At 66.7% G+C, this 57,671-nt stretch carries 52 protein-coding genes and 3 pseudogenes (1 of these 55 running past the window's edge); 28 read left to right on the forward strand and 27 right to left on the reverse strand.

Annotation, left to right across the window (positions count from 1 at the left end; all coding sequences use genetic code 11):
• Positions 1-252: the 3' portion of a nuclear transport factor 2 family protein gene (locus DN051_RS37035; RefSeq protein WP_112442729.1), read on the forward strand. The gene continues 204 nt to the left of window position 1, outside the view; only the last 252 of its 456 coding nucleotides appear in the window; its start codon lies off the left edge, out of view; its stop codon occupies positions 250-252.
• Positions 253-519: 267 nt separating this feature from the next.
• Here DN051_RS37035 and DN051_RS37040 read toward each other — a convergent pair whose 3' ends face one another.
• The 4 genes from DN051_RS37040 to DN051_RS37050 all read right to left on the reverse strand — a co-directional run bounded on the left by DN051_RS37040 (position 520) and on the right by DN051_RS37050 (position 2,498).
• Positions 520-912: a DUF7919 family protein gene (locus DN051_RS37040; RefSeq protein WP_112441120.1), complete on the reverse strand. Its 393-nt coding sequence runs from the start codon at positions 910-912 to the stop codon at positions 520-522.
• Between the two features lie 17 nt (positions 913-929).
• Positions 930-1,052, reverse strand: coding sequence for a hypothetical protein (locus tag DN051_RS47335; RefSeq protein ID WP_281289044.1), 123 nt, complete (start codon positions 1,050-1,052; stop codon positions 930-932).
• Positions 1,053-1,200: 148 nt separating this feature from the next.
• The gene (locus tag DN051_RS37045) at positions 1,201-1,704 is read right to left on the reverse strand and encodes a dihydrofolate reductase (RefSeq protein WP_112441122.1); all 504 of its coding nucleotides are present in this window, start codon (positions 1,702-1,704) and stop codon (positions 1,201-1,203) included.
• Positions 1,701-2,498, reverse strand: a complete 798-nt coding sequence (locus DN051_RS37050; RefSeq protein WP_112441124.1) for a thymidylate synthase — start codon at positions 2,496-2,498, stop codon at positions 1,701-1,703. Before DN051_RS37050 ends, DN051_RS37045 begins: the two co-directional genes overlap by 4 nt.
• A 270-nt stretch (positions 2,499-2,768) precedes the next feature.
• Between DN051_RS37050 and DN051_RS37055 the strand changes: the two genes are divergently transcribed.
• The 5 genes from DN051_RS37055 to DN051_RS37075 all read left to right on the forward strand — a co-directional run bounded on the left by DN051_RS37055 (position 2,769) and on the right by DN051_RS37075 (position 10,045).
• Entirely contained in the window at positions 2,769-3,392 is a 624-nt protein-coding gene (locus tag DN051_RS37055) for a hypothetical protein (protein WP_112441126.1), read from the forward strand.
• Between the two features lie 328 nt (positions 3,393-3,720).
• A complete protein-coding gene (locus DN051_RS37060; RefSeq protein WP_162625049.1) occupies positions 3,721-7,050 on the forward strand; it encodes a S8 family peptidase in 3,330 nt (1,109 codons plus the stop codon).
• A gap of 351 nt (positions 7,051-7,401) precedes the next feature.
• Positions 7,402-7,758, forward strand: a complete 357-nt coding sequence (locus tag DN051_RS37065; protein WP_112441130.1) for an HIT family protein — start codon at positions 7,402-7,404, stop codon at positions 7,756-7,758.
• A gap of 323 nt (positions 7,759-8,081) precedes the next feature.
• The gene (locus DN051_RS37070) at positions 8,082-8,861 is read left to right on the forward strand and encodes a class I SAM-dependent methyltransferase (RefSeq protein ID WP_112441132.1); all 780 of its coding nucleotides are present in this window, start codon (positions 8,082-8,084) and stop codon (positions 8,859-8,861) included.
• 323 nt (positions 8,862-9,184) lie between these two features.
• Positions 9,185-10,045 (forward strand): MBL fold metallo-hydrolase, encoded by an 861-nt coding sequence (locus DN051_RS37075; protein WP_246040727.1) that lies wholly within the window; start codon positions 9,185-9,187, stop codon positions 10,043-10,045.
• Between the two features lie 137 nt (positions 10,046-10,182).
• On the opposite strand, the gene DN051_RS37080 is transcribed toward DN051_RS37075, so the two are convergent.
• Entirely contained in the window at positions 10,183-11,076 is an 894-nt protein-coding gene (locus tag DN051_RS37080) for an oxidoreductase (RefSeq protein ID WP_246040728.1), read from the reverse strand.
• 242 nt (positions 11,077-11,318) lie between these two features.
• On the opposite strand from DN051_RS37080, the gene DN051_RS37085 reads away from it, so the two are divergent.
• Positions 11,319-11,735: a MerR family transcriptional regulator gene (locus DN051_RS37085; RefSeq protein WP_112441137.1), complete on the forward strand. Its 417-nt coding sequence runs from the start codon at positions 11,319-11,321 to the stop codon at positions 11,733-11,735.
• Between the two features lie 343 nt (positions 11,736-12,078).
• On the opposite strand, the gene DN051_RS37090 is transcribed toward DN051_RS37085, so the two are convergent.
• The 3 genes and pseudogenes from DN051_RS37090 to DN051_RS37100 form a co-directional block, all read right to left on the reverse strand.
• Complete coding sequence (locus DN051_RS37090; RefSeq protein ID WP_112442731.1) at positions 12,079-13,611, reverse strand: flavin-containing monooxygenase; 1,533 nt, start codon at positions 13,609-13,611, stop codon at positions 12,079-12,081.
• 211 nt (positions 13,612-13,822) lie between these two features.
• A pseudogene (locus DN051_RS47885) lies at positions 13,823-13,984 on the reverse strand (acyl-CoA dehydrogenase); the annotation flags it as partial.
• A gap of 337 nt (positions 13,985-14,321) precedes the next feature.
• Positions 14,322-14,534: pseudogene (locus DN051_RS37100) on the reverse strand (transposase); the annotation flags it as partial.
• Positions 14,535-14,954: 420 nt separating this feature from the next.
• On the opposite strand from DN051_RS37100, the gene DN051_RS37105 reads away from it, so the two are divergent.
• Positions 14,955-15,443, forward strand: coding sequence for a helix-turn-helix domain-containing protein (locus tag DN051_RS37105; RefSeq protein ID WP_246040729.1), 489 nt, complete (start codon positions 14,955-14,957; stop codon positions 15,441-15,443).
• 246 nt (positions 15,444-15,689) lie between these two features.
• Here DN051_RS37105 and DN051_RS37110 read toward each other — a convergent pair whose 3' ends face one another.
• From DN051_RS37110 to DN051_RS37120, 3 genes are all read right to left on the reverse strand, one after another.
• Positions 15,690-16,109: a hypothetical protein gene (locus DN051_RS37110; protein WP_112441139.1), complete on the reverse strand. Its 420-nt coding sequence runs from the start codon at positions 16,107-16,109 to the stop codon at positions 15,690-15,692.
• Positions 16,110-16,260: 151 nt separating this feature from the next.
• The gene (locus DN051_RS37115) at positions 16,261-17,403 is read right to left on the reverse strand and encodes an IS630 family transposase (RefSeq protein WP_246040730.1); all 1,143 of its coding nucleotides are present in this window, start codon (positions 17,401-17,403) and stop codon (positions 16,261-16,263) included.
• Positions 17,404-17,409: 6 nt separating this feature from the next.
• Entirely contained in the window at positions 17,410-18,375 is a 966-nt protein-coding gene (locus DN051_RS37120; protein ID WP_053755862.1) for a helix-turn-helix transcriptional regulator, read from the reverse strand.
• Between the two features lie 663 nt (positions 18,376-19,038).
• Between DN051_RS37120 and DN051_RS37125 the strand changes: the two are divergent.
• Positions 19,039-20,232 (forward strand): annotated as a pseudogene (locus DN051_RS37125) (ATP-binding SpoIIE family protein phosphatase); the annotation flags it as partial.
• Positions 20,233-21,248: 1,016 nt separating this feature from the next.
• A complete protein-coding gene (locus DN051_RS37135; RefSeq protein WP_162625050.1) occupies positions 21,249-21,776 on the forward strand; it encodes a hypothetical protein in 528 nt (175 codons plus the stop codon).
• A gap of 278 nt (positions 21,777-22,054) precedes the next feature.
• On the opposite strand, the gene DN051_RS37140 is transcribed toward DN051_RS37135, so the two are convergent.
• Complete coding sequence (locus tag DN051_RS37140) at positions 22,055-22,774, reverse strand: DUF4328 domain-containing protein (protein WP_112441147.1); 720 nt, start codon at positions 22,772-22,774, stop codon at positions 22,055-22,057.
• Between the two features lie 323 nt (positions 22,775-23,097).
• Here DN051_RS37140 and DN051_RS37145 point away from each other — a divergent pair, with 323 nt between their 5' ends.
• The 6 genes from DN051_RS37145 (at position 23,098) to DN051_RS37170 (ending at position 27,830) form a co-directional block, all read left to right on the forward strand.
• Positions 23,098-23,868, forward strand: a complete 771-nt coding sequence (locus DN051_RS37145; protein WP_199314774.1) for a class I SAM-dependent methyltransferase — start codon at positions 23,098-23,100, stop codon at positions 23,866-23,868.
• Between the two features lie 327 nt (positions 23,869-24,195).
• Entirely contained in the window at positions 24,196-24,489 is a 294-nt protein-coding gene (locus tag DN051_RS46715; RefSeq protein WP_246040731.1) for an HIT family protein, read from the forward strand.
• Between the two features lie 275 nt (positions 24,490-24,764).
• Positions 24,765-25,556: a hypothetical protein gene (locus tag DN051_RS37155; protein WP_112441151.1), complete on the forward strand. Its 792-nt coding sequence runs from the start codon at positions 24,765-24,767 to the stop codon at positions 25,554-25,556.
• 183 nt (positions 25,557-25,739) lie between these two features.
• The gene (locus tag DN051_RS37160; RefSeq protein WP_112441153.1) at positions 25,740-26,216 is read left to right on the forward strand and encodes a hypothetical protein; all 477 of its coding nucleotides are present in this window, start codon (positions 25,740-25,742) and stop codon (positions 26,214-26,216) included.
• A gap of 110 nt (positions 26,217-26,326) precedes the next feature.
• Entirely contained in the window at positions 26,327-26,968 is a 642-nt protein-coding gene (locus DN051_RS37165) for an HAD family hydrolase (RefSeq protein ID WP_112441156.1), read from the forward strand.
• A 358-nt stretch (positions 26,969-27,326) separates the two neighbouring features.
• The gene (locus DN051_RS37170; RefSeq protein WP_246040732.1) at positions 27,327-27,830 is read left to right on the forward strand and encodes an AAA family ATPase; all 504 of its coding nucleotides are present in this window, start codon (positions 27,327-27,329) and stop codon (positions 27,828-27,830) included.
• A gap of 95 nt (positions 27,831-27,925) precedes the next feature.
• On the opposite strand, the gene DN051_RS37175 is transcribed toward DN051_RS37170, so the two are convergent.
• Positions 27,926-28,675, reverse strand: a complete 750-nt coding sequence (locus DN051_RS37175; RefSeq protein ID WP_112441157.1) for a hypothetical protein — start codon at positions 28,673-28,675, stop codon at positions 27,926-27,928.
• Between the two features lie 472 nt (positions 28,676-29,147).
• On the opposite strand from DN051_RS37175, the gene DN051_RS45270 reads away from it, so the two are divergent.
• The 3 genes from DN051_RS45270 (at position 29,148) to DN051_RS37190 (ending at position 33,535) form a co-directional block, all read left to right on the forward strand.
• On the forward strand, positions 29,148-29,777 hold the full coding sequence (locus DN051_RS45270; RefSeq protein ID WP_162625051.1) for a hypothetical protein: 630 nt from the start codon (positions 29,148-29,150) through the stop codon (positions 29,775-29,777).
• A 368-nt stretch (positions 29,778-30,145) separates the two neighbouring features.
• A complete protein-coding gene (locus DN051_RS37185; RefSeq protein ID WP_112441161.1) occupies positions 30,146-32,041 on the forward strand; it encodes a glycerophosphodiester phosphodiesterase in 1,896 nt (631 codons plus the stop codon).
• A gap of 597 nt (positions 32,042-32,638) precedes the next feature.
• Complete coding sequence (locus DN051_RS37190; protein ID WP_246040733.1) at positions 32,639-33,535, forward strand: hypothetical protein; 897 nt, start codon at positions 32,639-32,641, stop codon at positions 33,533-33,535.
• A gap of 115 nt (positions 33,536-33,650) precedes the next feature.
• Here DN051_RS37190 and DN051_RS45275 read toward each other — a convergent pair whose 3' ends face one another.
• The 3 genes from DN051_RS45275 to DN051_RS45280 all read right to left on the reverse strand — a co-directional run bounded on the left by DN051_RS45275 (position 33,651) and on the right by DN051_RS45280 (position 37,274).
• Positions 33,651-34,034, reverse strand: coding sequence for a hypothetical protein (locus DN051_RS45275; protein WP_162625052.1), 384 nt, complete (start codon positions 34,032-34,034; stop codon positions 33,651-33,653).
• A gap of 11 nt (positions 34,035-34,045) precedes the next feature.
• Entirely contained in the window at positions 34,046-34,444 is a 399-nt protein-coding gene (locus tag DN051_RS37195) for a hypothetical protein (protein ID WP_112442743.1), read from the reverse strand.
• 199 nt (positions 34,445-34,643) lie between these two features.
• The gene (locus DN051_RS45280; RefSeq protein ID WP_162625053.1) at positions 34,644-37,274 is read right to left on the reverse strand and encodes a DUF6185 family protein; all 2,631 of its coding nucleotides are present in this window, start codon (positions 37,272-37,274) and stop codon (positions 34,644-34,646) included.
• Between the two features lie 154 nt (positions 37,275-37,428).
• Here DN051_RS45280 and DN051_RS37205 point away from each other — a divergent pair, with 154 nt between their 5' ends.
• Entirely contained in the window at positions 37,429-37,638 is a 210-nt protein-coding gene (locus DN051_RS37205; RefSeq protein WP_162625054.1) for a hypothetical protein, read from the forward strand.
• Here DN051_RS37205 and DN051_RS45960 read toward each other — a convergent pair.
• The 5 genes from DN051_RS45960 to DN051_RS37230 form a co-directional block, all read right to left on the reverse strand.
• Positions 37,627-39,255, reverse strand: coding sequence for a hypothetical protein (locus DN051_RS45960; RefSeq protein ID WP_199314777.1), 1,629 nt, complete (start codon positions 39,253-39,255; stop codon positions 37,627-37,629). The genes DN051_RS37205 and DN051_RS45960 overlap by 12 nt on opposite strands.
• 160 nt (positions 39,256-39,415) lie before the next feature.
• Entirely contained in the window at positions 39,416-40,639 is a 1,224-nt protein-coding gene (locus tag DN051_RS37215) for a wax ester/triacylglycerol synthase domain-containing protein (RefSeq protein ID WP_112441166.1), read from the reverse strand.
• Between the two features lie 177 nt (positions 40,640-40,816).
• Positions 40,817-41,989, reverse strand: a complete 1,173-nt coding sequence (locus tag DN051_RS37220) for a tetratricopeptide repeat protein (protein ID WP_246040734.1) — start codon at positions 41,987-41,989, stop codon at positions 40,817-40,819.
• Positions 41,990-42,224: 235 nt separating this feature from the next.
• On the reverse strand, positions 42,225-43,217 hold the full coding sequence (locus tag DN051_RS37225) for a nucleotidyl transferase AbiEii/AbiGii toxin family protein (protein ID WP_112441170.1): 993 nt from the start codon (positions 43,215-43,217) through the stop codon (positions 42,225-42,227).
• Positions 43,214-43,873: a hypothetical protein gene (locus tag DN051_RS37230; protein WP_112441172.1), complete on the reverse strand. Its 660-nt coding sequence runs from the start codon at positions 43,871-43,873 to the stop codon at positions 43,214-43,216. Before DN051_RS37230 ends, DN051_RS37225 begins: the two co-directional genes overlap by 4 nt.
• Positions 43,874-44,193: 320 nt before the next feature.
• Here DN051_RS37230 and DN051_RS37235 point away from each other — a divergent pair, with 320 nt between their 5' ends.
• Positions 44,194-44,661 (forward strand): hypothetical protein, encoded by a 468-nt coding sequence (locus DN051_RS37235; RefSeq protein WP_112441174.1) that lies wholly within the window; start codon positions 44,194-44,196, stop codon positions 44,659-44,661.
• A gap of 257 nt (positions 44,662-44,918) precedes the next feature.
• Here the strand turns inward: DN051_RS37235 and DN051_RS37240 are convergent, their stop codons facing one another.
• Positions 44,919-45,647 (reverse strand): hypothetical protein, encoded by a 729-nt coding sequence (locus DN051_RS37240; RefSeq protein WP_112441176.1) that lies wholly within the window; start codon positions 45,645-45,647, stop codon positions 44,919-44,921.
• Between the two features lie 201 nt (positions 45,648-45,848).
• Positions 45,849-46,703 carry an LLM class flavin-dependent oxidoreductase gene (locus DN051_RS37245; RefSeq protein WP_112442747.1) on the reverse strand — a complete coding sequence of 285 codons (855 nt, stop codon included), beginning with the start codon at positions 46,701-46,703 and terminating at the stop codon, positions 45,849-45,851.
• A 235-nt stretch (positions 46,704-46,938) separates the two neighbouring features.
• Between DN051_RS37245 and DN051_RS37250 the strand changes: the two genes are divergently transcribed.
• Complete coding sequence (locus tag DN051_RS37250) at positions 46,939-47,673, forward strand: class I SAM-dependent methyltransferase (protein ID WP_112441178.1); 735 nt, start codon at positions 46,939-46,941, stop codon at positions 47,671-47,673.
• 339 nt (positions 47,674-48,012) lie between these two features.
• Positions 48,013-48,441, forward strand: coding sequence for an ester cyclase (locus DN051_RS37260; RefSeq protein WP_246040735.1), 429 nt, complete (start codon positions 48,013-48,015; stop codon positions 48,439-48,441).
• A gap of 578 nt (positions 48,442-49,019) precedes the next feature.
• Here the strand turns inward: DN051_RS37260 and DN051_RS37265 are convergent.
• Positions 49,020-49,457 carry a hypothetical protein gene (locus tag DN051_RS37265; protein WP_112441182.1) on the reverse strand — a complete coding sequence of 146 codons (438 nt, stop codon included), beginning with the start codon at positions 49,455-49,457 and terminating at the stop codon, positions 49,020-49,022.
• A 487-nt stretch (positions 49,458-49,944) separates the two neighbouring features.
• Between DN051_RS37265 and DN051_RS37270 the strand changes: the two genes are divergently transcribed.
• The gene (locus DN051_RS37270) at positions 49,945-50,421 is read left to right on the forward strand and encodes a GNAT family N-acetyltransferase (protein ID WP_112441184.1); all 477 of its coding nucleotides are present in this window, start codon (positions 49,945-49,947) and stop codon (positions 50,419-50,421) included.
• Between the two features lie 69 nt (positions 50,422-50,490).
• A complete protein-coding gene (locus DN051_RS37275; protein ID WP_342781586.1) occupies positions 50,491-50,838 on the forward strand; it encodes a helicase-related protein in 348 nt (115 codons plus the stop codon).
• Here the strand turns inward: DN051_RS37275 and DN051_RS37280 are convergent.
• Positions 50,765-51,532 carry a helix-turn-helix domain-containing protein gene (locus DN051_RS37280; RefSeq protein ID WP_112441188.1) on the reverse strand — a complete coding sequence of 256 codons (768 nt, stop codon included), beginning with the start codon at positions 51,530-51,532 and terminating at the stop codon, positions 50,765-50,767. The two genes, DN051_RS37275 and DN051_RS37280, sit on opposite strands and share 74 nt — an antisense overlap.
• Positions 51,533-51,764: 232 nt before the next feature.
• Here DN051_RS37280 and DN051_RS37285 point away from each other — a divergent pair, with 232 nt between their 5' ends.
• From DN051_RS37285 to DN051_RS37295, 3 genes are read left to right on the forward strand one after another with little or no spacing between them, the layout of a single operon-like run.
• Positions 51,765-52,439, forward strand: a complete 675-nt coding sequence (locus tag DN051_RS37285; RefSeq protein WP_112442751.1) for a DUF4097 family beta strand repeat-containing protein — start codon at positions 51,765-51,767, stop codon at positions 52,437-52,439.
• A gap of 14 nt (positions 52,440-52,453) precedes the next feature.
• On the forward strand, positions 52,454-53,452 hold the full coding sequence (locus DN051_RS37290) for an ATP-binding cassette domain-containing protein (protein WP_112441190.1): 999 nt from the start codon (positions 52,454-52,456) through the stop codon (positions 53,450-53,452).
• Entirely contained in the window at positions 53,449-54,234 is a 786-nt protein-coding gene (locus DN051_RS37295) for an ABC transporter permease (RefSeq protein ID WP_112441192.1), read from the forward strand. The genes DN051_RS37290 and DN051_RS37295 overlap by 4 nt, the downstream gene beginning before the upstream one ends.
• Before the next feature lie 175 nt (positions 54,235-54,409).
• Here the strand turns inward: DN051_RS37295 and DN051_RS37300 are convergent, their stop codons facing one another.
• Positions 54,410-55,570 carry a WxL protein peptidoglycan domain-containing protein gene (locus tag DN051_RS37300; RefSeq protein ID WP_112441194.1) on the reverse strand — a complete coding sequence of 387 codons (1,161 nt, stop codon included), beginning with the start codon at positions 55,568-55,570 and terminating at the stop codon, positions 54,410-54,412.
• 73 nt (positions 55,571-55,643) lie between these two features.
• Entirely contained in the window at positions 55,644-57,614 is a 1,971-nt protein-coding gene (locus tag DN051_RS37305; protein ID WP_112441196.1) for a purple acid phosphatase family protein, read from the reverse strand.
• Positions 57,615-57,671: the final 57 nt, after the last annotated feature.

Here is a 57,671-nt window from a genome sequence, read left to right on the forward strand (position 1 = left end):
GCGGGGCTCGGGCAGTACATGGCGACAACGCACTTCAACGGGCAGAGTCGCCTGACGCTGGACGGCGACCGTGCCGCCGGCGAGACGTACTGCCTAGCGCATCATCTGACGGTGCACGACGAGGGACGCACCCTCATGGTGATGGCGTTGCGCTACGTCGATGTGTTCGTCCGAGGGGGGGAGGGCACCTGGAGGTTCGAGGACCGGGCACTGATCATCGACTGGGTCGACACCCGAGCTTCGCAGTCTTAGACGGACGATCCGACCGGAGTCTCGCAGCGCTCGGAGGCTCCGGTTCCTTCCGGAACCGCGCGGGCGCCGGCGTGCCCGGCGGTGCCGGAAAACAGGTGATGCACTCGGGGCCGCCGACGAGCACCTCGTCGGCGGCCCGGTGCGTCTTTCGGTCTACGGTCAACGGGAACGGCGAGGGCAGACCGGCCGGGATCGCGCGGCCGTCCGCAGTCGCGGTCTCGTGCCGTGGTGTCACCCCTCGATGCGGTGCCTGCCGGGACCGCTGTCTCACGCATCGTCGACGTGGCGGAGCGCCGCGTCGGCGGGGATCCAGGGGAATCTGATCCCGGGAAACCGTGCAGGCCAAGGACCGAACGGGTCGAACGCGAGGACCACCTCGATGAACGGCCGAGGCGGGAGGTAGCCGTGATCGGTGACGTAGTGGCCTATGAGATACGGAGCTGCAAAGACGGTGCCGGGGCCGCCGGGGACGCGGATCTCACCTGTTCCCGCGCTCGCGCACACGTGTCCCGGCCGGGGGATGTTCCAGGGCAGTGAGTCCGGCAGCTGTATGGCGCACAGGTCGCACTCGTGGAGCCCCGGCATCGCGTTGACCTGCTGGGCGTCGATGACGGCCAGGAGCTTGTCGGTAAGGTGTGCGGAGCCTGGCCGCTCGTCCATCGGTGTTCGGCGTCCAGTCAGCCGATGTTGAGGCGTCCGTAGGCAGGCTGGAAGCTGACGAATCTCAGACCGTCGGTGCGGTCCGTGAATTCGTCGCCCTGGTTCGAGTAGACGTACGGGCTGAGGTCCGCGAAGAACATGTGCCCGTCATCTCCCTGCCACGGCGGGTCTGTTGTGCGTGAGTGAGACCCTGGAAATCTGCCCGCCGCAGACGGTCATCTTGCTGACTTTGTACGTCGGTGACCGGGACGTGTCCGATGCCTGGACGCGGTCCGGCCGGACCGGCCGTCAGCGGCTGTATCCGCGGATGCGGTAGCGCAGCCCGGATGTGGAGGACTGCCATCCTGTGTCGTCGGTGACCTTCCACGCCGGGTCCAGCGTCGGAGCGTATGTGTCTCCGGTCGTGTCCGAGTCGACTTCCGTCACCGATAGCGTCGTGGCGTACTCCAGGGCCGCCCGGTAGATCTCTCCGCCGCCGATCACCCATGCCGCGGCAGGGGCTGGTTGCTCCGACGGCTCGCCCGCGAGGTCCAGAGCCTCCGCGATCGACCCGGCACGTTCCGCGCCTTCGGCCGACCATTGCGGATTGCGCGTCACCACGATGTTGCGCCTGCCGGGCAGCGGTCGGAATCGCGCAGGCAGCGAATCCCACGTCCTGCGCCCCATCACCACCGGATGACCGACGGTGATCGCCTTGAAATGTGCCATGTCCTCGGGCAGCCGCCACGGGATCGAGTTGTCCACGCCGATCACGCCATCCAGGGTCTGTGCCCAGATGAGCCCGACGTTCATACCGCGACCGGAGCCTTGATGGCCGGGTGGTGCTGGTAGTCGACGACCTCGACATCGGAGTAGGCGTACTCGAAAAGCGAGTCCGCCCGACGCAGACGCAGACCGGGAAACTCGTAGGGCGTGCGCGAGAGCTGCTTGGTCACCTGCTCGACGTGGTTGTCGTAGATGTGGCAGTCGCCGCCGGTCCAGATGAAGTCACCCGGCTCGAGGTCGACCTGTTGCGCCACCATGTGCGTGAGCAGCGCGTAGCTGGCGATGTTGAACGGGACGCCGAGGAAAAGGTCCGCGCTGCGCTGGTAGAGCTGGCAGGAGAGCTTGCCGTCGGCCACGTAGAACTGGAAGAAGGCGTGACATGGCGCGAGGGCCATGTTCGGCAGCTCGGCGACGTTCCAGGCGGAGACGATCATCCGGCGCGAGTCCGGGTCCTTGCGCAGCGTGTCGAGGACCTCGCTGATCTGGTCGATGTGCCTGCCGTCCGGGGCGGGCCAGGAACGCCACTGCGCGCCGTACACCGGACCCAGCTCGCCGTGCTCGTCGGCCCACTCGTCCCAGATGGAGACGCCGTGCTCCTGCAGCCAGCCGACGTTCGAGTCGCCCCTCAGGAACCACAGCAGTTCGTACACGATTGACTTGAGATGCACCTTTTTGGTGGTGACCAGCGGGAACCCCTGCGAGAGGTCGTAGCGTAGTTGGTGCCCGAACACACTTCGGGTGCCGGTGCCCGTCCGGTCGGCTTTGGCCGTCCCGGAGGTGAGTACCAGCCGCAACAGGTCTTCGTACTGCGTATCCGCCACAACTCGAGAGTCTACTGGCCGCCGACCTGGCGTGATCGACTGGCATGCCTCCCCGCAGGTCGGGCACTGGTGTGCGACTCGGTTCGGGTGGCGAGCCGCGAGCCCGTGGTCGAGGACTGCAGTGCGACGGCGTCGACGCCCGGGTGGGCGCGCTGCTTCAGGAAACGGGCGCAGGCGTATGGGCCGGTGCCACGGCGCGGTGCCCGGCTCCTGTGATCCCTTGGGCGATACCCCTGGCGGAGGCTGATCCATCCCTATCAGACTCACCCCATGGACCCAGGACTCGCGGGACTTCTCGGCGGCCTGCTCGGCGCTGCGGTGGGCGCGCTCGGCGCCACGGCATCAGCGTGGATCACCGGAAGGAAGGCCGAGAGACAGGCTGAGATGCAGTCCGCCGCCCTGATGGGTCAGGCGCGTCTCCAGATCGAGGCCGACCGGGCGGCCGCGCTCAGGGAATCACGCAAAGCGGCCTACGTGGCCTATTCCGAGGGCTGGAACCTGGTGTATGCCACGCTCAGCGAGGCAGCGATCAAACTCGGAGGCATCGCACCGAGCGATCCGCCCGAAGAACGCGAGGAGCGCCGGCAGGCCGCCCGCCGCCTGTGGCATGAGGCACGTACTCTCCACCGGTCCCTCGACCGGTTGATGAGCGCCGTCTATGTGGAGGGGCCCCACCGCATGGCGCAGGCGGCCGGAGCGGCAAGTGGCGCGCTCAGCCCGTACTTCGGCGCTGTGATGGACTGGCTGCACGCGATCGACAAGGAAGCAGAGACCCCACAGCACTCCTCGACGGCGGGCGATACCGGTGGCGACGCGTACGGGGAGCATCTGAGGTTCCTCTACGCCTCGTCGGACGCCGTTGTGTCGGAGGGCCCGGGCATGGCGGATCGGTGACGTGCTTCCCGAGGTGAGAGCTGTGCGAGGCGGGGAGGTGGTCAGGCCGAGGGGGATCGCGCAGAACTCATCCGTGAACCCGCCACGGTTGCGGGACACGCCCGCTGGTCACCGCGACCATCAGCGTCCGTCCACGTGCCCCCGGCCGTCGGCGTCTCTCGGACCTGGCGTATAGGTGACATGTCACCTGTTGGACAGCGGAAAGTACTGACCTGAACTGTCCATGGCGCCACGCTGTCACTCCATGAGACAGATGAACAACAGGCGGATGCCGAGGGTCCACAGACCACGTCCGCAGTATGTGGCGACCGCCGCACTCGTAGCGCTGTTGGCTGGTCTGACCGCCACTCCTGGTGTCGCTCAGGACTCCGACCGGGGCTCCGAGCAGACCGCGTCGGCGGCCCGGGGCGAGACGGTTGGATCATCCGGAGTCACCCGGCATCAGGTCACCCTGATCACAGGAGACCGCGTCACCTTGGAGAAGGGCCCGTCGGGGCGGCAGAGCGTCTTGGTGCAGCCGGCCGAAGGTCGCGAGCACATCACCTTCATCAAGCGCCAGGACGGCCGCGACTGGACGGTCATACCCGCCGACGCGCTCCCGCTGCTGGCGGCGGACCGCATGGACAGGGCCCTGTTCAATGTCTCGGCTCTGGTCAAGGAGAAGTACGCGGGGCGGTCGAGCCTGCCGCTGATCGTCGAGTACAGGGGTGCGGCCGACACCGCCGAGCGTCGGCTCGCCACGGCGGGAGCCTCCAAGGTCCGCACCATTCCCGGTACCTCCTTCGCGGCCGTCAGCGAACACCGCGACGACGCAGCGGAGTTCTGGAACAGCATCGCCCCCGGCGAGGCGGGTGCCAGATCCTTCGGTGCCGGTGTCCAGCGCGTCTGGCTCGACGGCCGTGCCAAGGCCCAGCTCGACAGGACGGTGGCGCGTATCGGCGCACCCCAGGCCTGGGAGATGGGCTACAAGGGCGACGGGGTGAAGGTCGCGGTGCTCGACACCGGCTACGACCCCAACCACCCGGACCTCAAGGGCCTCGTCTCCGGTGCGGCCAACTTCACCACCGAGGAGAACACCGACGACGTGGCGGGTCACGGTACCCATGTGACCTCGATCGTCGCGGGTTCCGGCGCTGCTTCCGGCGGTAAGTACAAGGGTGTGGCGCCCGGTGCGGACATCCTGTCGGGCAAGGTGTGCACCGCCGACGGCAACTGCACGTTCTCCGACATCATCGAGGGTCTGGCCTGGTCGGCCGAGCAAGGCGCCAAGGTGGTCAACCTCAGCCTGGGTGACGAGGACACCCCGGAGACCAACGCCGTCGAGGCCATGGTCGAGACCGTCACCCGTGAGCACGGTGTCCTGGTCGTCGCCGCGGCCGGAAACAACGGCCCGGGCAAGGTCCTTTCACCCGCCTCCGTCCAGGGGGCCCTCGCCGTCGGCGCGAGTCAGATCAACGACGAACTCGCCGCGTTCAGCGCGATCGGCCCGCGGGTGGGCGACTTCGGCCTCAAGCCGGACCTCGTGGCACCCGGTGTCGGCGTGGTCGCGGCCAGGGCGGGCGGCACCACCGCCGAGGACGGCTACGTCGGCATGGCAGGGACGTCGATGGCCACGCCGCACGCGGCCGGCGCTGCCGCCATCGTGTTCCAGCAGCACCCCGACTGGACCCCGGAGCAGGTCAAGCGGCAGCTGATGCACTCGGCGACGGGCGGCTTCGAGCGCGGCGCCTTCTTCCAGGGCGCCGGACGCGTCGACGTCGCGCGGGCTGTCGCCCAGCAGGTCACCGCCGAGCCCACCGGATTGGCCTTCGGGCAGATCCGCTGGACCGACAGCGGCCGGCCGCCGATGGACAAGACGATCACCTATCGCAACCCGAGCGACGAGCCCGTCACCCTCGACCTCGCGCTCAACATGTCGTATCACGCGGGCAAGCCCGCACCGGAGGGCCTGTTCCGCCTCGGCGCCGACAAGATCACCGTGCCCGCGCACGGCTCGGCGGACGTCACCCTCACCGCCGCCCCGGAAGCCACCACGGTCTACGCCGCCTTCAGCGGCGTGGTCATCGCGTCCACCTCGGACAAGAACGTCTCGGTGCGCACTCCGGTCGGCATGGAAGTCGAGCAGCCGTCCTACGACCTTCGCCTCGACCTCAAGGGACGCTCCGGCGCGGCTCCCGGCTCCTCGTACCTGACGGTCCGCCCCACCGCCGGAGGCCCCGTCCGCACCGTCGAACTGGCCGGCGAGGGCACCGCCGTGCTGCGGATTCCGCGCGGCACCCACACCCTGCGCGGCTTCTTCTTCGACCCCCGTGCGGACGACCCGTCGCGGACGGAACGCATCGTAGTCGGCGAACCCGAGGTCAAGATGACCTCCGACCGGGATCTCACCATCGACGCCCGGAAGGCGAAGCCCATCGTGGTATCGGCGCCGCGCTCGTCGGCCCGGATCATGTCTGCGCAGGTCGGCACCGTGGACGTCGGCGGCGACGTGCTCTCCCTGGAGGTGGGTGAGGCCGCCGGAAGCACACAGATGAAGGACGTGTACGCGATTCCGAGCCAGCAGAGGTCGGACTCGGAGTTCCGGTACGTCCTGAGCACGGTGTGGGGTGAGCCCACGGCCATCGCCGGTGCCGCCAAGTCGCCGTACATGTACCACCTGACCCGCCCGGTCCGCGGAGGCATTCCCGCCGACCCCGGTTACCGCCCGCGTCAGTCCGAGCTGGCCACGGTCGACAGCACGTTCGCAACCACCGCACCGGGATCCACCGCCAACCGCACGGTCAGCACCCTGGTCGGGGGAGCGCCGTGGGACGCCCACGTGATCCGGGACTTCTCGGTCCCGGCCAAGCGGGTCGACTACTTCTCGGTCGCCGACGGTCTGCGCTGGCAGCCCGCCTTCGACCAGCTCCCGGACTTCGGCTCGCCCAGCGACAGGTTCGGTCAGCTGTTCATCGGCGCAACGCGCAGCTACAAGGCGAACCGCACGGTCGAGGAGCACTGGAACAGCGGAGTCCAGGCCATCGGGCACGTGCCGAACATGAACAACAACTTCCGCGACGGCGACTCGATGAACGTGTCCCTCCAGTTCGCCGCCAACGGGAACATCGACGAAGTCGCCGACAGTTCGACCGCCTGGCCCCAGGCGGAGCTGCGGCGCAACGGGCAAGTGGTCTCCGACCACATCTACCAGATGGACCTCCCTGCCGACACCGTTCCGGCGGACTACCGTCTGACCATCGCGCTCGACCGTGACCCCGCACGCAGCAGTGTTTCCACGAGCGTCCAGGGCGAGTGGCGGTTCCAGTCGCAGACCACGAAGACGCGACAGGCGCTGCCGCTGTACGCGGTGCGCATGTCTCCGGAACTCGACGAGTGGAACCGCACCAAGGCCGGACGTACCTTTGACATTCCGGCCCTGATCGAGCGTGGGACCGGCGCTCCCGAGTCGGCGATCCGCACCTTCACCGCCGAGGTCTCCTACGACGAGGGCAAGACCTGGCACCCCGCCAAGGTGAAGGGCTCCGGCACGGAGCGCACCGTGACCGTGAACCACCCGCACCGACCGTCCGGCGGTTCGGTCTCGCTGCGCACCTACGTCAAGGACGCCGCGGGCAACTCCTTCAAGCAGACCGTGATCAAGGCATACCTCCTCAAGTAGCCGCCATGAGCATCGCAGGGCCCGCCGCACTCCATGCGGCGGGCCCCTGGTGCTGTAGGCACCGACCGGCCACAGGCGCGGGCCGCACCGTTCGCTTCCGGCGCCGAAATGTGGAGATGCGCGATACGTCATCAATACGGCGTCGAAGCGCTGCCTGGTGCGGTGCGCCGGCGCTCTTCGACGACGCGAGTCGAGGATGCCTGATGCCCCGTTGGGGCTCCACCGGCCTCCCGATGAAACTCCCGGCGAGGCGATCGGTTGGCGTACGGTCACCGATGTGGTGCCGTCAGAGCCGGGCTCGCCCGTTCACGCCCACCGCACCGATCCCACCCGAACCCTGGAGGCATCCAAGTGACGGACTGTGTCTTCTGCGAGATCGTCGCCGGGAGAGCCCCGGCCAATGTTGTCAAGGAGTGGGAAGACGCTCTCGCCATCGTTCCGATCCGTCCCGTCGTCCAGGGACACACACTCGTCATTCCCAAGCGGCATGTCACCGACTTCGGAGAAGACCCGGACGTATCGGCCTCGACGATGCGACGCGCGGCGGAACTGGTGGTGGGCGAGCAACCGATGAACCTCATCACCTCACGCGGACGTGAAGCCACGCAGTCGGTGTTCCACCTCCACCTGCATCTCGTCCCACGAGCAGCAAACGATGGCCTCGCCCTGCCCTGGTCCGGCGGACACGGCAAGCAGAGGGCGGAGTGACCCCGGCGACGATGGTTGGCGTGGTCGGCCGGCCACGCCCAGCAGTGCAAGGCATCGTCTCGGGCAGACGCAGGAGCAGAAGCCGCGCTGCTTCGCTCGGGTTTCCGACAGCCGGTGGAATGGGCCAACGGTGCTGCAGAGCCGAAGGCGCACCGCCCATCGACGCTCAGAGGTGCACGACATCGGGCCATCACAACGCACATGCCGAGACAGGCAAGCCTCGCACGCAGGCCCCCGGGTGCCTGTAGCGCGCCACCGGACGGCTGTTGCCGAAGTGGTGCGACCGGGTAGCCGACGGCCGGCAGCACCGATAGCGTAACCGCGTGGACCAGGATGAACGGTTGCTTCACGCCTCGTCGTTCGGCGCAGCGGCGGTCACCTACGCCGAGCACCGCCCGGACTACGCGCAGGCCGCGGTGCGCTGGGCGCTCGACCCCGCGCCTGGCCCGCGCGTACTCGACCTCGGTGCCGGAACCGGCAAGCTGACCGCAACACTCGTCGCGCTGGGTGCCGAAGTCATCGCGGTAGAGCCCGACCCGGCGATGCTGGCCGAACTGCACCGCTGGCTGCCGGATGTCCGTGCGCTGTCGGGTAGTGCCGAGGCCATTCCGCTGCCGGACGGGTCAGTGGATGCCGTGCTGGCCGGCAACGCCATGCACTGGTTCGACATGGCCGTCGCGGGACCCGAGATCGCCAGGGTCCTCGCGCCCGACGGCATCCTGGCCGGTCTGTGGAACGTCATGGACGACGGGGTCGAGTGGGTCTCCGGGCTTGCTCGCGTCAGCGGCAGCGCTGTCATCGGCCCGCGTGACACGCCCGCCAGTTGGCGCGTGGAGACGGCTGAGGCACACCTTCCGAAGACTGGCGAGGCCGCTCGGTTCGGCTTGCCGGAGCAGGTCGAGTTCCCGCACGGGCAGCGGCGCACCGCCGACTCCCTGGTCGCCACCCTCGCGACGCGCGCGGGAGTGCTGGTCATGCCGGAACACGAACAGGAGGCAACGCTGGGCCGGATCCGCGCATTCCTCGCGAGCGGACCGGAGACCGGCCACGGAGAGTTCACTCTCCCGCTGTTGACTGCCGTGCTGCGCGTCCGGCGGCTGTGAAGCACCAGTCGGGAACGAACGATGGGACGCCTCTCGCGAGGACGGCGGATGCGCTACGTGAGGCGTCAATTCTGTAAGACGCTCCTCCCAAGACTCGATTTCCCTTGCGTCACGTTGCATGCAAGGGCCTCGAACGATCATTTCGTGCCTCTGGGATCTTGGCGCTCCTGAGTGAAGCCCAGTAGACTTATCAATAGATCGATGGATTACCGCCGCGCTCACCGCCAACAGTGAACAATCCGGCACCCAAGAATTCAGTTCTCAGATCTGACCCGGGCCACGTATTCGCTTCGGTGATACGTTGCAGAGCCGGGAGGTCCGATATGGCGGAGCTTCGCCACGAGGTACTGGTTCTCGACGGCGTGCGCCGAGAACGGTCGACGCGCTTGCCCGACGGAGGACCGATCGTATCCTCGCCACTGGCATGCACCCTGATCCTGGGGGAGTCCGAGGCCGTCCTGGTCGACCCGCCCTTCACCCGCGATCAGGCACGCAAGGTCGGCGACTGGATCGAAAGCAAGGGAAAGCACCTGGCTCACATTTATGCCACCCACGGGCATGGCGATCACTGGTTCAGCACCGATCTGCTGATGCAACGATTTCCCGACGCCGTTCCTTATGCGACCGAGGGAACAATCCGACTGATGCGCAAACAAGCGACCGTGGGACGCCAACAGAGCTGGGATATCGATTTTCCAGGCCTCATCCCCGAAAGTCCCGTGGTCTTCCAGGTGATTCCCGCGGAGGGTTTCCAACTTGAGGGTCATCATCTGCTGGCTGTGGAGACCGGCCATACCGACACCGACGACACCACCGTTCTGCACGTTCCGTCGAGCGGACTGATCATCGCGGGAGACGTCGCATACAACGGAGTGCACCAGTACCTGCTGGAAAGCGCCGACGGCGGGATCGACAGCTGGCTTGCCGCGCTTGACACCGTCGCCGCGCTGCACCCACGTGCGGTTGTCGCGGGTCACAAGAACCGGGATCTGCCCGACGCCCCGTCAATCCTGGCGCAGACCCGTGACTATCTGCTTGATCCCAGCGCTTGCTGGCAGCGGAGCCGACCCCACGCGAGTTCTTCGACGAGATGCTGCGGCTCTACCCGGATCGGCTCAATGTCGGTCCGGTGTGGAACAGCGCACTGGCTCTCCTGTCATGACCGGTGCCCGCAGAAGCGGTGATCCACCGGTTTCGCCGCGTCGACGGCCGACGCGGCGGGTACCAGTTCTGCTCGGAGCAACCACTCCGACCGCGGCCTTTTGGCACCGTCCAGCCGCAGTGCGGCGGCCCGATCGTCCCGTCTGCGGGCCGTGCGGTTTCAGACGTCGGTGGACTGCCAGCGGATGCCGGTCAGCTGCTGCGAGCGCTCCCACAGGCGACGGCCGAGTTCCGGGTCCTGCGCTGCTGCCGACAACTGTCCGGGCTGCGGATGTCCGGATCGTCCGCCCCGCCCGTCAGGCCCGATGTAGGAGCCCCCGACGAGGCCGGGTTCCGTCGCCGCGAAAAGTTGGGGCAGAGCTCCCATCTCCTGACTCTGCGCGAAGAGCATGCCGGAAACGCGCATGGCGATCCCGATGAGACCGGTTCCCTTGCTCTGCATGGGCGTGTTGCTGTAGCCCGGGTGTGCCAGAACGCTCGTGATGGGTGACGATGCCGACTCCTCGCGCCGGGCGAGCTCCACACCGAAGACCGCGTTGGCCAGCTTCGATGCCGAGTAGGCGGCGATGGGTGTGTACTTCCGCGACCACGCGACGTCGTCCAGATCGAGTTCGCCCTTCTCGTGCATGTAGGACGTCACCGTGACCACCCGCGGTGCCGGTGACCGGCGCAGTGCCGGTTCCAACAACGCTGTGAGCGCGAAGTGGCCAAGATGGTTCGCGGCGAAATGGCGCTCCGCCCCCTGAGCGGTCACGGCGTGCTCGACCATGGAGATGCCCGCGTTGTTGACCAGGACGTCGACGGACTCCTCCCTGGCGATTTCCTCAGCCGCCCGGCGGATCGAGTCAAGATCCAGCAGATCGACCCGGCGCACCTCCACCTCGGCCCCGGGGTACGCATGGCGCAGCGAAGACGCCACCCCTTCTCCCCGTGCCGCGTCACGAACAGCGAGCAGCACCCGACCGCCGTGCGACGCGAGCTCGCGCGCCGTCACCAGGCCGAGGCCGCTGGTCGCGCCCGTCACGACGAAGGTGCGGCCGCGCTGGTCTGCCATTCGGTCCGCGGCCCATCCACTGCCGCCCGATTTGCTGCTATTCGTCCTAGAATCCGTCGTCATCTCTTGCTCTCACATTCTTGTTGCCGCGGTCGCGAGCAAACCGCTTCGGCAGGTCTGGGAACGTGGAAGAAGCTAAACCTTGCCACTAATGTGAAGGTCAAGCGGACGGCCGTGGAGTCGCCCGCCGGTGCGACAGCGAGGCGCACCGGCTGCATGGATGCCGAGCGAGGGAGAGCGATGTGAAGATCGGAGAACTGGCGGAGAGGACGGGTGTCGCGCCGCGCCTGCTTCGCTACTACGAAGAGGTCGGGATCCTGCACCCGAACCGCAGCAGCAACGGATACCGCACCTACGGCGAGCCTGCCATCGACCGTGTTCTGCAGATTCGCGAACTTCTCGAGGCCGGCTTGACCACGGACATGATCCGGGAGGTCCTGCCCTGCCTCGGGGCCGCGAAAGAACACGGGCAGCCCACGGTATGCCCCGCACCAAGAGATCTGGAGGGGCTGCGCCGACAGCTCAGCAGCATCGAACGACGCATCGACGTGCTGCAACGCAACCGGCACGCGATCAAGACCTACCTGAGCGCTTGCGTGGATGCCCCGACTGCTGCGCCGGTGGCTGCCGAGGGTGTATCGAGTCCGGTGGCCGAATGACAGCGGTGACACGTCAAGATGCTCCAGGCCGTTTGCTTGCGCAGCCCTGAGGCGTCGTCCACGGGCGGCGGGATCGAACCCGCTGCCAGGTCAGGGGAGACAGCTAGTACGCGACAACCCGACGTACATCGCCTCGCTGCATGCCCCCGGTCGGTGGGTTCAGCGCCAGCCACCGTGGCGAGGCTCCGAGATCTCACCGAACGGTGGACCGCACACCTCCCAATCCAGGGTGGTCACCACGTAGTCGGGCTCGGTCCGTGAGGCTGCTTCCTGCAGCCGAGTGACGAGATCGGCGACGGGTACGACACGAAGTGACCGGGCGGTAGCGGCCTGGGCGCGTCCTTCATCGGGTTCTCCCGGGACGGGATGTCGCAGTGGGGACGCCCGCGACGGCGAACCTGAGCGCGCTGTCCTCGACCGGTCCCTGACGCAGCCGCTCGACATCCTTCTCGTAGGCCATCTCCGCCGTCCACGGGCCGCGCGTCCCCGCGCGAGGGAACGCCTTGATGCCCCGCTCGACGTAGTTCGAGCTGAGGTCCATGTACGGCACGCGTTCCATGGCGGGGTCGTCCAGGATCGGTGCGACGGTGTGGTAGCCGTGGGCGTCCATATGGTCGAGGAGGCGGCAGAAGTGCTCGCAGACCAGATCGACCTTGAGGGTCCAGGAAAGGTTGGTGTAGCCGAGTGCGAAAGCGAGGTTCGGGACGCCGGAGAGCATCATGGCCTTGTACGCCGTGGTGTCCGCGTATTCGACCCCGCGGCCGTCGACGCTCAACCGGACGTTGCCGAAGGGCGACATGGTGAGTCCGGTCGCGGTCACGATGATGTCGGCGGCCAGTTCCTGGCCGGAGGTCAGGAGGATGCCCGTCTTGGTGAACCGGTCGATGCGGTCGGTGACGACCGATGCCCGCCCGGACGAGATCGCCTTGAACAGATCGCCGTCGGGTACCACGCACAGCCGCTGGTCCCACGGGTTGTAGCGCGGAGTGAAGTGGGTGTCCACGTCGTAGTGCCTGGGCAGTTGCCGGCGCGCTTGGGAGATCAGCAGTCTGCGCATGAGTTTCGGCGCTCGCCGGCTGGCTTTGAAGACCCCTCGTGTGAATGCGATGTTCTTGCGCCGGACGATGCGATGCGCGCGCTGGTGGTTGAGTACCTTGCTCAGCGTGCGGGCGATCGCGTCCTCGGCAGGCAACGACAGTACGTAGCTCGGTGAGCGCTGGAGCATCGTGACGTGGCCCGCCGTGTGTGCCATCGAAGGGATGAGTGTGATGGCCGTGGCGCCGCTGCCGATGACGACCACGTGCTTGCCGGCGTAGTCCAGGTCCCGCGGCCAGTGCTGTGGATGGATCACCGTGCCCGCGAAGTCCCCGACGCCGGTGAACTCGGGTGTGAAGCCCGCCTCGTGGTCGTACATGCCGGTACCCAGGAACAGGAAGCGTGCGGTGAAGCGGGCTTCCTGACCACTGCCGGAGGTGCGGGCGGTGACGGTCCAGCGCCCCTTCGACGACGAGAACTCGGCTGCCAGCACTCGATGTCCGAAACGGATGTGGTCGGTCAGACCGTGCTCGTCGACCGTCTGCCGCAGGTAGTCCAGGATGAGGTGCCCCTCGGCGATCGTCTTGCTTCGGGTCCAGGGCCTGAAGCCGTAGCCGAAGGTCGGCATGTCCGAGTCCGAGCGGACGCCGGGGTACTGGAACAGGCTCCAGGTGCCCCCGATCGAGTCCCGGCTCTCCAGCATCGCGAACGTCGTTCCCGGGCGAAGGGATCTGAGATGGACGGCGGCTCCGATTCCCGAGATCCCGGCACCGATGATCAGCACGTCGACGTCGTCGTTGGGAGACGAAGGCGGGTTGGTTTTCGCGTTCTTGTTCGTCACGAGTGGCTCCTGGCCGCGGTGGTGAGGGGCTGCGATGGTGAGGGGCTGCGATGGTTCGGCTGCTGCCGAGCGCCAGGTGGCGGCGGTCCTTGTGCGGAGTCCGGCGAGTGCGAGCGCCTTCCTCTGCACTGCGCAGGGTCCGTCGGCGAGGCGCAGCGAGCGGGAAGTCCTGGCTGAGTCCGGCGGCGCCGCGGGTCTGGATCGCCGTGTCGAGGATCCAATGCACGCTCCGCAGGGTAGCGATCTTGATCGCTTTGATTCCTGTATGCGCGCCCTTGTTGCCGGCGGTTTTCATCAGCCAGGCGGTCTTGAGTACCAGGAGCCGCATCTGATCGACGCGGACGCGGGACTCCGCGATCCAGTCGCCGATCATGTCCTACCGGGTGAAGGCTTCCCGTGGACGCCCCTCTTCGCCACGCAGTCGCAACGGCCAGGGCTTGGAGAACCGCGTACTGCGCACGCTGCGGCACGCCACGAACGCCGTGATCGACCCCGTGCGCGACTACTTCCGCCACCACCCGAGCTGAACCCTCAACTCCACCAGGGTGTCTCGTTCAATCGACCGGCGCGCTGGGCCTGTTCTTAGCGGCAGCGTGCACGGGCATGGAAGCGGTCCGACTCACTCGTATGAATGAGGAGCTAGCGCCGGCGGCTTGCTCTCGCCGTCAGCGGCGCGGGCCCACGGGTCGTCGCAATCCTCCGGATCGGCCGCGGGTGTCCCACTCGCGTGGGCGGTAGCCGCTGCGGTGGTTGACGCGTTCCTCGCTGACCTGCCCGTATTCGGCGTTGCAGAGGACATCGGCCGCGGCGGACATGAGTGCGTCGGCGAACGTCTTGACCATCGCGCGCAGCAGATCGGGACTCGCCGCGGCGAGGTTCTCCTCCGCGAGCACGTGCAGGGGCAGACTGTCTGGTGCGGTCATCGTGCTGATCTCCTTCGAGCCTAGACATCTCGAAGATCAGCCGGTGGCCGTGCTCATATCCGGAGCCTCACCCCGACGCCGGGGCATACGCCCGGATCAGGTGAGAACCGGTACACCACTTCCCTGGACGCAACCGTCGGTTCTCCAGATCGCCTTCGAAGCCGGCAACCCACTCTTCGAGAGGGGTTCCGAAGCAGTCGAACCGGCGACGACGCCACTGTCGACGAGGCCCGTCGTCTTGTGACGGGGACATCGGGTCACAGCGGCTGACGTGTTCGGTGCGGCCGCATCCGAGGCGGCCACTCGACCCGTGATCGACAACAGCGCGGCGGCAAGGGCGGCGCGGACTTCAGCGGGGGCACGCCCCGCAAGCCGCATGGCGGCCAGTCGTCCGAATCCTGCTGGGTGGCCTAGTGCCTCGTGATCCTGTTCATGGAACCTGAGGCTTCTGTGATCGTTGAGTCTGGTGTGCATCTGACCTCTGAACAGATGGCGGAACTGCGGGAGTTGGCCGGGTCGCGGGATGTTCCGGCCGATGTGGCGCTTCGCGCAAGGATCGTGCTGTGGTCCGGCGAAGGACGCCGACGCAAGGACATTGCCGAGCTCGCCGGTGTGGCGCCGCTGACGGTGGACCGCTGCAAGACCCGTTATGCCGAGCGGGGCCTTGCCGGTCTGGAGGAGAAGCGCCGCGGCGGGCCGCGTACCCAGGTGCCGCCGCAGGTGCGGGCCCGGGTGATCGCTTTGACGAGGATGTCCCCGCCGGCGGAATCCGGTCTGTCGCACTGGTCGACGCGGACGCTGGCCGACCATCTGAAGCGGCGGGAGGGCATCTCGGTGTCGTGGCATTATGTCGCCCGCGTCTGGCGTGAGGAGAATCTGAAGCCGCACCGCTCGGGCACCTTCACTTGAGGGTGGGCACCCCGCGGGCCGTTCCGTGTCGAGGTGAGCCGACCCTGGACCGGCGACCCGCGCGGTTTCCGTCACATCGCCCACGCCTTGCCGCAGTGCCATAGCCATGACTTTCGAACGGCTTTTCCCGCGGCCGGACGTCAAAAGCCTCGCTGCGTAAACGGAGGCAGCTGGCAACGCCAATTCACTGGATATCTTCGTACGCTTCCGAGATGGCCGCAGTTGAGCGCTCGGGACAGGCTACATCTACGCGTATCCGTAGTCGCTTGCCACGTCCTTCGCCGCCCCTGTGGAGCCGTTCTGGTGCCAGACTTTGATAGTCACCCGGTTGCCCTCTGGGATGTCGACCCCGACTCCGTCCTTCACACAGGTGCCGGAGCCCCCCGCGGCCTCGGTGTACTTGATTACGGTACTGCCGGAGGAGTTGACATAGGTGATGGACATCTTGGCGCGGTCACCGTCGGGTTCGAGGTCGCATACCCGCCAGTCGTCTCCGTCCGAAAAGAAGTAGGCGTTGGCGACATCGACTCCGCAGGAGACAAGATTGCAATCCATGCGTATCGAATAGACGTTGACGTCCGTTCCGGCGAGCGATGGCGTCGCCGCCAGAACCACGCATGCGGCGGCGGCAGAACCGACAGTGACCGCGCTTCTGAGCATCGACATGTGTTTTCTCAAAACACATCCTCACGTTATGGGGTACGGATGAGGCAAGATCGTAAAGCCTGTCTGCGGGCATGGGAAGACGCCTGGCGGAAATAATTCACGGGCGAAACTCTCGGATTGATCCGACTAGTGTCTCGTGATCCTGATTGCATTACTTCGCGTTGTTATTGACGAGTTTCTTCACGCTGGTCTGGACGAGTCGGACCTTGGCGAGGATCTCGTCGGTGGTGGCGGTCCAGGTGAAGGGTTTCGCGTTCTCGTTCCAGGAGTTGACGTAGTCGCGGATCTGTTTGACCAGGACATTGACGCTTGCGAACGTGCCGCGGCGGATGGACTGCCGGGTGATGATCCCGAACCAGATCTCGATCTGGTTCAACCACGAGGACCCGACGGGGGTGAAATGAAAGTGGACGTGCGTATTCTTCGCCAGCCACGCCTTCACGTCCGGGGTGGTGTGCGTGGAGAGGTTGTCCAGGACGACATGGATTTCCTTCTCCGCATGCGGCTTGACGGCCTTCTTCAGGAACGCCAGGAAGGTCGCGCCGTTCCGGTTCGGCCTGCACTCGCCCAGCACTTCACCGGTCGCGACGTTCAGCGCGGCGAACAGGTTCGTGGTGCCGTGCCGCACATAGTCGTGAGTGCGCTTCTCGGTGGCCGCGCAAGTCACCGGCAGCACCGGCTGGGTCCGGTCCAGGGCCTGCACCTGCGTCTTCTCGTCGACCGACAGCACCACGGCGCCACCGGGCGGGGCCAGGTACAGACCGACGACATCGGCGACCTTCTCCGCGAACGCCGGGTCTTTCGAGATCTTGAAGGTGCCCGAGCGGTGCGGCTTCAGATTCTCCTCACGCCAGACGCGGGCGACGTAATGCCACGACACCGAGATGCCCTCCCGCCGCTTCAGATGGTCGGCCAGCGTCCGCGTCGACCAGTGCGACAGACCGGATTCCGCCGGCGGGGACATCCTCGTCAAAGCGATCACCCGGGCCCGCACCTGCGGCGGCACCTGGGTACGCGGCCCGCCGCGGCGCTTCTCCTCCAGACCGGCAAGGCCCCGCTCGGCATAACGGGTCTTGCAGCGGTCCACCGTCAGCGGCGCCACACCGGCAAGCTCGGCAATGTCCTTGCGTCGGCGTCCTTCGCCGGACCCCAGCACGATCCTTGCGCGAAGCGCCACATCGGCCGGAACATCCCGCGACCCGGCCAACTCCCGCAGTTCCGCCATCTGTTCAGAGGTCAGATGCACACCAGACTCAACGATCACAGAAGCCTCAGGTTCCATGAACAGGATCACGAGACACTAGGCGTGGCCGGCCGTAGATCGTCCGGCGTCAAAACTCTTCCCATAGACCTGGAGTTGACGGTCAGACAATCGCCCGGAGCCGTCCGCGGAACCTGCACGTACCGAGGTGTCCGGGTCGTTGATCCAGTCGGCGAGGAACCGCAAGGCTTCGGAAGTCTGCGAGCCGGGTTCAGGCATATTTAGGGACAGCCACTGTCCGGAGTCCCCGGGAAAAATGAGGTTTTCATAGTTCAAGGTGACTTCACCGAGCAGGGGGTGCCAGTAGCGCCGAGTGCCGTGCGAGAACTCCTCCACGTCGTGTGCGGCCCACCAACGGTGGAAATCTTCGTCGGATAGCTGATCGATCAACTTGGCCAGCTGTGGATCATTCGGATATTGGCCCGCATACAGATGCAACCCCTTGACGACCATGCGGGCGGCCTTATCCCAATCAGTGAAAAGTTCGCGTGCCGCAGGATCGAGAAACATAAATCGCACCAGATTGCGCTCGCGGGCTGGAACCGCCTCAAAATCGACAAACACCGCACGAGCCATCAAATTAAGGGCCAGAATGTCCAAACGATGCCCCAGGATCATGGCTGGGGCGTCCCGCAGGGCCTCAAGCAGCGCATACGCCCCCGGACGCACTCGCCGCAAAACGGGGGATCGACTCACCCCGACCGCGGACTGCGGCCTGGCCAGATTGAACAGATGCGCGCGCTCGGCATCATCCAGTCGAAGAGCTCGGGCCACAGCTTCCAGCACAGCTTCCGAGACGTTTGCCGCTCGCCCGCGTTCGAGCCGGATGTAGTAGTCCACGCTCAATCCGGCCGAGAGCGCCACCTCCTCGCGGCGCAGACCGGGAACGCGCCGACCACCCCCCGGCGTGACCCCAACCTGTTCAGGGGTCACCCGGGCGCGCCGCGAGCGTAGAAAATCGCTCAGCGCCTTGTTGTCATCCGAACCGGACAACGCCTTACCCACGTATCAAGTCTATCTCTCTGTCTAGGACGCGGGCAACACACGCAGCCAAATAGCGTGACGGCAATTGTCCAATCTCCGTCGGCAAAGAGTCCGTCTTTGAATCGATTTCTCGGAAAAGTCGAGATGGCGACACCATCTTGCTCTTGGATCGAGAATGGGCGGCTAATACATGAGGAGTCTTTGAACGTCATCTCGGCGACCAACTTGATTGCCTATTGGGCCGCCGGTTGTGCCGAATGCCTCACTGTCGGCCAGGCGTCCGCCGCATCCGCGCCGACGGCCTGTTACCCGGTTGCCGCATCAACGGGATCAAACGGCGTCCTTCGGATCCTGCACTGTCAGTTGCCTGCCCGGGAAAGGGGGTCTGCCAGTACCCGGACCAATCGGCCTTGGCTGAAGGAGACCTGCCTGACCACCTCCAGAGGCTTTTCCGGCTGGTTCTCTGGAATTCGACACAAGGCCTGCCGGACACGCGGACCTTGCCGCCCAAGGCGAACCTTTGAGGCCGCCGCAGCGGCACCCCTCTGAGGACCGGTCTCTAGCCGCGCCTTGCCAGCTGATGGGATGAATACCGAAATGACCAGTACTGATCAGCCCGAACTCGCTGAGTCGAGGAAACCCCGCGAGGCATCGGACGGAGCCAGGGCCCTGTCCGACGGGGACTACGCGTGCGAACGCGCCGCGGCCCTTGAACTCCAGCGCAACCTCCTTCCTCGCCGTCTGCGGGGAGGGATTGCGGTGGAGGCTGCCTCGCGCTACCTGCCCGCCGACACGGAGGCAGGAGTGGGAGGCGACTGGTTCGACGTGATCCCGCTGTCCGGCGCCCGGGTGGCACTCGTCGTCGGGGATGTGGTCGGACACGGTATTGACGCCGCAGCGACCATGGGCAGGCTCCGCACCGCCGTGCGCACGCTCGCGGATCTGGACCTACCTCCCGATGAGCTGCTGCGTCACCTCGATGACAGTGTCCGACGGCTGATCGACGAAGACGGCGACACCCCGGAGCAGGCTCCTGTGATGGGTGCGACCTGCCTGTACGCCGTCTACGACCCGATCACCCGGCATTGCACGATGGCGCAGGCTGGGCATCTCCCGCCCGCGATAATCGATCCGCACGGGCACGTTACCTTCCCTGACCTGCCTACCGGAGCGCCGCTCGGCCTCGGTCTCGGGCTGGTCCCCTTCGAAGCCGTGGACGTCGAGCTGCCCGAGGGAAGTCTGCTCGCCCTCTACACCGACGGATTGGTCGAATCCCGGGACGAGGACATCGACGACGGCATACACCGCCTGGTCGCCACCTTGGCGCACCCTGACCAGTCCCTGGAGGACCTGTGCTCGTCGGCGATGGAATCCCTGCCGGCTCGGGCACCATCCGACGACATCACCTTGCTTCTCGTCCGGATCCGCACGCTCAACGCGAGTCAGATTGCTTCCTGGGACCTGACCACCGAGCCGGCCGTTGTTCGCACCGCCCGACATCTGGCCGCCCGTCAGCTCAGCGAATGGGGGCTGGAGCACCTCGTGTCCACCACGGAGCTGGTCGTCAGTGAACTGGTCACCAACGCGATCCGCCACGGAGCTGGCCCGATCCGGCTGCGGCTCATTCAGCATAACGTCCTGACCTGCGAAGTCTTCGACAGCGGAATCTGCTCCCCGCGTGTGCGTCATGCTCGGATCATCGATGAGAACGGTCGGGGCCTCTACATGGTTGCTCAGGTGTCCCGCAGATGGGGATTCCGATCCGCAACGGAAGGCAAGCTCGTCTGGGTCGAACAAGACCTGGCCTCCGCGCCTGCGCACTCTCATGGGCTCTGCCCACCCCAAGCGGCCGACGCTCACCCGGCGCGCATCGCGTAGGCGGGTCACCGACTGCCGATTGAACAACCACGTCGGGCTGCGGGGCGAGAGCACTGAGCGAACGTGGGGAGCGCCACTCGGTGATCCCCGGACAAGGCGTCGCCCCGCTATCTGGACGAGCTGTGGTTGGCGAAGGGTTGTGCGCTCAGATTTCGTTGCACTTGTCGCAGGTCACGCCATCACCGTTTCGGGGGGTGCAACCCCGTCGCCTGGCCCTGGGCGGAGCAGAACGAGCCTCGCCGCGAGGGCGCCATAGCCCTGGCTAAGAACGGCGTCCGACTCGGAGACGGCAAGGACGCCGTTCTTGGCCGGGCAGCGGAACGTGTGTCCCCTCAGCGAGAAGAAGATCGAGGATAGCGATGCCGAACTCTCACGAGCTCGAAGCCGTACTGATTAGGATGGGCCGCATGACCAGCGGTTTCCGGGAATGTCCCGAGTGCGGCCGGCCCATGAGGCCCGGTGGTCTTGTACTTGCGCGGCGGGAAGACGATGGCCGGCGGATGTGCCGGTCGCTGTGGGCGTGCGCCAGTCGGCATGTCTGGTGGAAATGGGTGGACGCGCCGAGCGAGCCCTTTGAGATCTGCCCGTGGCTGCAACTGTTCCGCTGACACCGAATGCTGGCTTCAGCGGTCACGTTGCCTGCTGGCCGTCGTCCCCATGCTCCCGCTGGGGGTGAGCACCGTCCTCCTGCAGGACAATCGTGTTGCTGCCAGGGCGTCCTGGAGGCGTGCCGTGCCGCATATGAATGCCTTCGTGAGCGTCGACTGGCCGCGGCGACCGCCGAGGTTTCGACTCCGAGTAGCTCCCGCTCGCGGAGCCCAGGCACGAATGCCTGGATGGTAACCCCTGGTAGCCGACACCGGCGTTGTCCGTTTCGCCGAACGTCGCCCGATGTGACGTACCAACCTCGCATTCATTGTCCAACTACTTGCTGGAAAGCACACTTGACTACAAACGCGTGGGTCGCCTGACCTCGGAAGAGTTGCCCCCGCACCCGGCCCATGGGAAGAGAAAGCATGCGTAGCAGACACGCTCGGGCGGTTGCGGCGATGGCCTTGGTATTGGTGCTCGCCTCGTGCACCAGCGATGGTTCGCAGGAGAGCGGTGACTCGGGGGCATTGCTCGGCCCCGTGCCTGCTGAACCCGCGGCGCAGCCGCCACGCAGCGCCGTAACGGCCGCTCAGAACCTTGCTCATGAACTGGACTTCGATCACGTGAAGGACCTCACCGCAGTGTTCGACGAGCGCGGCAGCAATGGGAACTGCCGGCTTTCGTACGCGATGCTGACACCGATGAGTCACGCCGTGGCCTACACGCGATCCGAGGACGTGTTGGGCGGCGATGGGAACGGGATAGACGTCCTCTTGTATGCAGACGCCGGAAAGGCGCGCAGCGCTGCGGATTGGTGGCGGAACTGTGGCCGTGACCTGACCCCGGACGTCGTGACCTACGGCAATTTCGTTGTCGTCGGCGACTACATCGGCCCTCAGGCTCGCAGTATCCGGATCGAGACCACCCTCGTGGATCTCTACGGCCCTGAGTGATCAAACGAGTTCGCCCCGGCGTTGCCGCCGATGTCGTACGCGGCTCATACGCTCCCGATGGTGGCGATGGAGACCAACGAGGTCAGCCCCCGAAGAGGACGCCGAACAGAATCCCCCCGGCCCACTGCCTCGGAGGGCTGGGCGGCCCTGCTTCCACCTTGCTCAGCTCCTGCCCGCCCGATCTGACCGGTCCAGGCCAAACCTGCTGGACCAGGCTGCACAAGTGCGTAGAACGCTTTCGACATCGCCCACCATGGATCTGCTGCCGGCGGTCTGGCCTACTCGGATTTACCGAGGGCAGAGGCGTACGGGCCCTCGGTCGCCTTCAGCCGCTGCATGCCGGTCAGCCGGACGGCGAAGTGTACGGCCGCCGCCGCTGCGAGAATGTCCAGAGAATCGGCAACTATCACTTGGAGTACGGCGTCCCGGATCTCTTCGAGAGTTTCCGCTTTCGCGTAGCGTTGCCCGGTGTAGCGGTTGAACAGGACCGAGGAAATGAACAGGCCCCACCACAGGTTGACCGGCCACAAGGAGACCTTCTGCGTCTCGCCGTCGCTCGGCAGCCGCGTGCTGGCGCCCCACATGTCCACGGCGATCCGGTAAGGCATCCAGAACTGTGCCAGGGGGATGAACCAGGATCCGATGGCCCAGCCGGGGCCGTTTCGGAACTTGTCCGGCCCGAGCACGCCGGCGTCGCGGCGCACCCAGTGGAACCAGATGATGAAGACGATCGAGCAGGCGAAATACGTGGAGACCTGGAACGTTCCTGCCGTCTCGTACAGCGTGTCGGCGCTCTCCAACTCCCGTTGCGAGGCGAACGCAAAGCGCTCCTCACCGTTGATCAGCGTGTACGTCCGTACGCCTGCGTAGACGGCGAACAGGTCACTGAGCGCGACGGCCGCCAGCAGGGCCGACACACTGACCACGAGGAAGCGCGGCACGCGCGGCACCCGGTTGGGCAGCGCAGGACGTGGACGAAGATCGCTGGATGCGGACATGCAGAAGGCCCCCCACAGGCAGAGAAACGGGATCAGGCGCGGAAGATCGCGCGCTGAGGAAAGATACGTCCGCCGTGGGCCGCTCGTCCATGACAAAACTGCAGGGCCGGAGCCCGGACATGGCGCGTGGCCGAGGGCGGCTCAGATCAAGTGGTTCAGTCGGCAGTGCCTGCCATCTGAAGGGTTCATGCACAGCTCTCGCTTTGCCGCACGGACCCCGCAGCGTCGCCGTCCTCAGGTCTGCGCGAGACCGCCCGGGCCGCGATCCAATAGCCGATGCCCGGTCCTGGACAACGCAGTCGACTCACACTCCTCGGAGCGTCATGCCGGACATGGTGCTCTTGCGGCTCAATGTGCCCGGGCTCTACAAACGGGTCATGCCACGAAGCGATTTCACCCGCCCAAGCCCTGTGTGGTTCTTCCGCGAGTACGAGCCCGTCGGCGTCGACCTGGGCAGCCCGGCTGCGGTGGCTGCCTACGATCGGAATCAAGGCACCGATCCGTACGCCGACGATGCGTTGCTCGACCGTCTCGGTGTTGGCGAGGGTACGCGCCTGGTGGATCTGGCCTGCGGCACCGGCTCGTTGGTCGTTCAGGCGGCCCGACGTGGGGCCGAGGCGCATGGCGTTGATGTCTCCGAGGAGATGCTTGCCTTTGCTCAAGCCAGGGCCGAACGGGCCGGCGCCAGCGCCCATTGGCACCAAGCCGGGTTCTTGGACTACGTGCACCACGCTGAGCCCGCGGACGTGGTGACCACCAAGTCGGCCCTTCACCAGCTGCCCGATTTCTGGAAGCAGCACTCGCTTCTCAACGCGGCCGGCATGCTGCGCCCGGGCGGCACCTTCTACCTGTGGGACGTCATGTTCAGTTTCCCACCAGGGGACGCCGCGGAGCATCTGCAGCGGTGGATCGACACCGCTGGCCGCCCTGAGGGCCGGGGTTTCACTCGGTCGGACTTCGAGGCACATGTCCGAGAAGAGTTCTCCACTTACGACTGGATCCTTGAGGGCATGCTGGAACGGGCGGGCTTTGAGATCGTCTCGCGAGCGTTCCACTCATCGACACACGGCGAGTTCCGCTGCCGTCGTCGATAGCTGCCGAGCCTCCGGCGCAAGCGAGCACCTTGGCCGGCCGGCGTTGCCAGCTAGCCATGGGGGACTTGTCGAGTGCGAAATGGTGGCCGCTGGCGGGATGGCTCACAGAGGGGGAGTCAGTAATCATAAGGCCGTTTGGGAGTGGAGGGCGCCGTGTCCGAGGGTTCCGGAGCAGATAGCGGTTGTCTGGCGTGTGACCTCATGACGGGCAGAGCTCCGCTGCCGGGCGGTAGCGTGCTACGGACTGATGTGTGGGTCGTCGAGCACTGTGTGGGGCCACTTGGTCTGGGCACCCTTGTGGTCAAGCCGGTTCGGCATGTGGTGCACGTGGCTGAGTTGACGGAGCGGGAGTCCGGTGAGCTGGGACGGCTTCTGCAGAGGGTGAGCGCCGCCGTCACGGAGGTCATGGCTCCGGAGCAGGTGTATGTCTGCCTGTGGTCGCACGCCGGCGGCGTTCCGGGCCACATCCACTTCGTCGTGCAGCCTGTTGGGAGGCGGGACATGGCGCGGTTCGACGCTTTCGGTCCCGCACTGCAGGTGGCCATGGGCGGAGCAGGGTGTTTCCCCGATGCAGCCGAGGTCGAGCAGGTCTGCGAACGTCTGAGGCAAGCCCTCGCATGAACTGGTCCCGCCAGGTCGGCCTGCTTGCCCGTCGTCATCGTGAGCGGCAGTGGTAAGCCCGGAGTCTTGATCCGCGTCGTACTGATCCGGGGAAAAGCCGGCGGATCGAGCTGTGTGAGCAGCTTGACCGAGTCCGGCTAGCGCTGCCGAACGAGATGGTGACAACGCCGCGGCCAAGGAACTGCTGGCAGTGAGTTCCGGCAGCGCAAGAGCTCGTCAGGCTCAGCGCATGACACCGTGCAGAATGCCGGTACGACGAGCTATAGCCTCCGTCTGTGACCAGCAGCCACAGGCAGAACGACAGCGAACACCTCGGCCATCTATCTCCGCATCAGATGATCCTGGACAGCACGGACTGGGCATCTCTCGCCACCCCGTCCGGCACCGGCGAAGCCCTGCCGGCGGCCCTGAAGCGCATCCTGGACACCGACCCGATTGCCAGGGCGACCGCCGTCAGTGACGTACTCCGGGCCGTCACCCACCAGAACACCATCTACCCAGCCACCGTGCCTGTAGCGCTCTGCATCGCAGCTGTCCTTGACCACCCGGCCATCACGGCGGGTGAATTCGAGGACGTCGCAGGCATGCCTCCGCGCCGCCCGACTCTCGTGAGTCTGCTCGACTGGCTCAGCGACGCCGCGTATGACGCAAACGACGAGAGCCTCGCCATTTCCGAACGTCCCTACGGGGAGGGAATTCTCCATGAGGACGCGGAGATGCGCGCCTTTCGGGACCTGAGACCGGCGATCTTCGCCCCTGTATATCGCCTCCTCTGCCACGGCCGCGCAGACGTACACGACGCTGCCTTGATCGCCACCATCCCCCTCACAGAACATCCAGTTCTCATCACGTACCGGGGCAAGTTGACCGACCATGCTCACCGCCTGCTGGCCACCAGCACAGACCGTCGCAAGCGTGATCGTGTCCTGGACGCACTCAAAGTGTGGGGACACGACGTCCGCAGCCTGGAAAGCGCGGAGGACGTTGCAGCCCGCGAGCTGCGTGTCCGTCGGGCTACCGGACGGGCTTCCTGGGCGGGTGGCTACTCCGAGTCCCCACCGTTCTGACCGACGAACTCCGCAGTGCTCGTGCCGAAGATCCGTCGGTTCTCCACCGGGACTGGAAGCGCCGGACAGCGACCGGGGCGGCGGCTTATCCGGCCCTGGAGCGCAGTTGCAGCGTCCGATGTCAGTGCCCTTGTCTAGGGTGGCGGTGATCTTACCGATGACACATCCGAGGGGAACTCAACGATGGGTGCCAGTGGTTGGGAGTACGTCACTCCGTACAGAGGTAGCGTCGAGGAGTCCTTGGAGGCCTTGCACGCGCAGGTCTTTGATGAGGACTTCGGCGACGACGACTCCTACCAGGACGTTGAGGAGCTCTGGCGGGACGTGGAGTTCATGGGCCAGGAAGGAACCCATTCGATCCTGGACATTCAGCGAGTCGTCCGCACAACCGCCGCCCCGTCGGACAAGAACATCGAGGACTACGGGACGCTGCGTCCACTGGCGCAGGAGCGCATCGTGCACCACTTCGCTACTGATCGCCCGTCACCGGGTCAGTTCGAGGAAACACTCATGCAGGCTCGTGCGGACTTCGGATATCGGCCGGACCGTGCGGAAACGCTCCTCGACGAGTGCAGAATGCGGTGGACCGGTCTGTACGTTCTGCTGTACACCGGTGCTGAGCCCACCCACTTGGGGATTTTCGGGTTCTCGGGCGACTGAGCCACATCGGCAGAGCTCTGGCGGAGGCCAATGTGTCACTGTCGCCATCAGCACCCAGGTGCCCTGACTGTCTCGGCCGGGGTCCCGTCGTTGCGTCGTAGACTCTCAGCGTGATTGAGACCATCGTGTTGGACGTCGGCGAGACGATCATTCGTGATGATCGGTACTGGGCGTCGTGGGCCGATTGGCTGGATGTGTCGCGTCATACTCTCTCCGCCATGGTGGGTGCCGTTGTCGCTCAGGGCCGCGACAACGCGGATGCACTGGGACTCATACGTCCGGGCATCGATGTCGCGGCTGAGTACCGTGCCCGTGAAGCGGCCGGCCAGGGCGAGTACCTGGACGACAGCGATCTGTACGACGACGTTCGCCCGGCTCTCAGCATGCTCCGGAGTGCTGGCCTGCGCGTCGTCGTCGCGGGCAATCAGTCATCGCGCGCCGGCGAGTTGCTGCGTGGCTTGGATATTCCGGCGGACCTTATTGTGACCTCGGGAGAGTGGGGCGTGGCGAAGCCGCAGGCTGCGTTCTTCCAGCGGGTGCTGGAGGTCGCGCAGGCGGCTCCGCAGGCGGTCGTATATGTCGGTGACCATCCCGCCAATGATGTGTTCCCGGCGAAGGCAGCCGGGTTGCGGGTGGCGCACCTGCGCCGTGGGCCGCTGGGACATCTGTGGGCTGACGCCCCTGAGGTGGTGGCTGCTGCCGACTGGCGCATCGACACCCTCATCGAGCTTGCCGAGGTCGTGAAGAGCTGATGAGAACGACTCGGAGTCCTTGATCAGCCGGGGTGCGCGCGCGGATCGCCCACGACCGCAGCGTCGTCATGCGTCCGAAGGTGACGCAGCAGCAGCCCTCCAGGCTGCTTTCGCCGGGCTGGTGAGGCGCAATACGGTGTCGCGCTGGTAGCGGTCCGCTACACACCTCGCATCGCTCTGGCCCGGGTTCTCTCGCAGCCGCTCTCCTGGCCATCACTGCTTCTGTGCCGGCTCAAGAGACTCCTCATTACGGACAGTGGTCGCTGAGGCAAGAGCTTTGCTGGGGAATACCTCAAGTGGTGTCACCACCGGTAGCGTTTCCGGTGTGAAGGTGGGAACCGAAGGAACCCGGCTGGTCGTGCTGCGCGGCAACAGCGCCTCCGGCAAGTCGTCCGTCGCGGCCGGCCTCCGCGAGGATTTCGGCCGCGGACTGGCCCTGGTCGGCCAGGACAATCTCCGCCGTGCAGTGCTTCGAGAGCGGGACCGGCCGGGCGCTGCGAACATCGGCCTGATCGACCTGACCGCCCGCTACGCCCTGGACGCTGGATATCACGTCGTCGTCGAAGGCATCCTCTACGCCGACCATTACGGCGACATGATTGCCCGGCTACGTTCCGACCACCGAGGCCCGACCCACTGCTACTACCTCGACGTGCCCTTCGCCGAGACTCTTGCCCGACACGCCACCAAGCCGATCGCGGACGCTGTCAGCGAGACGCAGTTGCGTGACTGGTACCGGCCGTGCGATCTGTTGCCCGGCGGTATCGAGACGGTGATCGGCGCCGAAAGCCCCCTGCGTGAGACCGTGGACCGCGTCATGGTTGAGACCGGCCTGGCGCACCTGCCCGCGCTCGACCGCTGAACTGGCTCACTATGAGCACAGATGCTGCGCCGAGCCGCTGTCACCAGCGCGTACCAGCACGGTTTGGATGGCCTGGAGACGGCAATGTCGTCGGGCTACGGTGTGGGCGAAGCCTGGGTGAGAGACATCCAGCGCTGGACGGTCTCCTGGTGGGAACCAGTCGCCGTGCCTGCAGTCACTGCTTCCGCGTGGGTGTCGGAGCATGGTGACCCCGCGCGGGTCAGCAGTATCAGCGGCCACTGAGGGACGACGCCGGTCTGTGCTCCGTCGAAGGGGGTCCAGTCCCAAGGTCCGTCGAATCGCCATGCGCGCCCAGCGGTGTCGGCGACCTCGTCGCCGGTCTGGAGAAATGCGTAGGGGCGCATCAACAGCTCGATGGTGAACGGGATCCCGTCACCTGGGTGGATGGTGTAGCCGGCGCCGTTGAGATGACTCTCGTCCGGATACTCCCGATAGGACAGGCCTTGGCGCAGCACAGTCACACTCAGTGTGGGGCGCGGGAGCCAGCCTGTTTCGAGCGGAGGGTCGTGGTGGTCGACGTCCGTGACGTGAACCACGGTCGGTCGTATTCCGACCTGGCAGATGTCTCCGGCCTTCAGGTGCTCGGGCGGAGGGTCGGTTCGGAACAGCTCAGCTTCCACGTCAGGCGAGACGCGCCGGTTGCTGTCCAGGCCCAGTGCGACGATTCCGTTCCAGTGCACGAAATCGCTGTCGGTGTCGATTTCCCACCACGGCCACCGCACCGAGACGTGATCCCATGTCAGACCTCGTTCGACTCTGGTCGGAGTGAAGGGGCAGGCGACAGAGAGCACGTCACCGACCCGGAATGCCACCGCATCCGTCATCGGGCCAGGGTAGATGAGACATCCTTCGCCGTCCGCGTCGGGCCTCGCGGCCACTCTTGAAGGGCCCATACGGGATCGGCAGCCTCCGGGCTGGTCGTGTCGCCGCCCAACGGCTACCGGTAGGGGGCAGTGCGAGATTGCGCCAGGTCGCCGTCAGGCGCGGTGTGCCACCTGGTCCCTGGAGTCGAGGTGTCCCCTGGGTAGCGCCGTGTCGTGGATATGGTGCAGGGCACCTTTTGGGTGGTTGCGGAAGATCGGCGCGAGTTCGTGCGGGGCCCTGTGCGGCGGTGATGTTGATGGTTGCGCAGACGCTCCTGCTGGTCATTCCGTCGATGCGGTGCTCGATATGGATGGCCTGAGACATCGCGGGGTAGAGCAGATTGATGACGGTGTCCAGCAGCGGGGCAAAGCGGGTGATCTCGCTGGTGTCCTCGCCCACCGACGATGCCGAAGCCCTGGGAGGCAGACACTCGTGGAGCCCCAGATCATCGTGAGTCTGGCGTCTACAGGAGTCGCAGGGTTGGCGGTTGTCGCGAGCTTGGTGACGACACTGCTCTCCTTGCGTGCACAGCGGGAGAACACACGCGACACGCTCGAATCGCAAGAGCGGCTGTCCGCCGTTCAAGAACGGGCGCTTCACGAGCGATCACATGCGCAGGATCTACGCGACAAACGAGCCGGACCCTATCTGTCCTTGATCAAGTGGTCAGACCGACTGCTCGAAGCGCTCGACGAACTGGACGAAGTCGCCAAGCCCTATTTGTCAGTCGAGGAATGGAATATCAATCCAGAGGTCGACAACCTTCTCGACCTCTACGCCTCCGACGTCATCCACGTGAGGTACGCGGCTCTTCGCGGAAAGCTCATGGGGCTCGTCGCCACTGATGGCCTACGGCTTCCACAGCTCGTGACCTGGACTGAGTCGAACGGCGAGGTCGACAACGTCAGTATCGAAACCGGTTCGCCGTGGAACGCGTGGCCTGCACGAGCGGCAGCCCGTGCCCAACTGATGGACGACGCCATTCAACTCATTGCGCAAGTCCGGGCCGAATTGCAGGGGAGAACGAGTCGCGGATATTTCATCATCTGGCGATTGTCCTGATGGGCCACAGGCAACATGGATTGTGCAGAAAGGTGGACTACCTGCTCCGGTTGTGCCCGGAACCGGGCGTCGGAGACTCCAGCTGGTCCCGGGGGACGAGGTCGCCGATTCGTGTCTCGTCCAAGTCTGACGTGGCCCGTCTCGGCCTGCTCCCGGCTCAGCACGTGACGGATGCGGCGCCGGGCTGACGGCTGCGGAACGTCAGTCCGTACCGGCTGAATGTGAACAGCTGGCCAGTCGGGAGACGGCCCTGGCCGGCAGGCCCTCGGGCGTAGCCGACTGCCTCGGGTCGATTGGACCCCCAGCCGACAACCAGAGTTCACCTGCGGGGCCCTGCATGATCGCTACGGCTTCCTAACGTCGCCCGCATGCCTCGTACCTCACATACCCCCCGTACACGCGTCGCGCTGCTCGCGTCGGCGCTGGTCGCCGTGTCCCTTCCGACGATCGCCTTCGCCGAGGACTCCGACCCGGAAGCTGGCGCCGACGCAGGACGGGTCGTTGTCTCCTCCGATTTCTCCGGGAACACCCTCCCCGAGGGATTCAAGGCGGCGGAGGGTACCTGGCAGGTCAGGGACGGCCGCCTGTACGGCAGTTCTTCGAACTCGTCCCAGCTGAGCCGGATCACCTTCGGTGAGCACCTCAACGACTTCCGGATCGAGGTCACCGCGCGTTTCGAGTCCGTCGTCGACAACGGCCGCTGGACCGCGATGGGTCTCGACATGCCGGCGGGCGGGGCAGTCCCGTGGTCCATCGCCACCATGCGGACCGGCACCACGGCCGCCAACGGCCTGGAGTTCGCCCAGCGCACACCTTCGAACACCTGGAACGTCACCGACACCCACGCGGCGCCGTTCGCCGCGGGTACCGGCAAGGACGTGAAGATAGCCGCCGAGGTTCACGGCACCAAGGCCGTCTGGTACTTCGACGGCAAGGAGGTCATGCGGACCTCCAAGGTCGCCCGCTCCGCCGACGGCATCCAGGGCCTGCTGGTGAACGGCGCCTCCGCCTCATACGACGACCTCAAGGTGACCGAACTCCCGCCGCGGAGCTACATCCGCCCGGCCGGATCCCCGCTGACCGTCATCGCCCACCGCGGTGCCTCTTCGGCCGCCCCCGAGAACACCCTGGTCTCCCAGGAGATCGCCCGCCGGGGTGGTGCCGACTTCATCGAGAACGACGTCCAGCCCAGCAAGGACGGCGTGCCGTACATCCTCCACGACACCACCGTGGACCGCACCACCGACGGCACCGGCCCGATCCGCTCGCTGACCTCGGCCCAGCTCGACGGCCTCGACGCCGGCTCCTGGTTCGCGCCCCACTACAAGGAAGCCCGCGTTCCCACGCTCGCGGCCCAGCTGGACGACCTGCGCACTCGCGGTGGTGACCTCCTGCTCGAGATCAAGGGGTCGCACACCAAGGCCGAGGTGGCCACGATCGTGGACACCATCCGTGCGCATGGCATGACCGGGCGCGTCTTCGTGCAGAGCTTCGAGGTCGACGCCCTGCGCTACACCTACGAACTGGCCCCTGACCTGCCGCTCGGCCTTCTGCGCAGCAACCTGGACGCGGACCCGGTCGCGCTCGCCAAGGAACTGCACCTGGCCGCGTACAACCCGCAGGACAGCGCGATCAGCAAGAATCCGTCCGTCATCGCCGACCTGCACAAGGCCGGCGTGGCCGTCATGGTGTGGACCGTGGACAGCGCCGACCGCTGGAAGTCCCTGGAAAGCGCGGGCGTCGACGCCATCATCACCAACCGGCCGACCGAGCTCATCGGCTGGAACAACGCCTACCGCCAGAGCCAGTCGATCCCCCCGGCGAAGCCGAAGGTCGCCATCACCTCTCCCGCCGCCGACGCGGTGCTGGACCGGGCCCAGTCGCCGCTGCCGACCGTACAGAGCGACGACGCGGACTCGGTGACCCTCACCCTCGACGGTAAGCCCGTCCCGGCCGGCACTCCCATGGACCTGACCACCCTGTCGACCGGACCGCACACACTGCGCGCCGTGGCGACGGGTGCCGGCGGCACCGCCGAGGACACCCGGACCTTCACCCTCAAGGCCACTCCGACAGGCCTGGCGCACCTGATCTTCACCTCGGGCGCCAAGGAAGCCTCCATCAGCTCGATGACGGCAATGCTGGGGCTGAAGCAGTACTCGCTGCTCGCCACCTGGGCGAAGGTGCAGTCCGGCAAGTCCCTCGACGCGGACCGTGCGGCGCTCATCGCCGGCGACGCCCGCGCCCTCGACTCAGCCCGCTGACGCCCCGTCGGGGCGGCGCACCTCGCGCCGCCCCGACGACAGTGCGAGCGCGCCCCAGCCCTGCCTTCGACCAGGGCCGGGTTGCCGTGAAGCGCGGCCGGAGAAACACTCCTCGCGCTCAGCCGCCGTAGCCAGGAGCAGCGGTGTCAGGTCGCCGACGCCTCGAGGCGGGTCGAGTTCAAGCCTCATTCGAATGCTCCTTGGGCGGTTTCGCAGGTCACCCTAGCGTCAGGCTGACGACCCGGTTCCGGTGGCGGCGGACGGCTGCGCCGCATGTGCTCTTCGCGGCCTGTCGCCGCCGCGAGGTGGCGATCCGGTGATCGACGCAAGCCAGCCACCGTGCGTGCCGGACAGGCATTCTGTGGCGTCAGATGCATCAGGCGTTCCTACCTGTGGCAGCCCAACACACGTGTCGGGACGGATGCTCAGTCGTTGCACCGCAGCTCCTCATGGATCCCTTGATGCTCGCGCAGGGCCTCAGCCAGAGCCTTTGGCGCTGCGGGTCCTGGCCGAGGCTCTGTGGCGGGCCGGTCATATAGATCTTGACGTGGATCTTGCCTTGGTTGAAGGTACTGGTCTGAACAACCGGGGTGGGACATGGACGTAGCGCAGCAGTATGCGCAGCAGTGCTCGGAGCTGTACGCAGCTGGTGGACTCGCCGCCGTGCGGCGGACGGCACAGGCAGGGCTCGACCAGGTGGGGCCGACGGCGGTGCTGTACCGGTGGCTGGGGCAGGCGCACGCCGCGGAGGACGAGGACGATCACGATGCCGAGGCGGAGCGCGCCTACCGGCGTGGTCTGGCATTGGCTCCCGACGACCTGGGGCTGCTCGTTTGCTATTTGGAGCTGTGTCTGCGCGCGGACGCCTTCGACTATCCGGCCAGGGCCGGGCAGGTGGCTACCCTGCGGGCGCGCATCGATGAGTTGGCGCCTGCCGGGTCGCCGGAGCGCCAGCGCGTTGACGACGCCTTGAGCTGGGCCGGCCGCGGATATTGGGACGACATGGTCGCAGCCGCAGGCCGCGGCGAGCTACAGCAGGCCGAGTCGGCCGAACTGAGCGAGCGGGTGGCTGGTGCGCTTCGCGCCGGCACCGCCGACGCAGCCCGCCCGGCGGCCGCGGGAGAAGACGTGCGGGAAGCGGAACTGGCCGCAGCGCTCGAGCTGCTGCAGGGCCGGGCGAACGCGCCCCTGCGCTTCTTGCTGACCCACCGCACCGTCGCCTACGTGATCACGTGTGTCGCGGCCCTCGGCGTGAACCGCCTGCTCGTCACCACCGGAGTGGTCACCTTCAGCGCCTGGGGCTGGCTGCTGTGGATCCCGTTGTTCGCGGCGGAGGGCAAACTACGTGCCGCCCGCAAACTGGCTCGTCAGCGTGTCGTCGCACGTATCGAGGAACGGCATGCTCTGGAGGCGGCGGTTGTGGCGAACGCGGAGGATCACGCGGAGACGACGCCTCGTACAGATGGCGCGACGGACGGCAGTGGGCACCACTGAGAAGCAGATGCACCCCCGCAAGATCACTCCGGCCGAGCAGTCCCCCTTCATGGAGGACCGCTGGCGGCGCCGTGAACCACCCCCAGAGCCGTCGCCTGCCTCTACAACACAAGGATCAGGCTCCAATTGCTAAGCTCGCAGTCCAGCTCTCTTTGCTCAGCAGCCAGATATCTCGGCCGCTCTGAACCGCGCGGCCTTCTTCCGGCCAGCCCCGCATTTTCAGCTTGGCAATCACCCGTTTGACGGCCTTCGTGTCCGGAGTGGTGCTGGTCGGGACTGTGGCCTTTACTACGCATGTGCTGTCGCGATCGGTGGAGTGAGCCAGGAATTCGGGCTGTCCGACGCCTGCGGCTTTGACCGCCGCCACGAGGCCGTCGCGCACCGCCTCGACCGTGACTGCCGTTTTGGCCACCGCTTCAGCCGACCGGGCGTTGGCCTTCGGCTCGGCCTTCGAGTCACCACGTCCTCCACCGCAACCCGTCAGCAGCACCGCCGCCACCGCAGCCCTTCTCACGCAAGCCCCGCAGAGTCCTTCCTGTCCTCGACGTGGACAACGTGCAAGTCGGTGCCGTCCTGATGACGCTGGGAACGTCCGCACAGCCCGACGGCAAAGTCTTCTTGACCACTGGGCTCGTCGAGCGCGACATAGGTGAGGACATCCGGGTGGTGTCCGGTGACCACCCAGCCGTCGGCTCCTTGGACGTCTATCACCCCGAAGTCTCCTGCTGAAGACCCCGCATGCACAGGGCCGAACTCCCGGAGGATGTGGGTGGCCTGTTCGGCAAGGTCCCCTTCGGGGGTACTGAGCACGACGCAGGTACCGTGTTCGAACAGAACCCACGACTTGCGAGGGTCGGCGAGAAGGCGCTGCCAGATGTCGACGAGTATCTCGGTATTCACGGCGTTCATCATGCCGCAGAGCGCTGACAGACGGTCGCGGCCGACTGAAGACCTGGGTGAGTACACGCGGCCTCAGCGGGCGAGCTGAGCGCCCTGAGACTGATCACCAACTCCAGCTGCCGGAACGGTCCGCGAGCCGGTCCCGGGCTGTCTGGTCGAACTGTCTCCGGCCAGGCCCGATGCGAGATCGCCGAACCAGACTGAAGAACTAGGGAGCGGTGTCGTCACCTGGTGGCTCCGCATTCGACCTGCCGATCTGGTCCTCCGGCTGGATCAGGACCATCGGGTCGTTCCCCTTGAGTTGTTGCCATACGCCCACCAGCGCAACGACCTGCGCCACGAAGAACGCCAGCTGCACCGACGCCGTGCGCAATTGGTATATGGACAGCAGCAGGGCGGCCTTCGTAGGCCAGTAGTGGCCTTCCTGGCGAAATGTGTCGATGTCCATCGCCACACCGGTCGAGGTGAGGACGAGCAGGGTCAGTGCCACGTGGAGGGCCAGTGTTCCGATCGGCTGGCCCACCGCCGTGCTGATGATCCAGTGGGCGACCACGGGCGTGGCGAACACGACGGAAAGGCCCACAGCTTTCGCCGGGCCACGACGGCCGGGCAGCACCCGCCACAGCGCGCCCAGCACGAAACCGGCCCCGGCCCAGATGAATTCGGACGTGATCACGTGGTCCACGAGGCCGATGACACCGAACTCGCTGTTGGCCACATCCCTCCACAGGGGCCCGCGTACGTTGTCCGCCCAGAACGAGACCCCGGTGGCGGGTAGGGCGAACAACGCTGCGAGGAGGGCGGCGCGCTGCCCGTTGTGCCACCAGGTGTCACGTGGGCCCCACGCCAGTGCGAGCTCGACGGCGTCCACCGAGTCCGGCAGTCGTTCGCCCGCGTGCGGGCCGGCGGTGTCGTCGGGGTTCCAGCGATGCAGCTGGTCCAGCTGCTCCTCCAGTTCCTCCCGCTTGGCGTCTTGGTCACCCTGCTCCAGGCGGCGCAACTGGGAATGCAGGTCGCGGTACTTGCGGGCGGAATCGAACAGCCAGTGGCGATCGGACTCCCGTATCACCTCGCTCAGCGGCGTGCCGTTCTCCAGTTTCCGGGACAGCACGGAACGCCGTTCGCCCACGACGCGGAGGAAGAGCCCGGTGAGCAGAACGAGGGCCGCGCTCAGCAGCAAGAAGGACAGGCCCACGTACCATCCGGGGATCGGCGCGACGGACAGCACGAAGTACACGGTGATGACCAGGAGCTCCGGTCTGTCGGGGGACAGCGGTGAACCACCGGGGGCCGCGGCGCGGGCCGAGAGTACGGAGAGCAGTGCGAAGATCCCTCCGTACCACCAGCAGATCGTGCCCGGGAACCAGTCCGGCCAGTTGGAGGGAAACCAGACCAGTTCGTCGTAGAGGGTCACGAAGTGCCATCGGTCGTAGGAATCGTCGGCCCTGCTCAGCCAGGACTGATCCTCGAAGGTGTTGTGCTGGGCCCAGACACAGAGGGCGACGACGGCCGTCGCGGCCACGGCGCACAGGACGAGGCCCCACCAGGGGAAGTAGCCCCGCTGCGGCTCGTCGGCCACCTGGATGTGCCTGGCGGCGCGCAACCGCTGAAGGACGGACAAGAAGCCCACGAGCCAGACGAAGGCCACGCAGACGCAGGCGAGGGCCAGCCAGAGGAACTGGCCTGTGACCTGCAGGTGTTCGATGGTGGTGACGTCTTCGGTGAAGAGCCAGAGATGTTCGGGTTGCCCTAGCTGGCCGGGGAGACCCACGAAGAAGCCGGTGTAGGCCGTCGCGACGCCGACCGCCAGCATGGCGTACCACCGAGGCCTGCCGAAGAGGCACAGGGCGGCTCCTCCGCACACGGCCAGTCCGAAGTGTATGAGGGCCCGGTAGTCCGGCCACCACGTGAACACCTCGTAGTCCTGGGCGATGCTGGGGAGCTGGTCGTCCAGTTCGAACACCAGCGCGCCAGCGAACCACACCCAGGCCCAGATAAGCAGGTTGCGCCGGGTGGCGTCCTCGGCCGGGGTCGCGAGCGATGTGGCCGGCGCACGGGACAGTCGGCGCACCAGGAGGAGCAGCACGGGCAAGAGTGGTGTCTCCCAGGAGAGCCAGATTCCAGAGCGCACCAAGTACCAGGGTGCCTCGTTCCAGCGCGCGATCATGGCCTTGGTCGCCGGAGGTTGGATGCGGACCTCCACCTGGGGCGGTTCGCCACCGGCCTTGGCCCGGGTCCAGATCACCTTCGTGTCCGATCCCTTGGTCGGGACCGGTGTCATCGACCGGGCAGCGCGTCCACCGAGGTCGACAGTGATCTCCTGCCACCAGGCAGTCCCCAGGGCAGGAGGATGCACCAATGTCAGCGTCCAGTACCGCCTGCCGGCGCTGATGCGCCAAGTGCCGAAGTCCCGGTCACGCAGGTCGTCGACGTAGGTGACGGCCCGGTGCTCGACCGTGATCCACTTCTTCTGGACCGTCACCTTGGGCGGCCACGGTCGCCACTCCGTGTCCCGGTACGGATAGAGCTCATCGGGGTAGCGCAACACGCACCGCATGGCCGCGCGGTACTGCTCGGTGTCCCCGTTCAGCAGCAGATCCGCCGCCGGTTTCCATGCCTTGGGCACTTGGACGACAAGGTCGGTCTCGGCTCTCGTGTAGTCCTGGCCGTCGTGTTCGAGCCGTACGGAGGTGGTGACCTTCGCATCCTTCAACGGCAGGGAGTGGCAGTTGTCCTGTTCGGCCCCCCATGCCACCGCCGACATGCCGGTTTCGGGCAGGACGAGCAGGGCGAGCAGCCCGATGAGCACCGCAAGCCGTGCCGACCAGAGTGTTCTCATACCCCGTTCCCCCATCTCCCGGCAGGGCTATACCCACTTCTTCGGACAACTTGATCTGCGACTGCCGCACTTTCCGTTGGCGAGGGCTGCGCGATCGAACCGGAGGAAGGCCGTCCTTGACCCGGCGGCGTGCTCATGGGTGGCCGATTGGCTCGTGGTTGAGCACAGCCGGGTGCTGTCCGTCGATCCGGTCCAGCAGCAGACACTGGCCGACCTGGCCGCCGGCTGCGCCGAAGTACTCGGCCGTGTGGCCGACTTGGTTGTCGCGGCTCTTGATCAGCTCACCGTGGCTGTGCTGAGCTGCCTTGGAGCGGAGGAGGAAGCGATGGGCGCACGCTTCTGCGATCGGGGCTCAGGTGTCTGAGGAGGGTTTGAGCCCGAGGTGAAAGCGCAGGAGGCGGACCCGGTCCGGGCCGAGTAGGTCTTGGGCGACGGACAGCCGCTCGGCGAGTGCGTCGGCAGTACGGCCGTGCGGCACCGAGTACGTGGTGGCGGCCTCGCGTGTGAGCCAGACGGTGATGTCGTTGCCGGCCCGGCTGCGCATCGCGGGGGACGGGTCAGCCACGAGTTCGAGGTCGATGAGCAGTCGAGTCCAGGTGTCCCGTTCGTACAGCAACCGGTAGCCGGCCATGCGGATGTGCTGCGGATTGCTCTCGTCGAGGAGGTCCCGTAGGCGTTGCAGGTCGAGGCGGGATGCCCAAGGGCGCAGCGCGATCACGACCTGCCGGGTGACCGAGCCGGACGGGTCGGTGAGCATCGCGGCGAGGGTGTCCGGGTCGGCTGCGCCAAGGCGGCGCAGTGCGCGTACGGCTTCTGCGCGTCCGCGGGGCTGCGGGTGTTCGAGCCAGGGCGCGATGAGGCGAGCGTCGTCCGCCGTTCCGGTCTCACCGAGGCCGGCGATGGCCCCGGGCTGGGGAAGCGGAGTCGTGAGGAGACGCCGGTAGTGCTCCACGGGGTCGGACCCGGCACGGCGCAGCGCGGCCTGGGCGACGGCCCGTACGACTGGATTGCGTTCGGCAAGCGAGGCGACGGCGGGGGCGATGTCGCCCTCTCGGGCCAGTGTGTGCACCGCCTCTGCACGGACCATTGCAGTACTGCTGGACAGCAGGGGACGGACGAGGTGAACGGATCCGGCTGCGGTCGCGGTCCTCACCGCGGCTTCGGCGCACCGGATCCGAGTCAGCAGGTCACCGTCGTGTCGGGCGCCGTGGAGCATCTGCGCCAGGTCGAGCCTGCCGGCGGCGAGCGCGGTCAGGTGTGCGCTGCGGCGGGTGCGCCAGTCCGGGGCGGCGAGGGCGGCGGTCAGCAACTCCGGCGGCCCTTCGCGGAACACGCTGTCGATGCGGTCGGCCAGCCAGCGGCCCACACGTCTGTCTCTCAGGGCCAAAGCAACTCCCGCGGTCGCGACCAGCGTCGTGCCGGAGAGTTCGCCGAGGCGGTGCTCAAGCGCCGACCGGGCACGATCGCGGACCTGGGACACCCAGTCCGAAGCCCGCAGAGTCAGCGCTGGCATCGCCAGGTCGTCGTGGAGTTCGGCCAGATGCGCCACGGAGGCCTCACGGACGTGGCCGTCGGGGTGGGAGGCAGTGAGAGTGAGCCCGAACGCGGAAGATTCGCCGTGCGAGAGCCGCTGCACCGCGACCGCCGACCAGCTCGGAGCATGCCAGCACGCACGACGTATCGCATCGTTGAGCAGGAGCCACACACGGGGGGATGCCTGCATCAGGAGCTGTCCGGTCCCGGCGAGCAACTCGGGGTCACCGTCGCGGTCGACGGCGAGCAGCAGACCGGCCAGCTCATCGGCGTCGCGCACGTGACGAGACTCGACGGCGGCTGTGGCTTCGCGGAGCTGCTGTGCTGTCGGCCTGATGGGCAGACGGTCCTCGGGCAGGTGGCTCTCGGGCACGTGCTCGAGGACGCCTGCAACCTCAGCTTGGCGGCGGAGTCGCCTCAGCAGCTTTCGTCCGAGGCTGCTGGTCACGACGCTCTCCTTCTCGTTCTGGGGGTCGGCCGGTTCGCGTGGCCGAGACTTGAGGATCGCCTCAGCCCACGGGCTGATGACAGGCGCAGCCGACGGGCGCTCGACGGATCCCGTCCGGTCGAGTCTGCCCGGCCGGGTCCGCGGCCGCACCTGCGGTTCCTCAGGCGGGCGGACTTCCTGCCGCGTCGAGTGCCGCGGTCCACCGCCGCGGGAGGTCGGCCAGACCCGGCAGTGCGGCGTCCGATACGAAGTGGACGCTGGTCGTGCCCGCGTAGCTGCACGAGATGATTGACAGCGGATGGTTCTGCGGAAGCCACGTGAACATGCGGACGGAGGTGACGGGCGCGTCCCCGTGGCACAGAGGGCGGTGGAACGCCACGTGCGAGGTGTCCACCGTCGCCCGCTCGGGCGTCGTGAGTTTCCGCGCCGCCGCGTAGTAGGAGCGCGCTGGTGTGCGTTCCATCAGTGTGCGCAGGGTACGACGCATCGACGGATGCTTCACGGAGCGGGTGGCCGCAATCACCGCCGCCAGTTGCTCGTCGAAGGTGGGCAGGTGGCAGGGCAGGTTGATCGGGGCGAAGGCGAAGAGGTTACCTGGCCGGTTCCACTCCTCGGAGCTCCTGCCGTCGACCATCACGACCGTGCTCAACCGCTTGCTCCTGCCGCGTGGCCAGTGCTCGGTGGTCCACTCGCGCAGGGCGTACGCCAGGCAGGCCAGGGACGCGTCGTTGCTGCTTCCGCCTGCCGCCGCCGCCTTCTTGCGCAGCAACTCGGTGGATACGTGTGCCCAGCCCCGCGTCCGTTCGCCGGTCAGGGGAGTGGCGGGATCGTTCCAGACCTCGGCGCGGGTGAGGGAGCCCAGTTGCGCCCTCAGCGCGCGTGCGAAACTCGCCGCGGTGGCCCGTCCCTCGTGAGGGGCGTCCGGCGTCGCCCCTCCGAAGAGGGCGTACAGCGTGTTGCGCAGGCCGATGCCGTCATGCGTGGTGTGCGAGGCCCGGTAGCAGAGCGTGTACGTCCCGGTGGCGTGGCCGCGCAGAAGCCACAGGTCCCACGGAGGGCCCGAATCCGGCAACGGGAGGGCGATCAATTCGTCCAGCGCGGCATCGAGCCCACCGGCTTCGACCACCCGCTCCCGCACCCGCACCTCCAGGTTCGGGAGCGGGTCGTACACCCACCGGGCCCGCAAGCGGGGACCTGCGAGATGGTGGGTGAGAGTGGGCAGCCGGGAAAGGCTGGCGGCAACGTGCTCCCGTAGGTCATCGAGGGACGGGACGGCACCCGCCAGGTCGAGCACAGCTCCGATGGTCAGTGGGATCGACGATGCGTCCCGGGCGGCTGCGTCCATACCCAGGTCCATCGGATTGGGGGCAGATGAGGGCGCCATGCCGCTCCTTACACTTATCGGCTGATCAATGCAGTCCGGCACCCGACCAACACACGTTCATTTGCGCGTTGTCACGATACGCCAATGACCGGCAGGGCACGGTTGTGGGTTGAAGAGGCCCAACCGCCCTTTGGACCTGGGGTGACCAGCGAGGAATGTGCCCTGGAAGGGGCGGCGTCAGACGGGAGGTTCGGTAGAGAATGTGCCCGACCAGACGGGTGTCGGTGTGACCGGCTCGGATGTGCGCTGCTGAAGGAGTGCTACAGCGTCCTTGATTCGGCCGAGCTCGATCAAGTAGCCGGCCAGAAGCTCGCGGTTGGCGGAGGCGTGCGGTTCGAGTACGGTCACGGCCTCCTCGATCCATCCGGCATCGGCTAGCAACTCGGCGATGGTCCAGGCCGCATACCAGGTGTCGCTGTCGGGGTGCGCCCGAGCGTGCTCGATCGCTTCATCGGTCAGACCGCAGTTGATCATGAGCAGAAGCCGCATCCTGAAGAAGAGCCACTCCTCCTCCTCGCCGCCGCTGCCCCGGTTGAGGGAGTCGAGGTACGCAATGCCGTCCCGCGAGCGGCCGTGGTCGGCATACAGGGTGCACAGCGCGTCGACGATCCAGTCCTCCGCACCGCCGGGTGAGTCCGCGAGCGCGCGCATCACCTCGATCGCCTCGTCGCCGCGGCCGTGCCGGGCCAGGAGCTGTGCCAGATGGACGGTGCCATGACGCCGGTGGAGCGATGAGTCGCCCGGCTGCTGGTACACGGCGATCGCGCCCTCCACATCCCCGCGCTCCTCCAGCATTTCGGCGAGACGTTGCGCGGCGTGCCCGAGGTACTCGGATGCCGCGTAAGAGCGCAGTTCCTCGATCCGGTCGTGCCTCGCCAGCAGGTCGGCCAGCTGGTCGCGACCGTTGAAGGAGGTGCCGTGGCGGGTCCGCAGCAGGGCGATGGCTTCGTCGACACGATCCTGACGTTCACGGACCGTGGCAAGCAGCCCGATCGCCGTGTCGATGTCGAGGCCGCGGCAGCACCACGGACTGTCGCACCGGTGCTGGTCCGGGATCCGGGCCGCCAGCAGCACGGCGGCGTCCTCGTGCCGACCCGCCGCATCGGCCACGTCGACCAGAGCGGTGGCGAGGAGCCGGTCGTCGACTCCGGCACTCAGCAATGTGACCGCTTCATCCTGACGTCCGTGCCGGGCCAGCAGCCGCGCGAAGAACTCCAGGGCGCACCCTCCGGTCTCGGCGTACGGCTGGGCCAGCGTGATGGCCTCCTCCGGCCGGCCCGAGCGCTCCAGCAGTTCCGCCTGGGCTTGGACCGCCGGCCACCAGCCCGTCGCGACGTAGGGAGCGAGCACGTCCAAAGCCTCTGACTGCCGTCCCCGCTCACTGAGCAGGCACGTCCACTCACGCGCGCAGAACCGTTCCCCACGGCCGGCCTGGAACTGCACCTCGTCTCCGTGGCCGAGCTCAAGAAGCCGGGAGACCAGGAGCGGAGGAACGCAGCCGGACAGAGTCCGTGCCCGGCGGTCAAGATCAGCAGCGTCCATGGCAGTGCACCTTAGCGACCGCCACTGACATCGGCTTGCGGCTTCAGGCCCTCTCGAACGTCGGCGTCACGGCCCGCACCAGCCGGTCCGCGTACTCCCGCTCGGCATCCCTGAACTGCGGGTACTCGGTGACGAAGTGGTTCCATTCCACATATCCGACGGCCTCCACCACGTCCTCGAGCAAGATCCGCTCGCGGTGCGGGTACGGCCATTCGCCCGACAGCCGGAACACCTCGTGCAGAAGCTCGTAGCGGAGCGGATGCCGCTCGGCCAGCAGCACGGCGTCGTACAGGTCCTTACCCTGCGCGTGCATGTCGTTGACCAGCCACATCAGCTTCCAGGCCAGGGACAGCTCCGGCGTCGCCGCCTGCGCCACCGTGCCGCTCGGCAGCTCAGCCGGCGCCGGAGCCTCAGGCAGCCGCTCGTTGAAGACGAAGTCGAGCTGAACATGGCCGCCGGGCAGCCCGGGCGAGTCCCACGGCAGAACCATGCGGCAGCCCGGTACACGGTCGTAGGTCCAGATGTCCTCGACCACCGCGCCCCGCGCCGAGATCCCGATCTCATCTTCCCGAGCGTCGGCCAGCGTCTGTGCCGCCGCGGCGATGCCCTGCAGCATTCGTTCCGTGCGGCCGTCGTCGATCTGCCAGGTGTGGGGCACCACGACGAAGTCCAGGTCACCCGGCTCGCGGGCGGAGTCCGAGAACCACACCGACATCAGCACGCTGCCCCGCAGCACCAAGGCATCTCCCCATGGCGATGCAGCTATCGCGTCCAGCACGAGGTGAAGTGCTCGGCGCCGGGCGGTCCGCCATGCCGCGCTCCGTGCCGGGTCGCCGAATCGTGGGTCGGTCGCGCGATAGGCGTTCCGGTGGTGCTTCTGCGACGGGTCGAAGACGGGACGCTGCACCACGTCGTCACCTGGCACCCACTGCAACGTCTTCGGCAGATCCTCGACCCTGCGGGTGGTCTCGTCCAGCGGCTCCCGGGGCAGTTCGGTGCTTCCCCAGCCGAACCGCTCCCATTCCGTCCCGCTCATGTCCGTACCTCCACAGGATCCTCGATCCAACCGTCGTCCAAGGACAGGTCACTGTCGTGCAGCACGAACTCCCGTTCCACGTTCAGCATCACGAACCCGGCCAGCTCCGTCAGCAGCCGCTCCAGCGCCTGCCCCGCCCCGTGGGCGCCCACCTCGCGGCACCGCTGCGTCACGAACCGCTCATGCCGCGTGCCGGCGCGTACCCGCCGGGCGTTCCACGACAGATGGGCGCCGTACGGCACCACCAGGGCCCCGAGCGCGGCCAGGTCCGTACCGGCGTTGAGCATCAGTTTCACGTGGTGCTCGAAGTACCGTTCGTCGTTCCTGCCGAGACGGGCCGGCACCTCCGGGGCCCACGGTGTGCACTCGGTCTTCACCCGGACCGGATCGAAACCGTCCGTCCTCAGCCCCGTCACGACGTCCCGCGCGCGGGCGGCTTGCTCGGCGTACGACGAGGAGCCGGACAACGTGAGGATGGGCTGGTCGCGCAGTCGGCCACGGGCCAGCACGATGTGCGTGAGCTTCAGACCAGCCGCGGCCGCCCACCGCTGCAGCCGCAGCCACTCGTCGGCGTCGGCGCAGCGCACCGTCACGTGCGATTCGTACAGGGCAGCGGACACCCACGGATCGTGGCGGACCACTGCCCTTCGCGGCATCTGCGTTTTCCGAGACCAGCCGGTCGCGAGCCGGTACCCCAGCACATCGAGGAGACCAGCTACGCCCACGACGACACGGGCATCATCACGGGCTCACCGCGTTCTCGCCCTCGTGACTTGTCGCAGGAGGGATTGCTGAGGCTCCTCGTGGTTGCGAGGAAAGAAGCACTTGCCGGTTGAGGAAGCGCAGCCGCAAGTACTGTCGGCCACAGCGGACTTCACTCCCGTGTCGTCGCCCGGTTCCCTACCGTCACCAGCGTTGGGGTGCTGGTCCCGTCTCCCGCCGGGGGGAAGCCCGCCCGAGCTGGCATCATGATCAGATGAGACTCCCGCTTCGCGTCGTCCTCTGGATCTACATCGCCTTCAACCTGCTCCAGACCGTCGTGCTCGTCTTCGCTCCCGAGGTCACCGACCGGGCTTACCTCGGAGGGGAGTTGACACCCACCCGGCACTTCCAGTGGTACGCCGTTGCCGGTTACCACGTGCTGATCATCGCAGTCACGATCGTCGCGATGGGCCTGAAGCAAGCCGCAGACCGCCGCAAGATCATCATTATCAACGCACTGATGTACATCCTCTGGGACGCCACCTCACAACTTGCCTACTGGGGCAGCACCATCGGCATGGCCACCGCGGACCTGCTGACCAATTCCGGCGTCAGTATCGCCACCGGCATCCTCCTCCTCGTCGTGGCATGGCTGGATCGCGACGCCGAGTCGGTGAACAGCCTCGCGCTTCAGGGGGACGGGCCTCCGAGCGTTGAAGAAGAAGGCGGGAAGTTCTCCTGAATCTGCAAATCAAGGACTGCTCCCGAGGTGGACTTGAGTACGGAGCGGACGCAGGCCGGCGGCAGCGGTGGAGCGGCATGCGGCAGCACATCCCGCAGCCGTGGAAATCAAGCCTGGGCCAGGAATGGCTGCGAAGCCCGAGAGACGTTCGTCTGCACCGTGACAGCCGGCCGTTCACCCACGCCGCGACCCCGGGGCAGCGAGCGCGCTTCGCCGTGGTGGCGTAACGGACGAGGAGGCCGGCTCCGGGCGGCGTGTCAGTTCGATCGAGCAACGACCTGTTGGACCACGGAGAAGCGCCGTTCGCACTGTGGGCAGATTGCCTCACCGAAGGCGCAGGTCAGAGCGTGCGCCACGTCCTCGTGGCCGTCTGAGAGGGCCAACTCGTAGAGGCGGAGCCCGAGACCGTCAAGGGCGCTGGGGGCGGCCGGATGGAGAGGGAGTGTTTCGGCATCATCGGAGAGGGCGTAGTCCTCGGACGTGCTGAAGGAGCCCCGTTCTCCGATGATCACCCATACCGCTGCGTAGCAGTCTGGATCAGGGCAGTCGAGCTCGTACTCCTCGGAGACGACGCCCCAGATCAGGTCCTCTGCCCAGTGGATGTCGCCTTCCAGGTTCAGGACGGCCTCGAGCAGGTGGCAATAGCCGTTGCGGTCGGCGAGTGTCTGGCGCCACCGGTTCGCAGCGGCCAGCAAACGTTCGACTTCGGGTGCGTACTGACGGCGGCAGTCCTGGGCCTCGAAACGTTGGTCGGCCTGGACGAGGAGGGCGCCGGCCAAGTGAAGGGCTGAACCCGCCGTGTCGGGGTGGTCGCTCTCGGCCATGTCCGCCAGTGTGGGTAGCACGAGCGGATGGGAGATCTCGAGCGAACCATTGTGGTAGAGCTCAGTCCACAGGTCGCTCCAAGCCTGACCGTCCCGACCGGTTCCGGCGCGGTCCAGCAGGGTGGCCAAGCGGTCGGAATCGGTGTCGTCAGCACGGGGCACTCTGGAACTGTTCATCATTCCCGACATCCAAGCAGGCCCTGGAGGCGCTGGCTCCATGTCCCCTCGGCCTTGTGGTCGGAGTGCTGCACTGCGCTTCTGGCTGCCATGAGCACGGCACTGTCGTCACACGGGTCGGTAAGCTATGCGTGCCCCGCACGAACGCTGAGCGCCCTGCATTGTTCAGCACCGCGGAGTCGGACTTCAAAGGACGCATTCGGCGAGCTGTGTCAGCTCCTCGAGATTGTCGAGGGCAGGGATGAAGATCAGTTCGTCGGTGCCGATGTCCTCGAACTCCCTCACTGCGGCCCGTACCGCGTCTCGCCCCGGGCGGACGCCCGCGGCCAGGGCCTGAGCCTGGTCCTGGCCGGCGGCACTGCTGAAGTCCAGAATGTTGCTACGGCCCTTTTCAGGGTCGGTGATTGCGTAATAGGCGAGCGCGACAAGCCGAGGGGAGCCGGGGCGGCCCGCATCACGCCATGCGGACTTGACACGGGTGAACATCGGTTCGACCATCATCGTCGGCATTGATGCCCCGATGTATCCGTCCCCTGAGAGGGCGACGCGGCGGAAGGTTGCTGTGACAGCACCCCCGAACAGCACAGGAATCTCACGAGTCCCCGCGGGCACCGCCGGATTCACACCGCCACCGACCGGGTCGCCGCGCCAAACTCGCCGGTAGATCTCGAGGTCATGATCCAGTCGGTCGCCTGCCCCTTGGCGGCCGATTCCCTCGACCACGAAGTCGTCCGGGCTGCCTCCGAGTCCCACTCCGAGTGTGAGGCGACCACCGGACACACCGTCAATCCCCGCAAGCTCTTTGGCGAGAAGGACCGGAGGCCAAACGGGCGCAATGAGAATGGTGCTGATCAGTCCGATGCGGCTGGTGACGCCAGCGGCAACTGCGAGCGAGACCGTATCCATGACCCCCGGGAACGCGAGGCGTCCGACACTGGCGAGGGTGGAGAATCCTGCCTCCTCAGCGCTTCGTGCCCACTGAGGGATAAGGCGCGGGGCAATATCGCGAGTCTGGTTCGGAAGGCCAACACCGATCTTCACGATACGACTCCTGAGCCTGCCGATGATCACCGTTTGGAAATGTCGTTCGTTGTCAATATATGCGAGCCTTCACAGATGGCTTGCGACCATCAAATCGGCGCGTCCGCGGCACTTGCCTCCTGATACCGCATCATGGAGCCCGGCGCCTCCTCCCACCGGTACGAGGCGCGGCGACATGCGGGCGACAGCGACAGCGAGTAGAGGATCGGAACTGATAGCGCGTACCTTCAACCGCATGGCTGACGAGTGCTTTCGGCATCCACGGCTCGCCGCGATCTACGACCCGCTTGATCCGGACCGCAGCGATCTCGACGCGTACGTCCGCATGGCTGAGGAGTTCGAAGCACATCGCGTGCTGGACATCGGCTGCGGGACAGGGGTGTTCGCGCTCCTGCTGGCTGAACGGGGGATCGAGGTCGTCGGGGTCGACCCCGCTGAGGCGTCCATTGAGGTCGCCGAGGGGAAGCCGGGCAGCGAGGCGGTGCGGTGGATCCGCGGTGATGTGTCGGCGCTCCCGCCGCTGCAGGTCGATCTGGTGACGATGACAGCCAACGTGGCTCAGGCCATCGTGGACCAGAGGATCTGGCACGAGACTCTGTGGAGGGCATACGAATCACTGCGGCCGGGCGGGCGCCTTCTGTTCGAGACTCGGGACCCGGCCAGGCGTGCCTGGGAGGAGTGGAACCGCGAGGAATCGCACTGTGTCGCGGAGATACGGGATGTCGGCACGGTAGAGAGCTGGGTCGAGGTGACCGACGTGAGCTGGCCGCTCGTGACGTTCCGGTGGACTTACGTGGTGGCCCCGGACGGGCAAGTGCTGACATCGGATTCGACGTTGCGTTTCCGTGAGCGCAAGGAGGTCGAGTCGGACCTGATCGCGCACGGGTATGTGATCGACGATGTGCGTGACGCTCCTGACCGGCCGGGCCGGGAGTTCGTCTTCGTCGCGCGGCGTCCGGAGGCAGGCTGAGCATGGTGCTGACGATGAGCGCTCGCCAGGTTGGGCGGGCGGCGAGGTGGTCGGATCAGCAGTCGCCGACCAGCCCGTCTCGGTGGCTGGCGGGGATGGGACTCATGCCGACGAAGTCGGAGATCACGACGGGTGAGATGCCGGTGAGGGCCGAGTTGCATGGCCCAGCGCATGTGCGCCTCGTGGTCTGTTTCGACTGATCACGGATCTGGGTACTGCCCGATGCCGGCGACGGCTCGGCTCTTCTCCTTGACCTTGCCGCGACGTCACGGTCTTCACTGAGTGGCACCTGCCCGAACATTCACCGAGCGCGGGCCCCACCTTGGAGAGGACACCGAGATGATTACCAGTGCGGAGAAGAACATGGCCCTGTTGCGCACAGCTTTCCAGGCTGTGGAGTGCGGTGATCTGGACGCTGCCCAGGAGCTGCTGACGGAGAACTTCATCGCCAACATGCCCGGCAGCTCTGAGCCCCGGCTCGGTCGGGAGGTCTGGCGCTTGGGCACACAGAGCATGCTCGAGGCATTCCCCGACCTGAAGATCGATGTTCAGGACATGTTCGGCGTCGATGACAGGGTCACGGTGCTGCTCCACTTCCACGGAACCCATAGGCGCGCGTTTCATCAATTCGAGGCGACGGACCGTCAGGTCAGCTACGGGAGTATCGAGGTCTACCGTTTCGAGGGTGACAAGATCGCGGAGGAGTGGGTCGCCCCTGACATGATCAGCCTCATGCAGCAGATCTCGCCCGCCCGCGGCGAGTTCTGACGCGGCTGATCAGCCCCGTCAGATGCCAGGCATCCAGGCCGGGCGGCTGCTCCTGCTGCTCCGGCTCCTCTGCTTCCCGACCGACCAGCGATCCCGGTCCTGCGGTAACGAGACCTGTCAGCCGGCGCACCCCAGGCCAGTCGCCCGAGACCGTGGCGCGCGGACCGGACGTGCAGACCGCTCCCTGGCCGACTGCAGCGCTACGTCTCATCAGTTCCGCCGCGTGCCGTAAGCGGAGGGTTACACCCTCACACGATCGATCCGCTGATCGATCGTGCGGGTGGGGTAGGTGAGCGCCGTGACTGTGGACATTCAGGCAGCCCGAGGGTTGACGGTGATGCATGTGCGCTGCCCGGACCGGCTGGCGCAGGAGGCTTGACCAAGCGGCCGGGTGGTCGCTGCTCCTTCAGGCTCGGATGACGGACGCCCGTCCAGGCCCAACAGCAACGTCGTATCGTCGAGGAGGCCCGTGGCATCTGGTGATCCTTCTGGGTAGAGAACAGAAGAGATCGACCAAGGGCCACGGGCGTCTTGCAGCCATGGGTGTCAGTTGGCGGCGCGTTGCGGGCGGTACTGGCTCACCTGTCGGTCGAAGACGAACTCTTCTCTCCGTCGTCGACTCCCGGCGCGTGCCCCAGGATGATCACCCACTTGTCCTTCTCCAGGGACATCTGAATGTACCTACTGAAGGGCCTGCTTTTGTTATCGGTGGCTGACACGTGAGTGCTGGCAAGGTCCTTTTCGAAGTCGTGAGACACCCGCACATCGCTGATCTTCAGGTAGCGTCCGCCGTGCGTCGCGATGATGTCCTGAGCCTCCGTCTCGGCACCCTCATATCCGGCGGGAGCCAGTCGTGTGAGGGCGTCGACGTCGCGGGCGTTGAGCGCCGCCACGTAAGCCTTCGCGGTGTCGTGTTCAGTACGTGTGATCGTGGGCGCTTCTTGGCCCGAGCAACTGCTCAGCAGAGCCGCGCTCACAGCGGCTGCGGCAATGAGCGCACCCCTCTTGATGGACAAATTTCCCCTCCTTCCGGTCACGTGAGGTGGGCGTACCGGTGGGCGTCAGAGTACTTCGCCAAGCGGGTGCTCAGCTTGACGTTGTGTTTGCCGGAGTGCGACTGGTGAGGTAGATCTACCCGGCGCTCCCTGTTTGGTGACGATCCCCGTGCGGTCGACGATGGCGTACCTCTGCCAGTCCACCTGGAGAACGTCGCACCGAGCGGCTTCCACGCGTTGCTCAAGTGTTTCGTACGCCTTGAGGGCTCGATCGTGAACCGGCGCCGCGGACCGGCTCCACATCGGTGACCGCGCTCGTCCATGAGGGTCGGCCCCGCTGTGTCGGTGCGGGAACCGTATTGGTGAGAACTGAGCCCACCTGGCTTGGGGTGGTGGGACGATCCATGTGCTTGCGACGACACGCCCTTGCAGCGGTGATCGCAGGAAAGATCAAGAATGGCACCGTGCGACGCACGCGGTCGCTCACGATCACCAGCTGGAGGCACCCATGGGGATAACACTGCGAGGGGTGACAGATGCCGACCTGCCCGTCTTCTTCGCTCAGATGAACGATCCCGAAGGGATCCGGATGGCGGCGTTCACTGCCAAGGACCCCTCGGACAGCGCTCACTTCCAGGCCCATTGGGCGCGGATCCGGCAGGATCCGGCGGTCATCGTGCGCACCGTCGTCGACGACGGTGGTGAGATCGTCGGGCATGCTTCCGTGTTCGGCCCACCTGAGGGACGAGAGGTCACGTACTGGATCGGGCGGCAGCACTGGGGGCGGGGAGCCGCAACCGCCGCACTGCGAAAGCTGCTCGAACTGGCGCCGGAGCGTCCGTTGCACGCCCGCGCGGCTGCGGACAACCTCGGCTCCATCCGCGTCCTGGAGAAGTGCGGATTCGTGGTGACCGGCAACGAGCGCGATTTCGCCAACGGGTGGGGCGAGGAAGTTGACGAGTTGCTCTTCGCCTTGCCCGACTGACCTTGCTACCAGCATGCCCGGTGCGAGTCCCTCGCCGACCGGCTGCGGCTCGATGCCTATGGCGTCGCGCTGTACCACGCCGGCCTGCCTGCCCGTGCCCGCGCGGGCATCCAGGACAAGTTCTTCTCGGGGAGGCTTGACGCAGTCGTTGCCACCAGTGCGTTCGGCCTGGGAATCGACAAACCCAACATCCGGACCGTGGTGCACGCCGGCGTTCCTGCCAGTATTGACGACTACTACCAGGAGATCGGGCGGGCAGGCCGGGATGGAGAACCGGCCGCTGCGGTGCTCGTGCACGACCCGCGCACTGTCCGGATACCCCCGTGCCATGTGCGGCGGCTGTCTATCCGCGGTCCGGATGCGGCTCGGCAGTGCCGTCGGACGTGGCGTCGAAGCTGGTGTCGGGTCTCGTGCTGAGGATTGCGCGGGCTTGTTCCGCGGCGCGGGCGGTGCTTTCGGAGACGAAGTCCAGGAAGCGGGCGATGCTTTCGAGTCGGATCGCGACCGGGGTGCCCGGGACGAAGACGCGGACGCCCTGTTGCGCCGTCTCGACGAGGTGGGCGATGGCGCGAGCGCTGGCCATCATGGACTGGTACCAGACGTCGTCGTCGACGACGTAGCGTTCACGGCGGCGTTCGCCCTGTTCACGGCGGACGAGGCCTTGGCTGTCGAGGAACGTGATGGCCTTGGAGACGGACGCCGGGCTGACCTGGAGACGCTGGACGAGCTCGGACGCAGTGAGGCTGCCGGAGTCGGTGAGGGTGAGGCAGGCCATCACCCGGGCCATCATCGTGGGCATGCCGGAAGCCATCATGACGGTGGTGAACAGTTCCTCGTACTCGCGCACGGATTCGGCGTCGCGTCCGTAGGCCTGCTCGGGTGCGCCACTCCCTCGTGGCGCGGCCTGCCGGCGGCGCTGGGCGCGGCGTTCGGTGGCGCGGTGGGCCAGGTCTGCGCGGTACGCGGTCGGGCCGCCGTTCCGTATCACTTCACGCGTGATGGTCGAGGTCGGGCGGTCGAGGCTTCTGGCGATTTCCGCGTAGGCGAGGCCGTCGGCCAGCCCCAGCGCGATCTGTTGGCGTTCCTGCTGGGTGAGTCTGCCTCCCGGCATCGCGGTCTCCTTCACGTCTTGTGGTGGCCCTCGGCACCTACAGCATAGCGTTCGCTCCCAATTCATTGCAATGAATCTTATGGCGGACGTTGCGTTATCGGCATGGTCGTTGCAACGATTCTGGGCCATCTACCTGCAATAAAAGGGAACTTGAGCAACAAGAGCGTTGCCAGATCTATGAATGCAACGTAGCTTTTCCTGCATCGGAAACAGCGAGTCACAGGAGAGCATGATGCAGAAGTTCGACACCGCCGCCCCCATCTCCGCCGTCGTCGACATCCAGGCCGGACGGGTCCAGGTCATCGCCGCCGACCGCGCCGACACCACGGTCGAGGTCCGGCCCACGGCCCCTTCCAAGGGCCGGGACGTGAAGCTGGCGGAGCAGACCACCGTCGAATACGCCGACGGCATCCTCCGGATCACGGCAACGGCGGAGACGAAGAACCGGATCCTCGGCGCGTCCGGGTCGGTCGAGGTGACCGTCCAACTGCCCGCGGGCTCCAGCATCGAGGCGAAGTCGGCCGGCGCGGAGTTCCGGGGAGTCGGACGGCTCGGCGACGTCGCCATCGACGGCGCCCACGGCCACGTCAAGCTGGACGAGGCCGCAGGCGCCCGCCTGGCCGTCCTGGCCGGAGACGTTTCCGTGGGCCGCCTGGGCGGCCCGGCGGAAATCAGCACGCAACAGGGCGACATCCGTATCGACGAGGCAGTGCGCGGCACGGTCACACTGCACACCCATCAGGGCCAGATCTTCGTCGGCGCCGCCCACGGCGTTTCCGCCTCCCTGGACGCCGGCACCTCCTACGGCCGGGTCCACAACGCGCTGAAGAACACCGACGGCGCCGACGCCGACCTGAACATCCATGCCACCACCGCCCACGGTGACATCACCGCCCGCAGCCTCTGAAGGAGCTCTCCATCATGACCGACCCGGCCATCACCGCGAACGGGCTGCGCAAGTCCTACGGCGACAAGACGGTCCTCGACGGCGTCGACCTGACGGTCGCGGAAGGAACCGTCTTCTCCCTGCTCGGCCCGAACGGCGCCGGCAAGACCACCGCCGTCAAGATCCTCTCCACCCTCATCTCGCCCGCCCCGGCAAGTGGCGAGATCCGCGTCGGCGGCCACGACCTCGCCGCATCTCCGCACGAGGTGCGTGCCGCGATCGGTGTGACCGGGCAGTTCTCCGCTGTCGACGGTCTGATCACCGGCGAGGAGAACATGCTCCTCATGGCGGACCTGCACCACCTGCCGAAGGCGGAGGGGCGGCGGGCCGCCGCCGAACTGCTGGAGCGCTTCGACCTCACGGACGCCGCGAAGAAACCCGCCCACAGCTACTCGGGCGGCATGAAGCGGCGCCTGGACATCGCCATGACGCTGGTCGGCAGCCCGCGGATCATCTTCCTCGACGAGCCGACCACCGGCCTCGACCCCCGGTCCCGTCACAACATGTGGCAGATCGTCCGCGAACTCGTCACCGACGGCGTCACCGTCTTCCTCACCACCCAGTACCTCCAAGAGGCCGACGAACTCGCCGACCGGATCGCCGTGCTCAACGACGGCAAGATCGTTGCCGAAGGCACTGCCGAGGAGCTGAAGAGGATCGTCCCCGGTGGACACGTCCGCCTTCGCTTCACCGAACCGACCGCGTATCAGGGCGCCGTCTCGGCACTGAACGAAGCCACCCCGGACGACGACGCACTGTCGCTGCAGATCCCCAGCGGCGGCAGTCAGCGCGAACTGCGCGCCGTCCTCGACCGACTCGACGCGGCCGGCATCGAGGCCGATGAGCTGACCGTGCACACGCCTGACCTCGACGACGTGTTCATCGCCCTGACCGGCGGCGCCACCATCCCGAACCAGCCGAACCAGCCGAACCAGCCGAACCAGCCGAACCAGCCGAAGGATGCTGTCCGATGAGTTCTCCGACCCTCGCCGTACGCGACTCGGCGACCATGCTGCGCCGCAATCTCCTGCACGCCCGGCGCTACCCTTCCCTCACCCTGAACTTGCTGCTCACACCGATCATGCTGTTGCTGCTCTTCGTCTACATCTTCGGCGACACCATGAGCGCGGGTATCGGCGGCGGAGACCGCTCCGCCTACATTGCCTATATCGTCCCGGGCCTTCTGCTGATGACCATCGGCTCCACGACGATCGGCACCGCGGTGTCCGTCTCCAATGACATGACCGAGGGCATCATCGCCCGTTTCCGTACGATGGCGATCCACCGTGGTTCGGTGCTCTTCGGGCACGTTGTCGGCAGCGTGCTGCAGTCCATCGTCAGCGTGGTCCTCGTCGGCGCCGTCGGTGCGGGTATCGGCTTCCGCTCCACCGACGCGACCGCCCTGGAATGGCTTGCGGCCTTCGGACTGCTCGCACTGGTCGCGCTGGCATTCACGTGGATCGCGGTCGGGATGGGCATGGCCAGCCCCAACGCCGAAGCCGCCAGCAACAACGCCATGCCGCTGATCCTCCTGCCCCTCATCTCCAGTGCCTTCGTCCCGGTCGACACCATGCCGGGCTGGTTCCAGCCGATCGCCGAGTACCAGCCGTTCACGCCGGCCATCGAAACCCTGCGCGGGCTGCTGCTGGGCACCGAGATCGGCCACAACGGATGGCTCGCGATCGTCTGGTGCCTGGCTCTCACCGCACTCGGATACGTCTGGTCGAAGGCGGTCTTCGACCGCGACCCGAAATAGCTGCCATGACGGCGCGGGCCGCCTCCCGCAACCCTGCCGGCCCCCGGGCGGCGTCCACCGACACCCTGTCGGTGGACGCCGCCCCATCTGCGTCAACGGTCGCCCGCCGGGCCCGAGCGGCACACATCCACGACCGAGAACACCTTCGGCCCGTCCGGGCATTCGTCCCGGCTGGTCACTCCGTCGTCTGTGCCGGTGACGCCGCCTGCGCCGTCGATCGAGCCGATGCGGGTGCCGCTGCCGGTGCCTGTGCCTCCGCCTTGTGAGCCTTCTCCTGGCGCAGGGCCTCAGCGACGGCTTCGCGCACGCGGGCGTCCTCGCGCTGCTTCCCGCGCTTTCGATTGCGGCGGGCGAGGACGACGGTGGCGACGACGGCGCCGATCACGAAAAGTGCGATCACCAGCAGGATCCAGGGGACCGCCCAGCCGTGCGCGCCGGCCTCGACCGGATCCAGGGAAGTGGTGGAACCCGACGCGTCGGTGAGCAGTGGGACGAGATGGGCGGTGGCGGTCAGGCCGACCACGGGTGTCACGCCCTGCACGGGAACCTTCACCTTCCAGCGCTCCCCGGGGAGCAGTTCCGGCGGCGCCGGGATGTCGCCCGCCTGGGTGCGGAACCATCCGAACGGTCCTGCCACGGACACCGACTGCCGGGCCGACAGCAGGGCGTTGCCGGTGTTGTGGATCGTGTACGACACGGTGGCGTCGCCCGTCGCGAAGGGGTTGGTGGTGCCTGAGTAGTCGACGTGAAGGTCCTCGATGGCGAGCTTCGGGTCGAGTTCGCCGCTGACCCGCAGTTTGACCCGGATGCCAAGTCGGCGGTCCACATTGATGCCCTGGGCGTCGTCGGACTGCTTGAGGGAGGTCAGGATGCCGCCCACGTAGTCACCGGGTGTGGTGTTGTCCGGCACTGTGAGGGTGAACGGGATCTTGGCAGACTTGCCGGGCTTGATGACCACGCTGTCGCGGTCGGCATGCACCCAGGCACCGATCGCCACGGACTTCTTGTCCTTGGTGACCAGGTCGAGCTGTCCCGTGTCGGTGGTGTAGCCGTCGGCCGCGTAGAGCGCGAGCCGCAGCGGGGACTTGCTGCGGTTGGCCACGACCATGGCGTCCTCGACCTGTCCGCCGGGGTTCACGGTGTAGCTGTAGCTGGATCGGTCGTCGCCGTAGTCGTTCGCGGCTGTCCTCACCGTCCAGGTGACGTCGCCGTCGGCGGCCAGGGCGGGACCCGCTTGGAGGCCCACGAGGGCGAGGGCCGCGAGCAGTACGAGGGCGGCGGTCCGGGTGAGAACGGTGACGGGGGCGGGTGTGCGGCGCGTCGTGGACGAACGCATGTCGAGGATCTCCTGGAGCAGGGGGGCGGGTCAGGCACCCGACGGTGCCTGACCCGCCGTCAATCGGTTCCGGTCAGCTGCTCAGGGCAGTGATCGTGAGAGTGGCGCGGTAGCCGCCCTTCTCGACGCTGTCCGGGATCTTCAGATCCAGGTCGGCGCCGAGCTTGGCGTTGCCGCGCGGGTGGCCCTGCTCGGCGAAGCCGAGACCGCGCGAGACGGCCAGGCCCTGGCCGTGGTCGACGTAGCCGGAGGCCACCGGGTCGTTGCCCGTGGCGCCGGCACCGCCGTCGAGGACGTACGGAGTCCAACCGAGGTACGAGCCGGGGAAGGTGTTGTCGGCGTCGCGGAAGTCGCTCACGTTGGCCGAGATCGACCACGGGGCGAGCGACCGGCGGCTGTCCGAGACGACGATGGGGTTGATCTTTCCGTTCGCCTCGAAGTGGTCGCCGCCCTGCTCCTTGGCGGTGCCGAGGTCCACCAGGCCGTTGTAGCCGTCGATGGTCCAGCCGAACTCACCGGGAGCCGGGTTGGGGACGTTGACCTGGAGATCCTGCTTGTCGCCGTGGAACGGGTGCACCGTCACCTTGTCGACGACGGAGCCGACGGGCTGGTCGGCCGAGGTGTTGTTGCACCAGGCGCCCTTTTCGACGGCCGCGTTCGGGGCCGCGCAGGTGCCGCTGCGGACGTTCTGGACCACGAGCCTGTCGTTGCGTACCTGCACCTTGGCGTAGGTACGCACGTGCTCCTGGTTCTGGACGGAGTTGTACCAGTAGTTGTCCGGGTTCAGCGGGTCGGCGCCGTTGCCGGCGCCGCTGGTGCCGCTGCTGTCCGGCTTGGTGATGTCGTAGTACTTCGAGCCCGAGGCCGAGTTGGCGGTCACGTACAGGACGCCACCGGGGCCGGGGTAGACGTCAGCGGCATCCGGCTGCTCGTTCGGATCGGCCTTTTCGCCGTTCTTGATCATGTAGCTGCGGGAGTAGCTGTGGTCGTGGCCCTGCAGCACCAGGTCGACGCCGAGCTTGGAGAAGGTGGTCGGGAAGTCGACCCGCCGCTTCTTGTTGTCGCCGTCCTTGGCGTGCGAGGCCGGCGAGTAGATCGCGTGGTGGTAGACGAGGACCTTCCACTTCGCTTCGCTGCCGTGCTTGTTGATGACGTCGGTGACGTAGTTGACGTGCGCCGCGTCACCGCCGCCTTTGGCCTCGTCGTAGCTGTTGCTGTTGATGTCGATGAACAGCGTGTCCTTGTAGATGAACCAGTAGTCACCGCCGGACGTGGTAGCGGTCGCTCCGTCCTTGTAGTACAGGGGAGAGCGGTCGGTGTTGGGGGTGAAGTGGTGCTGCTCGTAGGCCTTGCCACCGACGTCGTGGTTTCCGATGGTGGCGACGACCGGGAAACGCCGCAGCGGGTCGGGCGCGAGGAACGAGTTCCACTGCGACTCGTTGTTCGCGCTCTCGACGTGGTCGCCGCCGGACACCAGGAGCTCGCTGTCCGGGTTGGCCGCGGTGGCGACGTTCAGCGTGTCCTGCCAGCCGGCCTGGTCCTTCAGCGTGTCGCCGGAGGAGCCGATCTGAGGGTCGCCGAAGAACAGGAAGTCGTAGTCGCCCTCGAAGTCCTGCGTCTTGAAGGAGTAGGTGGCGGACCAGCTGCCTTCGCTGCCCACGCGGTAGGAGTACTGGGTGTGCTCTTTGAGGCCGGTGATCGTCGCGTGGCGGTTGTAGCCGCCGCTGCTCGCGATGTTCGCCGCGCCCATGGCGTCGAAGGTGGCCGCACCGGCGGGGAACGTGTCCCCCACCAGCTGCGCGGTCGGGGCGACCTGGATGACCTGCGCCGTGTCGGCCGAGGAGTACCAGGTCACGGTGCGCTGCGACTCGTTGGCGCCCACGCCGAGTATCACGCCGCTGAGCGTCGTGGACTCGGCGGCGCCGGCCGGTATGGCCATGCCGCTGCCCAGCACGACGGTCAACCCCAGAAACGCCGCAGTGGCCCCGGTGGCCATGTGGCGCCGCACAGGCCCAGGGGCCTGCGGGGAAGTGCTCGATCTCATGAGTTTCGTTCTCTGTTCCGTTGTGCACGCATGAACGTGCATGAATTGGAGAACTGC

It is taken from the genome of Streptomyces cadmiisoli (genome assembly GCF_003261055.1).
GTDB lineage: Bacteria > Actinomycetota > Actinomycetes > Streptomycetales > Streptomycetaceae > Streptomyces > Streptomyces cadmiisoli.

Excerpts from the sequence above, each read along its gene's own strand:
- DN051_RS37185 (WP_112441161.1), top strand. The coding sequence starts at position 30,146 with ATGCCTCGTACCTCACATACCCCCCGTACACGCGTCGCGCTGCTCGCG.
- DN051_RS37235 (WP_112441174.1), top strand. The coding sequence starts at position 44,194 with ATGAGACTCCCGCTTCGCGTCGTCCTCTGGATCTACATCGCCTTCAAC.
- DN051_RS37290 (WP_112441190.1), top strand. The coding sequence starts at position 52,454 with ATGACCGACCCGGCCATCACCGCGAACGGGCTGCGCAAGTCCTACGGC.
- DN051_RS37040 (WP_112441120.1), bottom strand. The coding sequence starts at position 912 with ATGGACGAGCGGCCAGGCTCCGCACACCTTACCGACAAGCTCCTGGCC.
- DN051_RS37045 (WP_112441122.1), bottom strand. The coding sequence starts at position 1,704 with ATGAACGTCGGGCTCATCTGGGCACAGACCCTGGATGGCGTGATCGGC.
- DN051_RS45280 (WP_162625053.1), bottom strand. The coding sequence starts at position 37,274 with ATGAGAACACTCTGGTCGGCACGGCTTGCGGTGCTCATCGGGCTGCTC.
- DN051_RS37280 (WP_112441188.1), bottom strand. The coding sequence starts at position 51,532 with ATGCCGGGAGGCAGACTCACCCAGCAGGAACGCCAACAGATCGCGCTG.
- DN051_RS37135 (WP_162625050.1), top strand. The coding sequence starts at position 21,249 with ATGCGTAGCAGACACGCTCGGGCGGTTGCGGCGATGGCCTTGGTATTG.
- DN051_RS37230 (WP_112441172.1), bottom strand. The coding sequence starts at position 43,873 with ATGCCGCGAAGGGCAGTGGTCCGCCACGATCCGTGGGTGTCCGCTGCC.
- DN051_RS37075 (WP_246040727.1), top strand. The coding sequence starts at position 9,185 with ATGGCGGAGCTTCGCCACGAGGTACTGGTTCTCGACGGCGTGCGCCGA.
- DN051_RS37175 (WP_112441157.1), bottom strand. The coding sequence starts at position 28,675 with ATGACGGATGCGGTGGCATTCCGGGTCGGTGACGTGCTCTCTGTCGCC.
- DN051_RS37110 (WP_112441139.1), bottom strand. The coding sequence starts at position 16,109 with ATGTCGATGCTCAGAAGCGCGGTCACTGTCGGTTCTGCCGCCGCCGCA.
- DN051_RS37270 (WP_112441184.1), top strand. The coding sequence starts at position 49,945 with ATGGGGATAACACTGCGAGGGGTGACAGATGCCGACCTGCCCGTCTTC.
- DN051_RS37160 (WP_112441153.1), top strand. The coding sequence starts at position 25,740 with ATGGGTGCCAGTGGTTGGGAGTACGTCACTCCGTACAGAGGTAGCGTC.
- DN051_RS37260 (WP_246040735.1), top strand. The coding sequence starts at position 48,013 with ATGATTACCAGTGCGGAGAAGAACATGGCCCTGTTGCGCACAGCTTTC.
- DN051_RS37140 (WP_112441147.1), bottom strand. The coding sequence starts at position 22,774 with ATGTCCGCATCCAGCGATCTTCGTCCACGTCCTGCGCTGCCCAACCGG.
- DN051_RS37225 (WP_112441170.1), bottom strand. The coding sequence starts at position 43,217 with ATGAGCGGGACGGAATGGGAGCGGTTCGGCTGGGGAAGCACCGAACTG.
- DN051_RS37145 (WP_199314774.1), top strand. The coding sequence starts at position 23,098 with ATGCCGGACATGGTGCTCTTGCGGCTCAATGTGCCCGGGCTCTACAAA.
- DN051_RS47335 (WP_281289044.1), bottom strand. The coding sequence starts at position 1,052 with ATGTTCTTCGCGGACCTCAGCCCGTACGTCTACTCGAACCAGGGCGAC.
- DN051_RS37305 (WP_112441196.1), bottom strand. The coding sequence starts at position 57,614 with ATGAGATCGAGCACTTCCCCGCAGGCCCCTGGGCCTGTGCGGCGCCAC.
- DN051_RS37195 (WP_112442743.1), bottom strand. The coding sequence starts at position 34,444 with ATGAACGCCGTGAATACCGAGATACTCGTCGACATCTGGCAGCGCCTT.
- DN051_RS37300 (WP_112441194.1), bottom strand. The coding sequence starts at position 55,570 with ATGCGTTCGTCCACGACGCGCCGCACACCCGCCCCCGTCACCGTTCTC.
- DN051_RS37215 (WP_112441166.1), bottom strand. The coding sequence starts at position 40,639 with ATGGCGCCCTCATCTGCCCCCAATCCGATGGACCTGGGTATGGACGCA.
- DN051_RS37250 (WP_112441178.1), top strand. The coding sequence starts at position 46,939 with ATGGCTGACGAGTGCTTTCGGCATCCACGGCTCGCCGCGATCTACGAC.
- DN051_RS37055 (WP_112441126.1), top strand. The coding sequence starts at position 2,769 with ATGGACCCAGGACTCGCGGGACTTCTCGGCGGCCTGCTCGGCGCTGCG.
- DN051_RS37080 (WP_246040728.1), bottom strand. The coding sequence starts at position 11,076 with ATGGCAGACCAGCGCGGCCGCACCTTCGTCGTGACGGGCGCGACCAGC.
- DN051_RS37285 (WP_112442751.1), top strand. The coding sequence starts at position 51,765 with ATGCAGAAGTTCGACACCGCCGCCCCCATCTCCGCCGTCGTCGACATC.
- DN051_RS37295 (WP_112441192.1), top strand. The coding sequence starts at position 53,449 with ATGAGTTCTCCGACCCTCGCCGTACGCGACTCGGCGACCATGCTGCGC.
- DN051_RS37190 (WP_246040733.1), top strand. The coding sequence starts at position 32,639 with ATGGACGTAGCGCAGCAGTATGCGCAGCAGTGCTCGGAGCTGTACGCA.